Origin of the sequence: Acinetobacter sp. 1130196 (assembly GCF_000588095.1) — a bacterium.
GTDB lineage: Bacteria > Pseudomonadota > Gammaproteobacteria > Pseudomonadales > Moraxellaceae > Acinetobacter > Acinetobacter nosocomialis.
Map to the genome: position 1 here is coordinate 1 of NZ_JFWX01000035.1, position 44652 is coordinate 44652.

Annotated in this window: 44 protein-coding genes and 1 pseudogene; 30 read left to right on the top strand and 15 right to left on the bottom strand. The window is 36.6% G+C overall.

From position 1 onward, the window contains the following. The 3 genes from J671_RS19265 to J671_RS19275 form a co-directional block, all read right to left on the bottom strand. The coding region (locus J671_RS19265; protein ID WP_171073098.1) for a class II fructose-bisphosphate aldolase at nt 1–464 on the bottom strand (464 nt) is incomplete at its 3' end. Between the two features lie 121 nt (nt 465–585). Further along, nucleotides 586–828, bottom strand: coding sequence for a hypothetical protein (locus J671_RS19270; RefSeq protein WP_004887500.1), 243 nt, complete (start codon nt 826–828; stop codon nt 586–588). Between the two features lie 121 nt (nt 829–949). Next, entirely contained in the window at nt 950–2137 is a 1188-nt protein-coding gene (locus J671_RS19275) for a phosphoglycerate kinase (RefSeq protein ID WP_004887501.1), read from the bottom strand. Nucleotides 2138–2275: 138 nt separating this feature from the next. On the opposite strand from J671_RS19275, the gene J671_RS19280 reads away from it, so the two are divergent. From J671_RS19280 to putP, 14 genes and pseudogenes are all read left to right on the top strand, one after another. Next, a complete protein-coding gene (locus tag J671_RS19280) occupies nt 2276–2659 on the top strand; it encodes a DUF2237 family protein (RefSeq protein ID WP_002050020.1) in 384 nt (127 codons plus the stop codon). Further along, nucleotides 2659–3252 carry a Maf family protein gene (locus J671_RS19285; RefSeq protein WP_006581996.1) on the top strand — a complete coding sequence of 198 codons (594 nt, stop codon included), beginning with the start codon at nt 2659–2661 and terminating at the stop codon, nt 3250–3252. The genes J671_RS19280 and J671_RS19285 overlap by 1 nt, the downstream gene beginning before the upstream one ends. Nucleotides 3253–3282: 30 nt before the next feature. Further along, the gene (locus tag J671_RS19290) at nt 3283–4446 is read left to right on the top strand and encodes a cupin domain-containing protein (RefSeq protein WP_004887505.1); all 1164 of its coding nucleotides are present in this window, start codon (nt 3283–3285) and stop codon (nt 4444–4446) included. A 360-nt stretch (nt 4447–4806) separates the two neighbouring features. After that, on the top strand, nt 4807–5373 hold the full coding sequence (locus J671_RS19295) for a TetR/AcrR family transcriptional regulator (protein ID WP_004709146.1): 567 nt from the start codon (nt 4807–4809) through the stop codon (nt 5371–5373). A gap of 475 nt (nt 5374–5848) precedes the next feature. Further along, nucleotides 5849–6157 (top strand): ArsR/SmtB family transcription factor, encoded by a 309-nt coding sequence (locus tag J671_RS19300; protein WP_002050127.1) that lies wholly within the window; start codon nt 5849–5851, stop codon nt 6155–6157. A gap of 419 nt (nt 6158–6576) precedes the next feature. Continuing rightward, nucleotides 6577–7779 (top strand): serine/threonine transporter SstT, encoded by a 1203-nt coding sequence (gene sstT / locus J671_RS19305; RefSeq protein ID WP_002050031.1) that lies wholly within the window; start codon nt 6577–6579, stop codon nt 7777–7779. Nucleotides 7780–7784: 5 nt separating this feature from the next. After that, a complete protein-coding gene (locus J671_RS19310; protein WP_004887507.1) occupies nt 7785–8465 on the top strand; it encodes a YoaK family protein in 681 nt (226 codons plus the stop codon). A gap of 3 nt (nt 8466–8468) precedes the next feature. Beyond that, nucleotides 8469–9005 (top strand): DUF2058 domain-containing protein, encoded by a 537-nt coding sequence (locus J671_RS19315; RefSeq protein WP_002050144.1) that lies wholly within the window; start codon nt 8469–8471, stop codon nt 9003–9005. 373 nt (nt 9006–9378) lie between these two features. Next, nucleotides 9379–11226: an ABC transporter ATP-binding protein gene (locus J671_RS19320; protein ID WP_002050158.1), complete on the top strand. Its 1848-nt coding sequence runs from the start codon at nt 9379–9381 to the stop codon at nt 11224–11226. After that, nucleotides 11226–11667 (top strand): annotated as a pseudogene (locus tag J671_RS0104880) (MaoC family dehydratase). Before J671_RS19320 ends, J671_RS0104880 begins: the two are co-directional and overlap by 1 nt. Nucleotides 11668–11775: 108 nt before the next feature. Next, nucleotides 11776–12801 carry an AraC family transcriptional regulator gene (locus tag J671_RS19325; RefSeq protein WP_000705529.1) on the top strand — a complete coding sequence of 342 codons (1026 nt, stop codon included), beginning with the start codon at nt 11776–11778 and terminating at the stop codon, nt 12799–12801. A gap of 38 nt (nt 12802–12839) precedes the next feature. Next, nucleotides 12840–13214, top strand: coding sequence for a glycine cleavage system protein GcvH (gene gcvH, locus J671_RS19330; protein WP_002049861.1), 375 nt, complete (start codon nt 12840–12842; stop codon nt 13212–13214). A 97-nt stretch (nt 13215–13311) separates the two neighbouring features. After that, the gene (locus J671_RS19335; protein WP_079377024.1) at nt 13312–14019 is read left to right on the top strand and encodes an SIR2 family NAD-dependent protein deacylase; all 708 of its coding nucleotides are present in this window, start codon (nt 13312–13314) and stop codon (nt 14017–14019) included. A 409-nt stretch (nt 14020–14428) separates the two neighbouring features. Beyond that, a complete protein-coding gene (putP, locus tag J671_RS19340; protein WP_031983121.1) occupies nt 14429–15919 on the top strand; it encodes a sodium/proline symporter PutP in 1491 nt (496 codons plus the stop codon). A gap of 35 nt (nt 15920–15954) precedes the next feature. Here putP and J671_RS19345 read toward each other — a convergent pair whose 3' ends face one another. Beyond that, nucleotides 15955–16443 (bottom strand): Lrp/AsnC ligand binding domain-containing protein, encoded by a 489-nt coding sequence (locus J671_RS19345; RefSeq protein ID WP_001014235.1) that lies wholly within the window; start codon nt 16441–16443, stop codon nt 15955–15957. Nucleotides 16444–16567: 124 nt separating this feature from the next. Between J671_RS19345 and putA the strand changes: the two genes are divergently transcribed. The 4 genes from putA (at nt 16568) to J671_RS19365 (ending at nt 22569) form a co-directional block, all read left to right on the top strand. Further along, nucleotides 16568–20320, top strand: coding sequence for a trifunctional transcriptional regulator/proline dehydrogenase/L-glutamate gamma-semialdehyde dehydrogenase (putA, locus tag J671_RS19350; RefSeq protein WP_004887510.1), 3753 nt, complete (start codon nt 16568–16570; stop codon nt 20318–20320). A gap of 104 nt (nt 20321–20424) precedes the next feature. Beyond that, nucleotides 20425–20898: a GrpB family protein gene (locus J671_RS19355; RefSeq protein WP_004887513.1), complete on the top strand. Its 474-nt coding sequence runs from the start codon at nt 20425–20427 to the stop codon at nt 20896–20898. Nucleotides 20899–21004: 106 nt separating this feature from the next. After that, nucleotides 21005–22090, top strand: a complete 1086-nt coding sequence (trmA, locus tag J671_RS19360; protein WP_004887514.1) for a tRNA (uridine(54)-C5)-methyltransferase TrmA — start codon at nt 21005–21007, stop codon at nt 22088–22090. Nucleotides 22091–22338: 248 nt separating this feature from the next. After that, a complete protein-coding gene (locus tag J671_RS19365; protein ID WP_002050077.1) occupies nt 22339–22569 on the top strand; it encodes a hypothetical protein in 231 nt (76 codons plus the stop codon). Between the two features lie 35 nt (nt 22570–22604). Here the strand turns inward: J671_RS19365 and J671_RS19370 are convergent, their stop codons facing one another. Further along, complete coding sequence (locus tag J671_RS19370; protein WP_004887516.1) at nt 22605–23351, bottom strand: phosphodiester glycosidase family protein; 747 nt, start codon at nt 23349–23351, stop codon at nt 22605–22607. Nucleotides 23352–23538: 187 nt separating this feature from the next. Here J671_RS19370 and J671_RS19375 point away from each other — a divergent pair, with 187 nt between their 5' ends. After that, nucleotides 23539–24129, top strand: coding sequence for a lecithin retinol acyltransferase family protein (locus J671_RS19375; RefSeq protein WP_002050195.1), 591 nt, complete (start codon nt 23539–23541; stop codon nt 24127–24129). 49 nt (nt 24130–24178) lie between these two features. Here the strand turns inward: J671_RS19375 and J671_RS19380 are convergent, their stop codons facing one another. Beyond that, a complete protein-coding gene (locus J671_RS19380; protein WP_004709169.1) occupies nt 24179–24769 on the bottom strand; it encodes a YceI family protein in 591 nt (196 codons plus the stop codon). A 214-nt stretch (nt 24770–24983) separates the two neighbouring features. Here J671_RS19380 and J671_RS19385 point away from each other — a divergent pair, with 214 nt between their 5' ends. Continuing rightward, nucleotides 24984–25391 (top strand): OsmC family protein, encoded by a 408-nt coding sequence (locus J671_RS19385; protein ID WP_004887518.1) that lies wholly within the window; start codon nt 24984–24986, stop codon nt 25389–25391. Nucleotides 25392–25448: 57 nt separating this feature from the next. Here the strand turns inward: J671_RS19385 and tkt are convergent, their stop codons facing one another. Beyond that, nucleotides 25449–27437 (bottom strand): transketolase, encoded by a 1989-nt coding sequence (tkt, locus tag J671_RS19390; protein ID WP_004887520.1) that lies wholly within the window; start codon nt 27435–27437, stop codon nt 25449–25451. 524 nt (nt 27438–27961) lie between these two features. Between tkt and metK the strand changes: the two genes are divergently transcribed. Beyond that, a complete protein-coding gene (gene metK / locus J671_RS19395; protein ID WP_002049844.1) occupies nt 27962–29128 on the top strand; it encodes a methionine adenosyltransferase in 1167 nt (388 codons plus the stop codon). Nucleotides 29129–29249: 121 nt separating this feature from the next. On the opposite strand, the gene J671_RS26080 is transcribed toward metK, so the two are convergent. Beyond that, a complete protein-coding gene (locus J671_RS26080; protein WP_004702072.1) occupies nt 29250–29498 on the bottom strand; it encodes a hypothetical protein in 249 nt (82 codons plus the stop codon). A 258-nt stretch (nt 29499–29756) separates the two neighbouring features. Here J671_RS26080 and J671_RS19400 point away from each other — a divergent pair, with 258 nt between their 5' ends. Next, the gene (locus tag J671_RS19400) at nt 29757–29945 is read left to right on the top strand and encodes a hypothetical protein (RefSeq protein WP_002050045.1); all 189 of its coding nucleotides are present in this window, start codon (nt 29757–29759) and stop codon (nt 29943–29945) included. Between the two features lie 71 nt (nt 29946–30016). On the opposite strand, the gene J671_RS19405 is transcribed toward J671_RS19400, so the two are convergent. From J671_RS19405 to J671_RS19415, 3 genes are all read right to left on the bottom strand, one after another. Then, entirely contained in the window at nt 30017–30577 is a 561-nt protein-coding gene (locus J671_RS19405; RefSeq protein ID WP_004887522.1) for an FxsA family protein, read from the bottom strand. Between the two features lie 412 nt (nt 30578–30989). Further along, a complete protein-coding gene (locus tag J671_RS19410; protein WP_004709178.1) occupies nt 30990–31535 on the bottom strand; it encodes a GNAT family N-acetyltransferase in 546 nt (181 codons plus the stop codon). Next, a complete protein-coding gene (locus tag J671_RS19415) occupies nt 31532–32125 on the bottom strand; it encodes a helix-turn-helix domain-containing protein (RefSeq protein ID WP_004887524.1) in 594 nt (197 codons plus the stop codon). The genes J671_RS19410 and J671_RS19415 overlap by 4 nt, the downstream gene beginning before the upstream one ends. A 229-nt stretch (nt 32126–32354) precedes the next feature. Between J671_RS19415 and ruvC the strand changes: the two genes are divergently transcribed. Continuing rightward, nucleotides 32355–32900: a crossover junction endodeoxyribonuclease RuvC gene (ruvC, locus tag J671_RS19420; RefSeq protein WP_002050094.1), complete on the top strand. Its 546-nt coding sequence runs from the start codon at nt 32355–32357 to the stop codon at nt 32898–32900. A gap of 4 nt (nt 32901–32904) precedes the next feature. Here ruvC and J671_RS19425 read toward each other — a convergent pair whose 3' ends face one another. Next, nucleotides 32905–34368, bottom strand: a complete 1464-nt coding sequence (locus tag J671_RS19425) for a bifunctional ADP-dependent NAD(P)H-hydrate dehydratase/NAD(P)H-hydrate epimerase (protein ID WP_004887526.1) — start codon at nt 34366–34368, stop codon at nt 32905–32907. Nucleotides 34369–34397: 29 nt separating this feature from the next. Between J671_RS19425 and queG the strand changes: the two genes are divergently transcribed. Beyond that, nucleotides 34398–35498: a tRNA epoxyqueuosine(34) reductase QueG gene (queG, locus tag J671_RS19430; protein ID WP_004887528.1), complete on the top strand. Its 1101-nt coding sequence runs from the start codon at nt 34398–34400 to the stop codon at nt 35496–35498. A gap of 87 nt (nt 35499–35585) precedes the next feature. Then, nucleotides 35586–36575: a biotin synthase BioB gene (gene bioB / locus J671_RS19435; protein ID WP_002049782.1), complete on the top strand. Its 990-nt coding sequence runs from the start codon at nt 35586–35588 to the stop codon at nt 36573–36575. A 45-nt stretch (nt 36576–36620) separates the two neighbouring features. Here the strand turns inward: bioB and J671_RS19440 are convergent, their stop codons facing one another. Together J671_RS19440 and J671_RS19445 are read right to left on the bottom strand one after the other, a co-directional pair. Then, complete coding sequence (locus J671_RS19440) at nt 36621–36833, bottom strand: hypothetical protein (protein ID WP_002050123.1); 213 nt, start codon at nt 36831–36833, stop codon at nt 36621–36623. Nucleotides 36834–36899: 66 nt separating this feature from the next. Next, on the bottom strand, nt 36900–37250 hold the full coding sequence (locus J671_RS19445; protein ID WP_002049957.1) for a hypothetical protein: 351 nt from the start codon (nt 37248–37250) through the stop codon (nt 36900–36902). Between the two features lie 434 nt (nt 37251–37684). Here J671_RS19445 and J671_RS19450 point away from each other — a divergent pair, with 434 nt between their 5' ends. The 5 genes from J671_RS19450 (at nt 37685) to J671_RS25365 (ending at nt 43427) form a co-directional block, all read left to right on the top strand. After that, nucleotides 37685–38221, top strand: a complete 537-nt coding sequence (locus J671_RS19450) for a fimbrial protein (protein ID WP_031983123.1) — start codon at nt 37685–37687, stop codon at nt 38219–38221. Between the two features lie 70 nt (nt 38222–38291). Then, on the top strand, nt 38292–39032 hold the full coding sequence (locus J671_RS19455; protein ID WP_004887533.1) for a molecular chaperone: 741 nt from the start codon (nt 38292–38294) through the stop codon (nt 39030–39032). Nucleotides 39033–39087: 55 nt separating this feature from the next. Continuing rightward, nucleotides 39088–41625, top strand: a complete 2538-nt coding sequence (locus J671_RS19460) for a fimbria/pilus outer membrane usher protein (RefSeq protein ID WP_020992220.1) — start codon at nt 39088–39090, stop codon at nt 41623–41625. Then, nucleotides 41622–42641: a fimbrial protein gene (locus J671_RS19465; protein WP_004887537.1), complete on the top strand. Its 1020-nt coding sequence runs from the start codon at nt 41622–41624 to the stop codon at nt 42639–42641. Before J671_RS19460 ends, J671_RS19465 begins: the two co-directional genes overlap by 4 nt. Before the next feature lie 606 nt (nt 42642–43247). Further along, the gene (locus tag J671_RS25365; RefSeq protein ID WP_002049890.1) at nt 43248–43427 is read left to right on the top strand and encodes a hypothetical protein; all 180 of its coding nucleotides are present in this window, start codon (nt 43248–43250) and stop codon (nt 43425–43427) included. A gap of 15 nt (nt 43428–43442) precedes the next feature. Here the strand turns inward: J671_RS25365 and J671_RS19475 are convergent. Beyond that, nucleotides 43443–44602, bottom strand: a protein-coding gene (locus J671_RS19475) for an IS3 family transposase (RefSeq protein ID WP_085945698.1) whose coding sequence is annotated in 2 segments (ribosomal slippage) — nt 43443–44368 and nt 44368–44602 — 1161 coding nt in all. Because the reading frame shifts where the segments join, the coding sequence is not laid out codon by codon here. Between the last annotated feature and the right edge of the window lie 50 nt (nt 44603–44652).

The window sequence follows — 44652 nt, forward strand, 5'->3', positions numbered from 1 at the left end:
CCAGCCATACCTGTCTCAAGGCTACCTAAGCAACCGATTTCGCCTTCAACAGACACGCCACAAGCATGAGCCATTGCTACGACTTGACGAGTTACATCTACGTTGTAATCGTAAGTTGTAGGGGTTTTACCATCAGCACCTAATGAACCATCCATCATCACTGAGCTAAAACCAAGTTGAATAGAGCGTTGGCATACATCAGGGCTAGTACCATGGTCTTGGTGCATTACCACTGGAATGTGCGGCCACTCTTCGATTGCAGCCAAAATAAGATGGCGTAAGAATGGAGCGCCTGCATATTTGCGAGCTCCAGCTGATGCCTGAACAATTACAGGTGAATTGGTTGCATCTGCGGCAAGCATAATTGCACGCATTTGTTCTAAGTTATTTACGTTAAATGCTGGTACGCCGTAGTTATGTTCCGCAGCGTGATCCAAGAGCTGGCGCATTGAAATGAGTGCCATAATATCCTCCCAGGTAGTGCGGCTTATTCTACCTTGTCATTTATTTCAATTCAGCAACAAATCACAGTATTTCAAAAAAAATCCCTGCATTTGCAGGGACTTTTTAACAAAAAACAACAAATTAATGAGTTTCTGAAGCAGCCGCCTCGCTAGACGCACTACCTTCAACCACATCTGTATTCTTTTCATCTAAAACTGGCTTATCAAGCGAATCAATTGTAGCTTGCTGTTCAGGAGTTACTTTATCAGAAACTGCTGTAGATGCTGCATCTTGTCCTGCTTTAGAAGACTCTTCTTTTTTCGCACAAGCAGTCAACATCACTGGAACAATTAATAAAGCAGCTAAGGTAAGTTTTAAATTCATCACTATTTTCCACAATTGGTGATTTAGTGCTCATTATTTTATTTCAGTAATATGACAATTTAATGACTTATCAATGAAAAAGGGGTTGAACCCAACCCCTTCTTATTTTTACATATATGTATTATGCACGTTCTAATAAAACAGCCACTGCTGGCAAAGTTTTACCTTCAACAAATTCAAGGAACGCACCACCACCAGTTGAAATATAACCAATTTGGTCAGCAACATTATATTTATCAATCGCAGCTAAAGTATCACCGCCACCAGCGATCGAGAATGCATCAGATTGAGCAACTGCAAGAGAAAGTGCCTTAGTACCTTCACCAAATTGATCAACTTCAAACACACCAACGGGACCATTCCAAAGAATCGTTTTTGATGTTGTTAAAATATTTGCAAATGCTTTAGCTGTTTCAGGACCAACATCTAAAATCATATCGTTTGCAGTTACATCCTCAACTTTTTTAACAACTGCTTGTGCAGCCGCTAAAGAACCCAAGAAATCTTCAAAGTTAATTTGAGATGCATCCGCTACAACAACATCTGTAGGAAGTGGAACGCTTACTTTAGCAGCAATTTGTTTTGCTGTTTCTACCAAGTCAGCTTCGTATAGAGATTTTCCAACGTTGTAACCAGCGGCCGCTAAGAAAGTATTTGCGATACCACCACCAACAATAAGTTGATCACAAATAGTAGACAATGAGTTTAAAACATCAAGTTTTGTTGAAACTTTAGAGCCAGCAACAATAGCAACCATTGGTTTTTCAGGTGTTTGCATTGCACGGCCAAGCGCATCTAATTCAGCAGCCAATAAAGGACCAGCAGCTGCAACTGGAGCAAAACGTGCTACGCCCTCAGTAGAAGCTTCTGCACGGTGAGCAGTACCGAATGCATCCATCACAAATACATCACATAAAGCAGCATACTTTTGTGCAAGCTCAGGATTATTTTTCTTTTCACCAACGTTAAAACGAACATTTTCAAGCAAAACAACTTGTCCAGCCTGAACCTCTACACCATCAAGATAATCAGTAAATAATTTAACTTCTTGGCCTAATGCTTCAGTTAAATATGCTGCAACTGGTGCAAGTGATTGTTCAGGCTTTGGTTCACCTTCAACAGGACGACCTAAATGCGAAAATACCATTACAGCAGCGCCTTTTTCTAAAGCAGCTTTTATTGTTGGAAGTGCCGCACGTAAACGAGCATCGCTGGTAATCACACCATTTTTAACAGGAACGTTTAAATCTTCACGAATAAGTACACGTTTACCTGCTAAGTTAAGGTCAGTCATGCGCTGAAAATTCATGTAAAGCTCTCTTTATGATTTTAAAAACGCGCCAATTTTAAATGATTACATCAAAAAAGGTTAGTTTTTTTGCATAAAAGCTGTAGAAAGCCAAAGTTTTGATTATGATAGAGGTAGTAATTTAATATTTCATCGATTATGTCTATTCATCCCGATCCACAAATCAATCGTTTAAATGTTTTAGGTGAGCCTTTAGCGAGCTGTTGTTTTGATCCTATTACCGGATATTTTCGAAATGGTTTTTGCCATACAGCAGTAACAGATCTTGGGCAACACACTGTATGCGCTCAAATGACGTCTGACTTTTTAAATTTTTCGCAAAAAGTTGGCAACGATCTCATTACTCCTTTACCTGAAGCTGGCTTCCCTGGCCTGCAGCCAGGTGACTTCTGGTGCATTTGTGTAACTCGTTGGGTAGAAGCATATCAAGCTGGTCAAGCTCCACCTGTCAAACTTCATGCCTGCCATCAAGCAGTATTAAGTTATGTCCCATTAGATGTATTAATGGAATACGCAGTGTAATGAAACACCCCCAAATTATTTTGGCATCGAGTAGTCAAACGCGTAAGGATTTGATGAATCATTTGGGCATCGAATATATCTGTATCAGTCCAGATATTGATGAAAGTTCTCGTGGCGAGACTCATGCTGATGATTTAGCTAAAAGACTGGCTTTTACTAAAGCTCAGGTTATTGCTCAGAAAAATCCGGAAGCAATTGTAATTGGATCAGATCAGGTTGCATGGCGAGAACATGCACCTCATGATTTTATTGGCAAACCATTGACTATTGAAAATGCTAAAGCTCAGTTAAAAGCAAACTCAGCCAGAACAGTCTTTTTTAGTACAGCCTTAAGTGTTCAATGTCTTGAAAAAAGCTTTGAACACACTCTAGTTGAACATTATCAAGTTAAATTTCGCAATTTAAGCGACTCAGAAATTGAAAGATATATCGATTTAGATCAACCCCTTCATTGTGCGGGAAGTTTTAAGTGTGAAAGTCTTGGCATTAGTTTATTTGAGAAAATGATAGGCCAAGATCAAACCACCCTAATGGGCTTACCCATGATTCAGCTTTGTCAGATTTTAAGACAGCTTGAACTTCAAATTCCTTAATATTTATTAGTTTATTTATAGGTTATCTCCATGACAGAACCTTTAACCGTTTTAGGCGGCATTACTGCTGAACAGTTTTTATCAGAATACTGGCAGAAAAAACCATTACTTGTGCGTAATGCCATGCCTGAAATCATTGGCGTGTTAGAGCCAAATGATGTGAAAGAATTCGCTTTAGAAGATCATGTTAGCGCACGTCTTATTCGTCAAAAAGACAAAAATCCAAATGAGTGGCACGTAAAGTCTTCTCCTCTAACTAAAGGTGACTTTCAAAAATTACCAAAGCTATGGACACTGTTAGTACAAGCAGTTGATCATTACTCATTCGATTTAGCGGAATTATGGAAGAAATTTCCTTTTATTCCTCAATGGCGTCGTGATGACATTATGGTTTCTTATGCACCTAAAGGCGGCTCAGTTGGAAAACATTTTGACTTTTATGATGTATTTCTTGTTCAAGGACATGGACACCGCCGTTGGCAATTAGGCCAAATGTGTGATGCAACCACTGAATTTGTTCCAAATCAACCATTAAAATTATTGCCAGACATAGATGTTCATTTTGACGAAGTTTTAGCTCCTGGTGACTTATTATATGTTCCACCTGGCTTAGCACATTATGGTGTTGCTGAAGATGATTGCTTAACTTTCTCGTTTGGTTTCCGTATGCCTAATATTTCTGGCATGATTGACAGAATTAGTGACCAATTTGCTACCGATGAATTACTACAAAACCCTGTCATAGATATTGACCGAAAGAGTATTTCTCAAGTTGGTGAAATTAATACAGAAGAATTAGCGTATTTAAGAGGGTTGGTTTTAGCTCAATTGCAAAATTCATCAGTACTTGATGCTGCCATCATGGCATATATGACTGAACCTAAATATCCAGATAATATTCCTGAACCAGACGAGATAGAAGTTGAAGACCTCAATGCTATTTTGACAGAAGGTTATGAATTATTGCTAGAACCAGCCTCTCGCCTACTTTATACAGAACAAAATGGAGTTTTAAAGTTTTGGGGCAATGGAGAAGATTTAACGATAGTGGAATCTTTTGCCACTCAACTCAAAACAATAGCAGATGGAGAAAGTATTCCATTTAATAACCAGCTAAGCAATGTAGAGATTTTAGAAAACATTGTTCAATTATTGAATGATTCAATTCTTATGTTATTGCCACCGGCAGAATAATATTGACTAAATAGGTTAAAAGGAGAAAATTCTAAAATTTCTCCTTTTTTCTTTTATAAATAAATGTTTAAATATACCAATCTATAAATCTATTTTGCGGTTACATTTCTATGGTTTAAAATTATTTTCTAAATTAAAAAATTATCTAGTAAATACGTCTAATTAAGACATAGAAATTTTTTCAGCAAATATAAAATATATACCTAGAGCATTATGCTTTGCCCTTCTATTGTTTTTAAAAAACCTATTTTTTTCTATCAATAACAATCAATACAATGTAAAATTGTGCGTTCTTGCTTTTTATTTATACACTCGACCATTTAGGCTAAGAGCAAATTTTTTGTGTGAGGCTACTAAAATATGTCAAAAAAAGATGACATTATTACCACTGCATTAAGACTTTTTAACTCATATAGTTATAACTCTATAGGGGTTGATCGTATCATCAGTGAGTCTGGTGTAGCAAAAATGACATTTTACAAATACTTCCCTTCCAAAGAGAAACTAATTGAAGAGTGTTTATTACTAAGAAACTCACTTTTACAAAATTCTCTTACTGCTGCTATATCTAAACAAGACGAAAATGATCCATTAGCCCGTATTAAGGCAATCTTTTTATGGTATGCAGATTGGTTTAATAGCGAAGATTTTAATGGCTGTATGTTTCAAAAAGCCTTAGAAGAAGTATTAAAGCAATACCCTTCAACTCACCAACCTGCGACTTTATACAAAATATGGTTGACTCAGTTAATGCAGGATCTTCTTGTTCAACATGAAATTGAGGAATCTCGTCCTTTAGCATTACTGTTAGTCAATATTTTAGAAGGTATGACCATTCAAGCTCAGGTTGAGCACGGCTCAGTAAAAATTAATGACTACTGGAAACGTGTAGAGAAGCTTATTGAGTTTGAAAAAGTTGCACAGTAAAAAATAAAGCGTGATATTATTCTTCTTATATTGTTGAATCTTCTTCTTATTCATCACGCTGCGTCTGAAAGTCATTCTAGCCTAGAGTTAGACGTTTTTTTTGGACTATCATCCCAAACTAGAATATACAGACCTGTCTGTACAGAATCAATTATATCTTTAAAAAGTAAAAACTCAATCTTTTTTTATTACCCTTTCATAGATAAATCAGAATTAACTATAGATAGAACTTAAAATAAGATTTTTTTCCTTTGACTTTGTTTCATTTATACTTAACAATTACGCTTCTCACACAATGCAACACTTTTGACACAAAACAACTACAAATTATTGTTATACCTTAATAATGTTATATATTTATCAATTACACTTATAAACCTTTTCAACAAAAACAATTGGATTGATTAGTTTTGCTACATTCATTTTCTTAAGATCAATCTATACTATGCCGGCCATATTGATATAGGTATAAAGTATGAAAGATGGACTCCAAATTGAAGAAATGAAAAATGCGGCTGATTCAGTCGTAGGCACATTAAAGTCTTTAGCTAACCCTGACCGTTTATTAATTTTATGTCACTTAGCTCATGAGGAGTTAAATGTCTCTCAAATCGAAGAGAAAACCCAAATCACCCAACCCACTCTTTCACAACAATTGATGATGTTACGTAAAAGTGATGTCGTTTCAACACGTCGTGATGGCAAACAAATTTTCTATTCTATAAAGGATGACAAGATGCACTCAATTTTGAATACGCTTTATCAGTTATACTGTATAGAATAACTGCGCTGAATTTATAAAATTATAATAATATTAATGTATTCCTGAAATATGCGATTTTTCAACTTGGTAGCTAGTAATAAACCGAGCAAAGAGGATTGAAAATTCGCGTAGTTTTTCAAGTATCTAAAGCTATTGAAAACAACAATACACTCTCTTATTTCTTTCTGTCTCTCCCTCCACTATTTTTCAATAGGTTTTTAGACCCCACAGTTAATTTTTTATTGACTGTTATATAAGCAGAATATCTTTTTAATTAATTTAATAATTTAATTTTACTATTTTAAAAACAAATACTTAATATTACCTTTTTTTATTAATCTAATTACTTGATATAAAAAAGCTTAAGATTCACATCACTTAAGTATAAAATACTCCGCTTGTTCAACCTTTAGCCATGAATAGGTTAATAAGGCCTTTATATGCTTGAATTCTTTTCTCGATTAAGCTTAGTCACCAAAATTATTATCGCCATTATTTTAGGAATAGGTGTTGCACTATTATTTCCAACCGTTACACCTTACTTAAGCTTGTTTGGTGAGCTGTTCATTAAAGCATTGAAATCGGTTGCTCCTATTTTAGTTTTCGTACTGGTTCTCTCATCTATTGCTAACTTTCAGGTTGGTCATAGTGCAAATTTACGACCAGTCTTACTATTATATGTAGTGGGTATGCTATTAGCTGCGTTTAGTGCCGTTGTTGCGAGCTTGTCTTTTCCAAGTACTCTTTATCTTAATACTGTTTCACATAACAACCTACAAGCGCCTGGTAGCCTCGCTGATATATTAAAAAATTTGCTTTTAAGTTTTATTGCAAACCCTGTTCAAGCAATTAGTGAAGCGAACTTTATTGGCATTCTGGCATGGGCAATTGGTCTAGGTTTAGCAATGCGTCATAGTTCAGATACGACTAAACAAGTGATGCATGATGTTTCACATGCTGTGAGTGCGATTATTCACAAAGTCATCGCATTTGCACCTGTAGGCATTTTCGGTTTAGTTGCAGTAACCTTTGCCGATGCTGGTTTAGCAACGCTTGAAAGTTATGCGCAATTATTAGCTGTTCTATTAGGAACAATGCTTTTTGTTGCTCTTGTAGTTAACCCAATTTTGGTAGGTTTAACAATTCGTGGCAATCCATACCCACTTGTTTTTAAATGCTTAAAAGAAAGTGGTATTACTGCATTCTTCACACGCAGCTCAGCAGCTAACATCCCAGTTAACCTTGATTTAGCTGAACGTTTAGGTGTTAATCCATCTACTGCAAGTGTTTCTATTCCTTTAGGTGCTACAGTTAATATGGCTGGGGCAGCTGTTACAATCACTGTGCTTACTTTAGCAACTGTGCATACATTAGGGATTCATGTTGATTTGGCAACTATGATTATTTTGTCGGTAGTCGCTACAGTTTCAGCATGTGGTGCGTCTGGTGTCGCTGGTGGTTCGTTACTTTTAATTCCAGTCGCTTGTAGTTTATTTGGTATTTCATCAGAAATTGCGATGCAAGTTGTTGCAGTTGGTATGATTATTAGTGTATTACAAGATTCAACCGAAACAGCTCTTAACTCATCAACTGATGTTTTATTTACTGCCGCTGTTGATATTCGCTCAAGACAAAACTCTTAGAGAACATGCCATTTCAACGTTTACCAAACTGGTTCCAAATTGGTGCCTTTTTACTGGCAATGAATGCCGGAATGATTAATGTTTTAGGGCTTATCACCCTTTTACATCAATCGGTGTCGCATATGACTGGTAATGTCAGTATGCTAGCCATGAGTTTGGTAAACTGGCACTTTGATCACGTCATATATTTGATACTTGTTATACTATGTTATGTATGTGGATCATTTTACAGTGGTTTTATTTTAGGCAATAGCCATTTCAAATTAGGCCGTCGATATGGCCTCCCTTTAAGCTTAGTTGCCCTCTTTATTTTTCTTTGCTGGTTATTACTGCCATATTTTCCCAAATATGGATTATTATGGGCTTGTGTCGCCATGGGTTTACAAAATGCCATGGTCAGCCATTATAAAGGGACCATTATTAGGACAACTCACTTATCGGGTGTCTTAACAGATCTTGGCCTTGCACTTGGTTACATAGCACGAGGTTTAAAAGTAGAAAACCGTCGTATTATTTTACATCTACTTATTTTTTCAGGTTTTCTTATTGGTGGTATAATTGCTGCTTCAGTTCACCCCTACTTAAAATTGCAATCATTTTTGCTACCAGCAATTTTAAGCTTAACACTCAGTATTTCATATTGGGCTGTTTATTTTCATCGTTCTTCCTCTTCAGATTCGGATTAAGTCATGGTTAAAAATGCCTTACAAGCTCAGTTACTCAAAGCAGGTTTAGTTGACAATAAAAAAGCAAAAAAACTCACCAAACAAGCTCAGCATGAGCAGCGTACTGGTCAAAGCAATGAAGCAGAAATCAAAGCAAATATTGAAAAAGCTCAACAAGAAAAACTAGCTAAAGACCAAGCTTTAAATCTAGAAAAACAGCAACAACTCGAAGAAAAAGCATTAAAAGCTTCTATTATTCAAATGATTAAACAACACAAAATTGTAGATTTTGCCGGAGATGTGGCTTATCAATTTATTGACGAGAATAAGATTAAAAAGGTATATCTATCTCAACAAGTCTACAATGCCCTTGTTACAGGTAGTTTAGTAATTGCTAAAGATCAAGATCAATACGCTTATCTTCCAAAAGCTTTGGCCGAAAAAATTGATCAAAAAATGCAAGGCTTTATTTTAATTAATAATGCAGAGAAAAATGAACAAACTACTGACGAAGAAGATCCGTATGCAGCATATGTTATTCCAGATGACTTAATGTGGTAATTATTATGAGCCTTTATGAATATTTAGATAAAGGCTCATGCTGCTTAGGCTAAATATCAGTATTTTATCATTTATTAAAAAAACTTATAAAAATTACATTCACATCAAATTCATTCACCACTTCATCTATTATTATCGATATAATGAATAAAACATTTTTTGTCTTTACCATGCCTTTTAGGCTTTTCCCGTTTCCAAATTTATATCTTGACTAAATCTTGTCAGTTTTAGCTAAAGATATACAACATAGACTTTGACGTGTATCCACACACCCAACAGATCAACATCTATATCGAGTTTGATCTAACTGACTTTATTGCAAATTAAATTGCGAAATTTTAATAAAGTAGCTGATGTATAAAGGTAGTCATTCATGCTGAAGTGGTTTGAAAAACTTGTAGATCCTTATCCAACCAAAGGTCTGGATGAGCCCTTACCAACTCGCTTTTTCCCATTTGTTTGGCAAGCTACTGAAGGTGTTCGTCCGTACTTATTATTACTCATTATATGTACAGCGGGTGCAGCCAGCTTTGAAGCTCTACTCTTTTCAAAAATTGGGCAACTTGTCGACTGGCTGAGTAACAGTCAACCAGAAAGCTTTTTAAGCCAACACGCTTCCAATATACTCATTCTTATTAGCGTTTTATTTGCTAATATTTTATTTGTTAATATTCAATCTATTATAAAACACCAAATTTTATATAGTACTTTTCCAATGCGCTTACGGTGGCGTTTTCATAATCTTTTGTTAAAGCAAAGTCTAGATTTTTTCCATAATGATTTTGCGGGTCGCCTTTCAGCAAAAGTCATGCAAACAGCACTAGCTATCCGTGAATTTTGGATTATTTTGGGCGATATGTTGGCTTATGTCAGCATTTATTTTATTACCGTTAGTATCGTTCTTGGTGCAATTTCACCAACTTTACTCATTCCACTTATGGTTTGGTTGGGTTTATTCTTATTAAGCGCTTGGTTCTTTATTCCCCGTTTAAGCAAAGTATCACAGCAACAAGCTGATGCTCGTGCAGTAATGACTGGACGTGTAACAGATGCCTACACAAATATTCAAACGGTTAAATTATTTGCCCATGCTGGTCGTGAGAGCCAGTATGCAAAAGCTTCAATGAAAGAGTTTATGACAACTGTCTATGCACAAATGCGATTAGGTACTCTTTTTGAAGTCAGCATTAATTTACTTTCTGCTGTTTTATTTGTAGGCGTGATTGGAACAGCAGTCTGGCTATGGACACAAGGCCTAGCAGCACTAGGTGTAATTGCAGCAACGACCGCCATGATTTTAAAGCTTAATAGCATGGCTGAGTTTATGATGTGGCATATGTCAGCCTTATTTGAAAATGTGGGTACCATTCAAGATGGTATGCAAACTCTTGGTAAGAAAATCAATATTCAAGACAAACCAGATGCAAAACCACTTACAGTAAAGCAAGGTGAAATCGTATTTAAAGATGTGACCTTTGCCTATAACAATAAAAATGTCATCGATCACTTTAATTTACACATTACAGCGGGCGAAAAGATTGGTATCGTTGGCCGTTCAGGTGCAGGAAAATCCACTCTCATCCAATTACTTTTACATTTCTACCATCTTAAAGAAGGTGCAATTTTAATTGATGGGCAGAATATTGAAGATGTTACACAAGATAGTTTGAGAGCGAATATTGCTTTAGTTACTCAAGATACTTCTCTACTCCATCGTTCAGTTGCTGAAAATATTAAATATGGCCGTCCGGATGCAACCGATCTGGACATGCAAAGTGCAGTGCATAAGGCAAAAGCAGCTGAATTTATTCCTCAACTTGTCGACTTAAAAGGCCGTTCTGGCTATGAAGCACAGGTTGGTGAACGCGGTGTTAAACTTTCAGGCGGTCAGAGACAACGTATCGCTATTGCACGTGTTTTCTTAAAAGATGCACCAATTTTAATATTAGATGAAGCAACAAGCGCATTAGACTCGGAAGTTGAGGCAGCTATTCAGTCTAGTTTAAATGACCTGATGGTAGATAAAACAGTTATTGCAATTGCTCACCGTTTGTCTACCATTGCTCAAATGGACCGTTTAATTGTTCTTGATGAAGGTAGAATTGCAGAGCAAGGTACCCATGAAGAATTAATTGCTAAAAATGGTATATATGCACAATTATGGAAACGCCAAACTGGCGGCTTTCTTATTGAGCAAAAAGTAGTACAGGGTCAGGATTAATGCTTTATTTAGAAGATTTAAAAATTGGTGATCGTTTTATCAGTCGTGAATATGAAATTACACTAGATGAGATTAAACAATTTGAAAGCCACTACGACCCTCAGCCTTTCCATACAGATGAAGAATTAGCTAAAGAAGATCCAATCTTTAAAGGTATTGCTGCCAGTGGATGGCATACCTCGGCAATTACTATGCGCTTATGGACAGAATGTATGCCTATTCATGGGGGGGCTCGTGGGTTCAGAGTCTAGTTTACGTTGGCCTCGCCCGACTCGACCTGGTGACCGTATACATGTTGAAGCTGAGATTTCAGCAATTACACCATCCAAAACAAAATTGGATCGTGGTATTGTAAGCTACGTTACGCAAGCTTTAAATCAACATGGAGATGTTTTACTTATTTCAACGACAAAAATCGTTGTCTTTAAAAAGAATATTTAACGAATCCTTGATATGATTGTCTAACAGTTTTTATAAACTCAAATTATATTTCATGACAAGATGTGTAAGAAATGCACGTAGAAAATTGATGAGAGCAACGGAACGCATATGAAAATTACCTCAGCTCGTCAAGATCAAGGTATTCCAGGAGTCTATGGCTTATTGCTATTAGATGTTGTTTCACGTTGGGGATACAACGATGAGACATTATTTGCCCCTTTTCATCTTACAAGTGAACAATTGGCTGACCCTGAATATCGTATTTCAACACCTGTAGCAAATGAACTGGTTAAACATGCCTTAAATCTCACTGGAGAAAGTACATTGGGTTACCATATTGGCACTCAAATGCGTATTTCAATTCATGGATTTATTGGCTACGCAATAATGACAGCAAAAGATATTACTGAGGCAATTGCTCTCGCTGCTCGTTTTATCCAGTTACGCTTACCTTTTTTACAACTCTATTTTTCTACCTTCGGCCCAAAAGCCACATTACAACTACAATGTGATATTGAGTTAGAACCACTTCGCACCGAAATTGTTTTAGGCTTAACTATTGGCATCATGACAATGGCAAAAGCTATGACAGGTATTGAAGATTTAGCGGGCGATGTCGACCTAGATTTTCCAGAACCAGCAGGCTTTGATAAATATAAGAGCAAACTAAGCAGTACTATTCGGTTTAATCAGCCTCATTTAATTTCTAGTTTTGATAAAAAATATTTAGGTCTTAAATTAATTAATTCAGATCCAATCGCCAGTCAAATTGCTATTAACCAATGTGAGGCTGAACTCTCTGCTTTAGGTGAACGCCGCCGTTTAGCAATGCGTGTACGTGATATTTTAAGTAATTCGGAACAACATTACTTAAGCATAGAAAATGTAGCAGAATACTTACACATGTCAGATCGCACATTAAAGCGACAGTTGGCAGCGGAAGGAACTTCATTTTCAACATTAGTAGATGAAGTCCGCTATCGTCATGCGACTTCTTTACTTTCACGTACAGATTATAGTCTTGAACAAATTGCGGATGAACTGGGTTATTCTGATGTCGCAAATTTCAGCCGAGCATTTAAACGCTGGAGTGGTCGTAGTCCTAGTAACTGGCGCAAAGACCCCTATTTATAATGTTATTAAAATATTGGACACAAGCTTAAGGAGATGTCATGAATCACCCTTCAGAATTGAAGTATGCACGTACACATGAGTGGGTAAAAATTGAAGGTGATCTTGTTATTACTGGGATTACCGACCATGCACAAGATGAGCTTGGAGACTTGGTCTATGTTGAAACTCCGGAAGTGGGCAGCCAAGTAACAGCTGGCGAACAAGCTGGAGTAGTTGAATCAGTTAAAACTGCTTCTGACATCCACGCTCCTGTTTCTGGTACAGTAGTGGAAGTAAATACAAACCTTGAAGATGATCCAGATTTTGTAAATGAAGATCCATACGGGAAAGGCTGGATTTATAAAATTAAGCCAGACAACATGGCAGACGTTGAAAAACTTTTAACAAATGAAGAATATGAAGCTGGCTTATAAAATTTAGCATTGCTTTCAATATTTGATAAAAACCAGTTTACTTTTAAACTGGTTTTTTTATATATGTATAAAATAGCTATAAAACTGGATATGTAGGATCAATAACATGACAAGACTTGTTGTATTTTCTGGTGCAGGTATGAGTGCAGAAAGTGGAATTAGTACTTTTCGTGACAGTAATGGCCTATGGGAAAATTATGATATACAGCAAGTTGCTACTCCGGAAGCTTGGGATAAAGACCCTGCGTTAGTCCAACGGTTTTATAACGAACGCCGTAAAAATATTTTAGAAGCTCAGCCAAATGAAGCTCATCAATATATTGCTAAATTACAAAACCATTTCGATGTACAAGTCATTACACAAAATATTGATGATTTACATGAACGTGCTGGTAGCCAGAATGTGTTGCATCTACATGGTAATATTCGATTAGCGAAAAGCTCTGGACCAAATGCCCAATATACAAATGAATTTTATGAAATTAATGGGTGGAAATTAGATCTAGAGCATGACTTTTGTCCAAATGGCTATCCACTTCGCCCTCATGTGGTTTGGTTTGGTGAAGCAGTTCCAGCATTTGAAGAAGCCATAAAGCAAGTGCAAGAAGCAGATATTTTCATTGTTATTGGTTCAACCTTAAGTGTTTACCCTGTCGCTGCTTTAGTTCATGAAATTCCTAACTACACTGACGCCTACTATATAGATCCCAAAGCAGATCATTCTCGTGTTCCATCTCAATATAAACTATTAAATATGACAGCCACAGAAGGTATGAAAGAGCTATTTCATCAATTGACGAACTAATATTTCTTTCATTTTTATTACAAATTTCACCTCTAAAGTTGTCTCTTCACATGAAATTGATTCGAAAACACTCAACTCATGTCAAATTTATTCTAGAGTCATATACTGTCATTGCTAATTTTGTAACCAAACATGCTGATCTATTTTCTAAATTTACTATTTTTATAATTTTCTAAACAATAAATGAATTATTCATACTATCTAAGCTATTGATTAAATTTACTTTAATTTTAATTGTAATTCAAATTACATTAGTTTACATAAAAATACACAAAACACATCACAAAGATAACAGAGCAAAAAATTTCTTTTGTGGTTGAATCTCAACCTCTTGAAATGCCGTACAAGAAAACAGCGACCTGGATTAGGTTACAATCACGGATTATGGATATAAGGACACACATCCATTATGAGTTATTTTGATCCCACCCTCATCATGTTTATGGTGTACATCGTAGCAATGGTACTTATCGGCTTATTTGCCTACCGTGCTACAAGCGACTTCTCTGATTATATTCTTGGTGGTCGTCGTTTAGGCAGTTTCGTTACTGCATTATCCGCAGGCGCATCAGACATGAGTGGTTGGTTACTCATGGGCTTACCAGGAGCGATTTATCTTTCTGGTTTATCTGAAGCGTGGATTGCAATTGGTCTAATTATCGGTGCTTGGCTTAACTGGTTACTGGTTGCTGGTCGATTACGCGTTCATACTGAAATCCAAAATAATGCACTCACTCTGCCCGACTATTTTACAAGTCGATTTGATGACAAGAAAAAGATTCTTCGTATTTTCTCTGCCGTTATTATCTTGGTTTTCTTCGCAATTTACTGTGCCTCAGGTATGGTAGCTGGCGCTCGTTTATTTGAAAATTTATTTGGTATGTCGTATACCACCGCAATCTGGTTAAGTGCTATTGCAACAATCAGTTATGTTTGTATTGGTGGATTTTTGGCAATTAGCTGGACTGATACTTTCCAAGCTGGCTTAATGATTTTTGCCCTTTTGCTCACCCCAATCGTAACTTACCTTGCAATTGGCGACACAACTCAGTTTGTAACGCTTATTGAAACTGCTCGACCACATGCATTTAACATCGTTTCAGATTTAAGTGTGGTGGCCGTTTTATCTTCAATGGCTTGGGGTTTAGGCTATTTTGGCCAACCACATATTCTTGTACGTTTCATGGCTGCTGACTCTGTAAAATCAATTCCTGCTGCTCGCCGTATTGGCATGACTTGGATGATTTTATGTTTAGTTGGTGCAGTCGGTGCCGGTTTCTTTGGTATTGCGTATTTCCAGCAACATCCTGAACTTGCAGGTGTTGTAAGTAAAAACCCTGAAACTGTATTTATGGAATTGACTAAAATTTTATTCAATCCATGGATTGTCGGTATCATTCTAGCTGCTATTTTAGCTGCGGTTATGAGTACATTAAGCTGTCAACTGTTGGTATGTTCAAGTGCGCTAACTGAAGATTTGTACAAAGGCTTCATCCGTAAAAATGCTTCTCAAAAAGAGCTTGTATGGGTTGGCCGTATCATGGTACTTGCAATTGCTGTTCTGGCAATTGTACTCGCTGGTAATCCTGACAGTAAAGTTCTTGGTCTTGTTGCTTATGCGTGGGCTGGTTTTGGTGCCGCATTTGGACCACTCATCATCTTGTCATTGTTCTGGAAACGTATGACTTTAGAAGGTGCTTTAGCAGGTATGATCGTAGGTGCAGTTGTCGTAATTGGTTGGAAAAATCTTTTCGCAAGCACCGGTGTTTACGAAATTATTCCTGGCTTTATCTGTGCATTTATCAGCATCATCGTAGTGAGCTTGATTAGCAAAACTCCAAATACTGATGTAACTGACCGCTTCGAACAAGCTGATAAACTTTATAAAGAAAGTGTATAAAAATTAATAAAATAAAAAGGGGCTTCGGCCCCTTTTTATTTATTTTTAGTTTTGATTTTAATTTTTGAACTATCTTTTACAACTTGCATCACAGGGTAGCTACGCGTTTCTTTCACACCTGGTAATTGCCATAGTACCTGCCCAGCAATACGTCTAAACTCTTCCATACTGCCACTTCGTAATTTAATTAAAAAATCAAATCCGCCACTAACCATATGGCATTCAACGATCTCTGGATAATGCACTACTGCGTCAATAAACTCATCTAAAACATTGGGTGTTGTTTTATCGAGTAAGACTTCAACAAAAACCAAAAAATTTGCATTTAACTTAACTGGATTTAATTTAGCTTCATAACCCAAGATAAATTCATCCTTCGTCAGCTTCTGCACCCGGGCCATAACTGCAGTTGGAGATAGGTTTACAAGTTCAGCCAATCTACTGTTGGAAATACGCCCATCTGTTTGAAGAATATCCAAAATTTTTAAATCTGTACGATCAAGGCTTAATAAGGGGCCATTCATCTGAATTTTCCTCTAAAAAATGGGCAAAATATAGTGAGTTATTCGGTGTTTCTTCTGTAATGATAAATTATCTAAACCTCTCTACTCAAGATGAGTTTACGAGAGCTGGTTAGCGGAAATAGATATGAACACAATGGATACTTTTCATCAAATGGATAAATCTCACCAAGGCTATATCACCGAATTCAACGATAAAAGTGAGTTTGAACAACGCATTAATACAGCTTGGCGTCGTGCCGAACCTGAAGCTGTAGAAGAGCTATTACAAGCTGCTGCGGTATCTGATGATTTAGATCATAAAATTTATGACCTTGCATTTAACCTTGCCCATAATTTACGTGAACGTAAGACCTCTTCGGGTAAAGCGGGTATTGTTCAAGGGTTATTACAAGAATTCTCTCTGTCTTCACAAGAAGGCGTGGCTTTGATGTGTCTTGCTGAAGCTTTGCTTCGTATACCAGACACAGCAACACGTGATTTGCTCATTCGCGATAAAATCAATCAAGGTAACTGGAAAGAACACGTTGGCCAAAGTAGCTTAATGTTTGTAAATGCTGCAGCATGGGGCCTCATGTTAACCGGTAAGCTTATGGAGACACCAAAGCAAACCAGTCTTTCAAGTGTACTTACTGGCCTGTTAGCCCGTAGTGGTCGTGGCATTATTCGTAAAGCAGTTGATGTAGCAATGCGCATGATGGGTGAACAGTTTGTAACTGGTGAAACCATCGAAGAAGCTGTCGACCACGCAAAAGTACTTGAAGATAAAGGTTTCCGCTATTCTTATGACATGTTAGGTGAAGCTGCCTTAACCGAACATGATGCTGAACGCTACTTTAACGATTACACACAAGCCATTCATGCAATTGGTAAAGCGTCTAATGGTAAAGGCGTTTATGATGGCCCTGGTATCTCAATTAAGCTTTCTGCTTTACATCCACGTTACCAACGTGCGCAAATTGAACGTGTTCACAAAGAACTCTACGGCAAAGTATTTGAGCTCGCTCGTTTAGCTAAACAGTACAACATTGGTTTAAATATCGATGCAGAAGAATCTGAACGTTTAGAAATTTCTCTTGAGTTACTTGAGCGTCTTTGTTTTGAGCCAGAACTTGAGAACTGGAAAGGTATTGGATTCGTTATTCAAGCTTACCAAAAACGCTGTTTCTTCGTAGTTGATTATATTATTGATCTTGCTAAACGCAGCCAAAAGCGTCTCATGATTCGCCTTGTAAAAGGTGCATATTGGGATAGCGAAATCAAGAAAGCACAAATCGAAGGTATGGATGACTACCCTGTCTTCACACGTAAAGTGCATACAGATCTGTCTTATATTGCTTGTGCTAAAAAATTACTTGCAGCGCCTGAGTTCATCTATCCACAATTTGCGACTCACAATGCTCAAACACTAGCAACAATTTATCATTTAGCTGATCCAAGCAAGTATTATGCTGGTCAATATGAATTCCAATGCTTACATGGCATGGGTGAACCACTTTATGAACAAGTTGTTGGTCCACGTGAGCAAAATAAATTAGGCGTGCCATGCCGTATTTATGCTCCGGTTGGTAACCATGAAACTTTGTTAGCTTATCTGGTTCGTCGTTTACTCGAAAATGGTGCGAATACTTCATTTGTTAACCGTATTGCCGATAAAACACTTAAAGTTGAAGATCTTATCCAGTCTCCAATTTATGATATTCGTAATGCAGCTAAGCTTGAAGGTTCAGTTGGTTTAAAACACCCATCAATTCCTCTTCCTTTAGATATGTATGGAACACTTCGTAAAAATTCTAAAGGATATGATTTAGCAAACGACGCTCCGCTTGCAGCTTTAGATAACACAGCTCAACAGTTACGTAACCGTATTTGGCAGAGTCATCCATTATTAGGAAATAGCGATTTATCGAAACAAGGTCATTCTATTGCAATTACAAACCCAGCACAAAATGATGAAATTGTTGGTTATGTACAAGAAGCTGATCTTAATGATGTAGAAATTGCACTTAATGCAGCTGAACAAATACAAATTGAGTGGGCAAATACACCTAAAGATCAACGCGCTCAATATTTAAAACGTGCAGCTGACCTTATGGAAAGCCGTATCCAAGAGTTAATGGTATTACTTTGCCGCGAAAGTGGTAAAACTTATGCGAATGCCATTGCAGAAGTTCGTGAGGCTGTAGATTTCTTACGTTACTATGCAACTCAGGTTGAAAATCTTCCTAATAATACAACCATTCAGCCACTTGGTACTGTACTTTGTATTAGCCCTTGGAACTTCCCTCTTGCGATTTTCTCTGGTCAAATTGCTGCAGCACTAGTTAGTGGTAACTGCGTTATTGCAAAACCTGCCGAGCAAACACCTTTAATCGCAGCTCAAGCAGTGCAAATTTTATGGGAAGCGGGTATTCCACATAGTGCTGTACAGTTATTACCAGGTCGTGGTGAAACAGTAGGTGCTCAGCTTAGCCAAGATCGACGTATTGATGGCATCATGTTTACCGGTTCAACTGAAGTTGCAAAAATTTTGCAGAAGACAGTTGCAAAACGTTTAGCTGCTAATGGTCAATCTATTCCTCTCATTGCAGAAACTGGTGGCCAAAATGCAATGATTGTGGACTCATCTGCATTAACTGAACAAGTTGTACTTGATGTTGTAAGTTCTGCATTTGATAGCGCAGGTCAACGTTGCTCTGCTTTGCGTATTTTATGTGTACAAGAAGATAGTGCTGCAACCGTTATTAAAATGCTTAAAGGTGCAATGCAACAGTTAATTGTAGGCAACCCTGCTATTTTAAAAACTGACATTGGTCCAGTTATTGATGACGAAGCAAAACAGACGATTGACCAGCACATCCAAAAAATGAAGTCTAAGGGCTATCCAGTACATCAATTGATGTTTGGAGCGACAAGCCAAACTGAATTAGATAAAGGAACTTTTGTTGTACCAACAGCAATTGAGTTACCTAACCTCGATGACTTACAGCGTGAAGTTTTTGGTCCGGTTTTACATATCATTACCTATAAGTATGGTGAGCTTGAACAACTCATCTCACGCATTAATGCTAAAGGTTATGGCTTAACAATGGGTCTACATACTCGTATTGATGAAACCATCCAAACCGTAATTCAACATGCTGAAGTTGGTAACCTTTATATCAACCGTAATATTGTTGGGGCCGTTGTTGGCGTTCAACCATTCGGTGGTGAAGGTTTATCTGGTACAGGTCCTAAAGCGGGTGGCCCTCTTTACATGTATCGCTTAATGCAGGATTGTTCAAACAAAGTATTAGCAACTCCATTTGCGGTAAAAAATGAGCAAACCATTTTTGAAGGCTTTAACCGTGAAGTTTATCAAAGCTTACAAAACTGGGCGAAACAACATTTACCACAAGCAAGTCGTGAAATTGAACCATTTGGTGTAGGCAAGTTTTATGAGTTACAAGGCCCTACTGGGGAAAGTAACCAATATATTATTTTGCCGCGTCACCGTGTACTTTCAATTGCCGACACTGAACAAAATCAATTACATCAATTGCTCGCAATTTTTGCAGTGGGTAGTCAAGCTGCTGTAATGCCAAATAGTCCATTGTTGGCAAAACATAAACAAACGTTGCCAAAAGATGTACTTGATGCAATTACGACTATCAAAAACATCACTACAGATGATTTTGATGCTGTTTTGCACCATGGTAGCCGTGAAGAGGTTCTCTCATTACAGCAAGAAATTGCAAGCCGCTCTGGTGCAATTGTAGGCATTACACATGTTGAATCAAACGAGTCAATTCCACTTGAACGTTTAGTAATTGAGCGTGCAATTAGTGTGAATACAGCTGCGGCTGGTGGCAATGCAAGCTTAATGACTATGTCGGATTAACAGATAATTTATCGAAAAGCCCAAATTTCAGTATTTGGGCTTTTTTGTTTAATCGAGTAATCTCTTTTTAAATATATAAATGTTATCGATTAGCGAATTTCATAATGATCTTTTTAGAACCAGAACAATATCAACAAAATTGTATTGATCTTTTCAACTCATACAAAAAGAATATCTCCTCCCTTTTACCATTTGCCAAAATTGAGCATATTGGTTCGTCTGCAATCCCAAATACGATTTCAAAAGGTGATCTAGATATTTATATTGAAGTGATGTCTGATCAATTTGAATTCGCAATAGAACAATTAAAAACACTTAATTTTATAGAAAAACAAAATACCCTTAGGACACATGAGCTTTGCATGCTTGAATCAATGAACGATGATGAAGTTGCATTTCAAATTGTAGTAGCCGATTCAGTATTTACGTTTTTCTTAACATTTAGAAATAAGCTTATAGATTCACCGCGGTTGGTGCATGAATATAATCAATTAAAATTACAGTGTAGCCATTTAGATCCCGATCAATATAGAGCAATAAAATCAGATTTTATTAACCGCGTCTTAAATCATCTTTAATTTAAGTACCCTATTTCTTTATGAATATCTGACTAAAATTGACTCCTGCAAGCTCGATTTTTTTGATACCATTCACTATTTGATTCTGTCTAAATTTTCTTTGTCTATGACCTCTTCTTATCGTCAACAACTTCAAGCTAAAATTGATCGCATTACTACTCAATTTTCTGAATTTACACCGCCTACATTAGAAGTGTTTGAATCACCTGAACAACATTTCCGTATGCGTGCTGAATTTCGGATCTGGCATACAGAAAGTGATATGTTCTATGCCATGTTTGAACGTAACGATGAAGACAAGCAAAAAACAGTTGTCCGCATAGATGAGTTTCCTATTGCAGACAAAAGTATTAACGATTTAATGCCTAGCCTTTTAGCAGAACTCAAAGCTGAGCCTTTACTTTCACAGCGTTTGTTTGAAGTTGATTTTCTCGCAACACTTAGTGGAGAAATGCTAGTTACCCTGATTTATCACCGTAAACTTAATCAGGAGTGGGAACAATCAGCTAAAGCACTTGCTGAAAAATTAAATATTAAAATTATGGGTCGTAGCCGAGGGCAGAAAGTTGTTATTGGCGATGACTTTGTTGTAGAAGAATTTGAACTTTCAAACCGTACATTCAAGTACAAACAAATTGAAAGTAGCTTTACCCAGCCGAACGCACAAGTTTGCAAAAAAATGCTGCAATGGGCATGTGATGCAGCTGAGGGTTCGAAAAAACACTTACTAGAACTTTATTGTGGTAATGGTAACTTTACCCTTCCATTATCACTAAAATTCGAACGCGTACTTGCTACCGAACTTGCAAAATCATCAGTTTATGCTGCTCAATGGAATATTGAACAAAACCAGATTGATAATATTCAGGTAGCACGCCTATCAGCTGAAGAGTTTACTCAAGCTTATCAAGGTGAGCGTGAATTCCGCCGTCTACAAGAAGCAAATATTGATATTCGAAGTTATGACTTTGATACCGTATTTGTAGATCCTCCGCGTGCGGGAATTGATGATGAAACTTTAAAACTTTTGCAAGGTTTTGAGCGTATTATCTACATTTCATGTAATCCCGACACTTTATATGAAAATTTAAAAACACTCACAAAAACTCATCGAGTGACTAAGTTTGCTTTGTTCGATCAGTTTCCTTATACACATCATGTTGAGTCAGGTGTATTACTCGAGAAGATTTAAACAAAATTTTTCAATGTAACTCTATTTTATAAGGAGATTAAATATCTCCTTATTTTTCAACACCTTTTAATTAAGTATTTAAATTTAAAAAAAATATCAAGTCATCTATTCGTCATAATTTCGTTTAACTCAACCATTACTATCGAAAATTCTCTAGTTCAACTGGTGGATTTATCACTTATAGAGACTTGTATTTTAATTTAATTTGGCTATATTTCGATCTATGTTAGGTTATATATGAAGGCTCTATGAGTTTTTGGCAAAAGCTGTTCTTAGCAGATCAACAGCATAACGAGCATAAGAATCAAACTGCTTGTGTTGAAAATGACTGCTCATGTAAAACTAATGAACAACTTCTAAGTGCGCTTGCACAAGCAACAGATGAAGATGTCATTATGGGAATAAAAAAAGTTCTTATTTCCCGTGGGTATAGCCGTAAAGAGTTAAATGAACTCATTCAAAAACCATCTATTCATTAATTATAAAGCCAGTCATGTACTGGCTTTTTTGTATTTTATTTGATTTCACAATTTGTATGGCTGACTAAACCAATAATAGGTCCCATATAAAATTTTCTATCATTACGGTTATTCTTAGGCAAATACAAACTAGAGATAGAACCATCTAGGTATAATGCCTGCTCTACGTTAAGACCTTTTTGGAAAAATTCAGCAAAATTATAAAAATTCACTCTATTTTTAGAGATCACAAAATAAAGTTTATTATTTTTTATACCTACCCCATTACGTATTTTCTTTGAATCGCTATTTGCTAGAAATAAGGGATTTATTTTGCCATTAATCAGCAACATAGGGCCTGATTGAGTTGCATATTCGGGTTGAAAAGCTTTTGCTTTATATTGTTCAGTTGTCAGTATAATAGCTTGTTTGTCATTCCATGCTAGAACTCCATTAGGCTGCAAAAAGAAGTTACCCCATCCATTATCTTCATTTAAAGGTTGACTCTCTCGCCCATTTTCAATATATAGCCCAACTGGAGAGAAGCCAGAATGAAACATACCTGCATTCATTGCAAAAGTAAGCTGTTCGCATGATTTGAGTTGGCGCTGAATATTATCGAAACTTTTATAATATTGATTCGTTTCTGGATTTTGCAAAAATAAGCGCAATTGATTTAAATTTGAAATTTCAATGACTTCAAATTGATCATCGGTAGCATTTTGCATTTGGCTATACTCTTCTGCTAAAGCAGATTGCCCAAAGACCATAAAATTAATAATACACAGCATGAGTATTTTCATTAATGGCAAACCTCATATGTCATTTTCTGTTCATAGCAATACTTTATTAAATAAAATGCTTTGATGTGATATATACCCGAAAGGCGCTTATTCCACCTAAACAATACACTAGAGCACAACTATATTCGTTATAATAGTGAACAGCTTTTAATAAAAGTGATCAAAACTTTATTGGATCAGCGTGAAAATGCAACAAACAAATAAACGCTACCCTTTAGGGGCTCATCTTATTGTAAAACATCTCGGCTATAGCCATCATGGTATTTACGCTGGGAGAGGTCGAGTTATTCATTATTCAGGCCTAGCACATTTCATCAAAAAACGACCCATTGAAATTACTTCATTAGATGCCTTTTCTCATGGCAAAAAAATTCATGTGCGTTCTTATGATGCGCCACGCTACAAAGGAAAAGTGGTTGTTCGACGTATGCGCTCACGCATGCACGAAAACCACTATCATTTAATTATTAATAATTGTGAACATTTATGCAGTTGGGCAATCACTGGTATTGAAACTAGTACTCAAGTTGAGCGTATGATGCATCGCTTAACCACCATTGGTTACGTAAGTTCGATCATGAGTTATATGAATGGCATGATGCTGACCGTAGCAACGACCTGCTTTGCTCTTGTTCTTTATATTAAAAAGAAATTACGTGATCAGGCAAAAATGAAAGTTCCAACTTATCAATTTTTAAGAGAAAAAGCCGAAAAAAGAAATGTAGATCCTTCTCAACCCTTAGTTTTTATAGAACCCGATAAAAAAGAACCAATCTAATAATTAAAAAAGTCCTCATGATTGAGGACTTTTTTAGAAAACTTACAACTTATTTTTTAGCTGCACTAGCTGCCGTTGCTTCAGTCGTAATGTTTACAGTGATCTTATCACCTACATTAGGCACATAGTTGCCTAGACCGAAATCAGAACGATTGAATGAAGTTGTCGCATTGAAACCAATCGCTGGAACTTTTGCCATTGGATGTTCACCCTGTTTGTTTAAAACAGCATCAAGTACAACTGGCTTAGTGACACCTTTAACAGTTAGGTCACCAGTAATTTTGAAGTGTTTTTTATCTTTAGTTTCTACTTTCGTACTTTTGAAAGTGATATTTGGATATTTTGCTGCATTAAACCAAGCTTCTTGTTGGAATTCTTTATCTAAAGCAGGCACGTTTGTATTTACACTGCTTAAAGGAATTGTCACATTTACAGAAGAATTTGCTGGTTTAGCATTATCAACTTTAATTACACCTTGGATGTCCGAGAAGTTAGCGCTTGGAGTTGAAAAACCAAAGTGATTCCATGAGAAAACAGTCGCTGTATGTGTTGGGTCAATTTTATAATCCACTGGTGCAGCTAATGTAACTGTACTTGCCAATGCTACTGCTAAACCGAAGCTTAATGTTTTAAGATGCATTTTTCGTATCCTTTATTGATATAGTCGTTAGTGTATACATCAAGTAATTTAATTCACTATTCTTTATAAAACGATATGTTTCATCCATGCAACAATAAAAGCGTTACAGTTGTTATTCAAAACCCATATTATAAAGTATAGATATTTTTCTATCCGAAACCTTCAGATTTATTGGTTTTTACTTCGATTTTATTGATAAATAACAAGGTAAAACATGGCTAACACTGTTCAAGCACAAAGCACTTCTACTCCGTACCGAGTGACACTGACCGATCCGTCAGGTCATCAATGGTTTGCAGACGAACCAACTGATAAAGGTGGACGAGATACAGCTCCAAATCCAGTTCAGCTTTTACTATCAGCTTTAGGCGCGTGCACTACAATTACACTAGAAATGTATGCAAATCACAAAGGGATTAAGCTTGAGCATGTACAAGTCGATTTAGCTTTAAATCCAAATAGTGATCCGGAAGCCGGTCAAAATAATATTGAACGTAAAATTACGCTAAAGGGTGAATTTACTGAAGATCAACATAAACGTCTTTTAAAAGTTGCTGAAAGCTGCCCAATTCATAAGTTATTGACTTCGAATATTTCGATTCAAACTGAACTTAATATTTAAAATTTATAAAAAAAGCGCCCCAATCGGGACGCTTTTTTCTTCTGCTTAGTTAATTCATTAAGCAGTCAATTCTTTTACTGCAGCTACTACAGCTTCAGTTGTAATACCAAAGAATTGGAACAAATCTTTCGCTGGTGCTGACTCACCATAAGTTGACATACCAATTACTTTGCCATCAAGACCAACAAACTTCCACCAGTAGTCAACATGAGCTGCTTCAACCGCAACACGTGCACGGATATGAGCTGGTAATACAGCTGCACGATATGCAGCGTCTTGTTTCATAAACTCTTCTGCACATGGCATAGAAACTACACGCACACCTTCAAGCTGAGCATAAGCTTCCATTGCTAAAGAAACTTCAGAACCAGTAGCAATAATAATTGCTTTCAACTCGCCTTTCTCTTGAGCAAGAACATAACCACCTTTTGCTGCATTCTGAATTTGTTCTTCAGTACGCGTTTGGAATGGCAAGTTTTGACGAGAGAAAATAAGTGCTGTAGGGCCATCTTTACGCTCTAAAGCAGATTTCCATGCAATTGCTGTTTCAACAGTATCAGCAGGACGCCAAGTATTTAAGTTTGGTGTACCACGTAAAGAAGCAATTTGTTCAATTGGTTGGTGTGTTGGACCATCTTCACCTAAACCAATTGAGTCATGTGTATAAACATGAATTACACGTTGTTTCATCAATGCAGACATACGCACTGCGTTACGTGCATATTCCATAAACATTAAGAATGTTGCCACGTAAGGAATGAAACCGCCATGTAATGCAACACCATTTGCAATTGCAGTCATACCAAACTCACGTACACCATAGTACACGTAGTTACCAGCTGGGTTTTCTTGAACACCTTGGCAACCTTTCCAAAGTGTTAAGTTAGAACCAGCCAAGTCCGCAGAACCACCTAATAATTCAGGTAATAAAGGACCAAATGCTTGTAATGTATTTTGACTTGCTTTACGAGTTGCTACAGTTTCAGCTTTAGCATTTGTCTCACGAATAAACGCATCTGCTTGAGCTGAAAACTCTGCTGGTAAATCACCGTTAATACGACGAAGTAACTCAGCTGCTTCTGTAGGATATTTTGCTTGGTATTGAGCAAATACTTCATTCCAAGCTGCTTCAGCTTCATTACCTTTTGCTTTAGCATCCCATGCAGCATATACATCAGCAGGAATAACAAATGCTTCTTCAGTCCAACCTAAAGCTTCACGAGTTAAGGTAATTTCATCTTTACCTAACGGCGCACCGTGACAATCTTCTTTACCTTGTTTGTTTGGAGAACCTAAACCAATAATTGTTTTACAAATAATAATCGTTGGTTTTTGAGTTTCAGCTTTAGCTTCAACTGTTGCTTGACGAATAGCATCAGCATCATGGCCATCTACACGAAGAACTTGCCAGCCATAAGCTTTGAAACGCTCTTCAGTATCATCACTAAACCAGCCTTCTACTTCACCATCAATCGAAATGCCGTTGTCATCATAATAAGCAATCAATTTACCAAGCTGTAAAGTCCCTGCCAATGAACATACTTCGTGAGAAATACCTTCCATCAAACAGCCGTCACCCAAGAAACAATAAGTGAAGTGATCAACTACTTTTAAATCATCTTTATTGAATTGAGCAGCTAAAGTTTTTTCAGCCAATGCAAAGCCAACAGCATTTGCAATACCTTGACCTAAAGGACCAGTCGTTGTTTCGATGCCTGGTGCATAACCATATTCAGGGTGACCAGGAGTTTTTGAATGCAATTGACGGAATTGTTTTAAATCTTCAATTGAAAGATCATAACCTGTTAAATGAAGCAAAGCATATTGCAACATTGAACCATGACCATTTGACAAAACAAAACGGTCACGGTTTGCCCATTGTGGATTAGTTGGGTTGTGATTTAAAAACTCGCGCCAGACGACATCAGCAATATCTGCCATCCCCATTGGAGCACCTGGATGCCCTGAGTTTGCCTGTTGCACAGCATCCATTGCCAATACACGAATTGCGTTTGCAATACGACGTTCGTTTAAAGGGGTCGTCATAGATCAGAATCCAATTTTAATAGATTGATGAAAAGAAGATGATGAATAACCATTCAATGCCGCTATATTGTCTTAAAAAAACGCCTAGGGGTAAACCCCAACACGGTATATTTCTTTATTTTTAACCTTTTCTTGGTTACTCAAAAAACATTTAGCTTCTTAAGCTGTGTAAAACAATACTATTTATGGGTAGTTCTATCCTCAACATTTGTCGAGATACCCCCCTTTGATCAGCATATAAAGTTATATTTATTCTGTTTAATTATAGTCTTTCGCTTCATAGTCGAAATTTTTTGGTTAATATTTAATAAAATCAAATGTTTAAAATTTAGACATTTTTTTAAATTTTTTATATAAAAATAATTAATTTTCATCTAGCTATATCAATTTCCCTGATACTCTTATCAATTAAAACATAGTAGAAATGAAAGAAATTCATGCTTTTTAGTCAGTATGAACTGGTCCTCAAGCTCAAGTCGATGTAACATATTATGTCTTTTTGAAATAACCAAGATAGGACTTTCATGCGCGAGTACGCTGTTTTTACCTCGGAATCTGTAAGCGAAGGTCATCCCGATAAAATGGCCGACCAAATTAGCGACGCTATTTTGGATGCAATCTTAAAAGAAGACCCATACGCACGTGTTGCTTGTGAAACACTGGTAAAAACAGGCGCTGTTGTACTTGCAGGTGAAATCACAACAACTGCGAATATTGATGTAGAAGCTGTAGTTCGCCAAACTGTTAACGGTATCGGCTATCACCATTCAGATCTAGGCTTTGATGGATCAACTTGTGCCGTAATCAACATGATTGGTAAACAATCACCTGAGATTGCACAAGGTGTAGATCGCCAAAAACCTGAAGATCAAGGTGCTGGTGACCAAGGTTTAATGTTTGGTTATGCAAGTCGCGAAACTGACGTGCTTATGCCAGCTCCTATTTCTTATGCTCACCGTTTAATGGAGCGTCAAGCTGAGCTCCGTCGTTCAGGTGCATTACCATGGTTACGTCCAGATGCAAAAAGTCAGGTTACTTTTGCGTATGAAAATGGCAAGCCTGTACGTTTAGACGCAGTAGTACTTTCTACTCAACATGATCCTGAAATTACTCAAACTCAGCTTAAAGAAGCTGTAATTGAAGAAATTATCAAACCGATCATCCCTGCTGAAATGTTCCATGCAGCCACTAAATTCCATATTAACCCGACTGGTATGTTTGTTATCGGTGGCCCTGTAGGTGACTGTGGTTTAACAGGTCGTAAAATCATTGTTGATACTTATGGTGGTATGGCTCGTCACGGCGGGGGGGCATTCTCTGGTAAAGATCCATCTAAAGTAGACCGTTCAGCTGCTTACGCTGGTCGTTATGTTGCTAAAAATATTGTTGCGGCTGGTCTTGCTGACAAATGTGAAATTCAGGTGAGTTATGCAATTGGTGTTGCAGAACCAACTTCTATTTCAATCAATACTTTTGGTACTGCAAAAGTTTCTGATGAGTTAATTATCCAATTAGTACGTGAGCATTTTGATTTACGTCCATTTGGTATTACTCGTATGCTTAACTTAATTCAACCAATGTATAAACAGACAGCTGCTTACGGTCATTTTGGTCGTGAAGGTTCAGATTCTGCATTCACATGGGAAAAAACTGACAAAGTTGAAGTACTTAAAGATGCTGCGGGCCTTTAGGCCCTATATATTAAAAGCCCGCTTAATGCGGGCTTTTTTATTATTTTTTATATTTTGTTAAAATTAAGCAATAAACTTTCCAACACACATTATTTAAAAGTATGTAGCAAATTAAGCACTACTACTGTTTCGTAGTTTTATCACCTTCATTTAGTACATCTAATAAAGTCGATTGGGTAGGTGTATCCTGATGATTTTGTATATAAATATGGACAACTTTGAATACAACAACTACTGCCAAACAAGCCATCACACAAAACATCCATAACCCATAAGGACTACGAATATGATGTGAACCACAATATGGACATGATTTGTCAGTTGATGCCACAACTTTGTCACAACACGCACAATGATATTGATATAGCATAGGTAACCCTCCTTCCCTCACTTCAACCGTTGTTGTTTTAATAGGTTTGCTACAATTTTTAATTTATACATCCTTTATATTTATCCTATGTGAAATGAAAAGAGAATTCAATCTGAATGAACAATGCGTTCATTTTTAAAAACTTTAGTTTATACAATGAGATAAATTAAATATTATTTTTTCTATACTATTTTTCTTATTTTGATATTTTGCTGAATTTGTTAAAATACATGAATAGTTCATTTTCTAGGCCAATCCATGTCACACACCCAACTCATTAATAAAGGTGGCTTTCGTGAAAGAGCCAATAGAAGCCGGAAATATCAACAATCTGAAAACAAGCAGACAGCTCTACCTTCAAACAAGTATCAACCTCAGACGAAGTCAGAAGAAAATTCAACTGTAATAGCTCAAGCTGGAACAGATAATGCTGATTGTTCAAATTAATAATCGATAGAATATTAAAAAAGGCCTAATCATTTAAGATTTAGGCCTTTTATTTTTATATAAGGAATTAATCAATCCTTATTTTTATGTTCAATTTTCTTATGGTCTGGGGTAACTTCTCTCGCTTCGCCATCGATAATGCTGGAGTCACCACGGTATTGATTGCCACCTTGTGAGTTCTGCATATCCTGCATTTGACGCATTAAATCAGCAAATGGGTTTTGACCAGCACCTGCTCCGCCCATGCCACCCATCATTTTTTCCATCATTGCTTGCTGACGCTTTGCAAGTGTTCTCATTGCGATATTACGAAACGCAGTTTGCACGCCTGGAATTAGAATTAAAAGCGCTAACACATCAGATACCACACCAGGCACCATCAATAAAAAACCTGCAAAAGCATATGCTAGTTTTTTAGTTACTGTCGGATCACTGCCTAATTGCCCGGTCATCTGCATTTGTTGTAATTGCGGCATAATACCAGCCGTACTTTTGCGAATAAGCGTAAGACCAATAAAGAAAGCAATAATGAACCAGAAAAACACATACCATCCACTGATGAACTGTGCTACGCCAATCCATACGGCAATTTCAACAATCGCGCCCAGAACCACAATAAGAAGTAAATTCATGTAAAACTTTATCTATCTCAAAAAGAAAATTCATTGCAGTTTTAGCTATCTAATCCATGAACCATTTTCAGTTGAAAATACGGATTAAAGAGCTTGTAGTGAAGCTTAGGCAATGTTTTCTTTTAACCTAAAAACATGGCTAAACCCAAATGCTGCAATACTATTAATAAGACTGATTTAAATTAATAAAATAGCCATACTTTATTATTAATGAGTGCTATAACAACTTTATCAAGTGTTTTTTCTACAAGATTGTAATTTTTTCATAAATTGAGCTCTTTTATTATATGAAATAAGTGGTTTTACATGAAAAGAGATTAGAACTATTAGGTATTTTATAAATCCATGCTATGACTCAGTTCAAATTTTCTTACTTTGAACTGAGCCGTTGTCTACCCAAAAATTCAATAATTTATCCATCCACTGGTTCAAATGGTGTATTTAAAATTAGCTGATAAAATGCAGCATCTAACCATTGTCCAAATTTAAAGCCTACCTGTTTAAAAGTACCTGCATGTGTGAACCCGAGTTTTTCGTGGAGTCCAATACTGGCTTGATTTGTCGCATCAATACAACCAATCAATACATGAATCTGAGCCTCTTGAGCCCGCTGAATTAACGCTTGCATTAAAACTTTACTTAAACCACAGCCCCGATGTTCATGATGAATATAGATACTATGCTCAACCGTATACTTATAAGCCGGAAAAGCTCTGAAAGCTCCCCAACTAGCAAATCCTAATAACTTACCTGACTCATCTACAGCCCCGATTACAGGAAAACTATTTCCGGTTTTTACCGAAAACCAAGTTTTCATTGAATCAAGCGAACGCGGTACATAGTCATACAATGCTGTAGAATTAACAATTGCCTCATTTAAAATCTCTAATATAGCTGCCGCATGTTCTGCTTCATTACAATCAATTAAACGAAAATTAGAATCGAGGGAATAGTTCATGAAGATTCCTTAAGAGCAGACACGAGTTGATTAGAGACGACTAAAATATAGCGAGCGACTTGTGATGAATTATTGCTATATATGACAGGTTGATCTAATTGCATAGCTAAGCAATCCCCTTCGCCCAATGCATAAGAGTTTTTGCCCAGTTGAATATCAATTTGCCCTTCAACTACCCAAATTTGCTGTTGTACTACTTTAGAGCTTTCACTAATTTCATACGTAATTCGAGCATGAGGAGGGAATTCAATTTCAACAATTTGAAATGGTAGTTTTAAATTTGGTGGTGAGACAGTACGGCGAACATATCCAGTTTCCGGATCTTGCCACTCAGCTTGTTCATTTCGGCAAATAAATGGTTGAGGAGATGGACTAGTTGTTTCGTTCGTAAAAATTTTAGTTAAAGGTACTTCTAGACCATTGGCTAGTTTTTCAAGAACAACTGCCGTTGGACTCGTTTCCCCTCTTTCAATTAAAGAAATAGCTGAACGGCTAACTTGGCATCGGGCAGCTAGCACATCCAAAGTATATCCACGTGCTAAACGCAGCTCTCGTATTCGATGTGCAATCCTGATGTTGATATCATCCATCGACCAGACTCAATTCCATATTTATAGATAAGCATTCCATTAAACTAGAATTGTATCAAGTGATCTTAGACCAATTACGATTAAGGTCCAAAAAGTACCTAACAAAATATACATCAGTAGGGTTAGAAATCGAAAAATAACCATTTATATCAGCATTGGTTAAATTACTTATGCAGAACCTTTTTGGCTATGCAACAATACTCTCTAAACTATTTATGTAAGTCTACACATGGCATTGATTATTGGAATTGACCCAGGTTCACGCTTAACAGGTTACGGAATCATTGAAAAAGATGGTAGTAAACTACGTTTTGTCGATGCTGGTACAATCCGAACAGAAACTCAAGAAATGCCAGAGCGCTTAAAGCGTATTTTCGCTGGCGTTGAGCGAATTGTGAAATTTCATGGCCCAACTGAAGCTGCGGTTGAACAAGTTTTTATGGCACAAAATCCGGACTCTGCTTTAAAACTAGGGCAAGCCCGAGGAGCTGCAATAGCCGCCTTAGTTAATTTAGATTTACAAGTTGCAGAATATACAGCCCGTCAAATAAAACAATCCGTAGTGGGTTATGGTGCTGCCGATAAAGAGCAAGTACAAATGATGGTCATGCGTTTACTCAACCTAACTATTAAACCTCAAGCCGATGCAGCTGATGCTCTTGCTGCTGCGATTTGCCATGCCCATGCTTCAGGAAGTATGAGTAAACTTTCTGTCTTGAATGCTTTAGGTGGTATGGCACGTGGACGCAGCCGTTCGAGTAGCCGTAGACGTTAAAGCTTTATTGATTATTTACTACTCGAGTAATTGCCTGATTCATTTCATAAGCTTGTAAACCACGTATTCCGTTTTTTGCCAGTTGGTCCCCTGCCTGAGCATGAAGAGTTACAATCTCATGTAATGCAATACCTTTGTGGAACTGGGCTTTTAAGCTTGTGATCATACCCGCTAATATGTCTCCCATGCCGCCCGTTCCCATACCAGCATTACCTTGGGTACAAATATATAACTTATTCTCTAAAATTAAGCTGCCAGCACCTTTCAGCACCCATTGAGCCGCATATTTTTGTTGCAACGCATAAATAGCAGTAATTCGGTCATTTTCAATTTTCGCTGTAGAACAATCCAATAAAGTAGCGGCTTCTCCGGGATGTGGAGTTGCATAAATATGTGCACCCAATTTTTTAGGTTGTTTGGCAAGAAACCATAGTGCATCTGCATCTAATACAACCTCCAAATGTGAGTCATGATTTAAATAATCGAACCACTGTTGATAGATTTGCTGTGCCCATTCATCACGCCCTAAGCCCATGCCAAAACATACTGCATCAACCTGAGATAAAATCTCTTTAATACTGTTTTCATCGAAATTATTAATGTCACGAAGCATAATATTTGGAGCTCTCGACAAAATAGCCTGATGATGGTTTCGGTGACAAACTACCGTAACTTTGCCTGCTCCTGCATGAAAGGCAGCTTCAGCAGCCATAATGACAGCCCCGCCCATTTGCTCATGACCACCTATCACCAAAACATGTCCATAACTTCCCTTATGACCAAAAGCCAAACGTTTAGGAAGTCTGATATGTGTTGGCGTCAAGTAAGCAAGAGGTTTCAGGTCTTGGTCTACTGGAATTAAATTAATTAAATGAATTTTCCCCGCATACTCTTTACCTTGGCCTGTAAATAATCCAGCTTTAAGCCCTAAAACAGTAAATGTATGATCAACCCTTACAGCACAAGGTAAGACTCGTCCTGTATTTGCATGTAAGCCACTTGGTATATCAATTGAAATTTTTAACCCAGCTTGCTCGTTAAACTGTTGAATAGAATGTTGCCAATAATCATTTAACTCTCGATTTAAACCAATCCCAAATAACGCATCAATATGACAATCAAATGTTCTGTGTACCTCAAAACCTTGATGTATTTGGACATGATTTGCCTTAGCAAAATGGGCAGCATGGTGTAAATCGGCTGACTCGCCCAATTCGGCCGCAAATATTTCAACATATAACCCTGCTTCCTTGAGATAACTTGCTATAAAGTAGCCATCACCAGCGTTATTACCTTGTCCACACCAAACAGCAATATTCTTAATATCTTGGTTTTGAAAAAGTACAATGAGTTGTTGAGTGATTGACCAAGCTGCTTGTTGCATTAAGCCTAATGATGAGTTTTGCGCAGCAAACCAACGTTGCTCCCATGCCTGGATATCTTGGCTATGGTAAACTACTGCCTGCATATTCTTATCCTCTTGCATTTTTCGGTTTTATGACATCTTCCAACACATCACGCATTGCAGTGCAACAAATTGATCCACATGAATTAAAAGCATGGATCAAAGCTCAAGCATTAGACTTGGGTTTTGCTGATTGTGTCATTGCAAAACCAGATGCTCAAGAGCAAATGCCACGTTTTTTAGAGTACCTTGAACGTGGTTATCATGCAGATATGACATACCTAGAAGAAAATTTGGAAAAGCGGGCTGATCCGACTCTATTAGTTCCTGGTACAAAAAGTATTATTTGCGTGCGTATGAATTATTTGGTGGAATCACCAAAGCCAAGATATGTACCTTTTGAACCCAACTCTGCGATTATCGCCCGTTATGCTCGTGGTCGTGATTACCATAAGGTGATGCGAGGCAGATTAAAAACATTAGCTACACGTATCCGTGAAAAAGTGGGAGATTTTGAATCTCGCCCTTTTGCAGACTCCGCACCGATATTTGAAAAATCATTAGCTGAAAGTGCTGGAATGGGCTGGACAGGTAAACATACTTTGCTCATTCATAAAAAGTCAGGTTCTTTCTTTGTCTTAGGTGAACTATTTACATCACTCGACTTACCTTTTGATAAACCTGCAACATCTCACTGTGGTTCTTGTAGTGCTTGTATTGATATTTGCCCAACTCAAGCGATTGTCGAACCTTATATGTTAGATGCTAGACGCTGTATTGCTTATTTAACAATCGAATATAAGGGAATTATTGATGAAGAATTACGTGCAGGTATTGGTAACCGAATATTTGGTTGTGATGACTGTCAATTAATTTGCCCGTGGAATAGCTTTGCTAAGACAGCTTCTATTACTGACTTTAACCCTAGACATGGTTTAGATAATATTAGTCTGCTTGATATCTGGCAGTGGGATGAAGCTACTTTTTTAGCCAATACAGAAGGTAGCCCAATACGACGCACAGGTTATCAGTCATTTAAGCGCAATATTGCTATCGGTTTAGGCAATGCACCGTACTCAAAAGAAATTGTAGATCAGCTACACAAAGGCAAAAATTTACATGACGAAATCGTCAATGTGCATATTGATTGGGCAATTGAACAGCAACTTAATCAACTTCAGCTCTCAAATTAAAAAAATGATGTTTTTTGCCCTATAGCTTTAATACGAATTCTGTATGATTATGTACAGTGAATTAATGCCATCATCATGGATATGACAATGACTCTACGTAATGATTGGACTCGTGAAGAAATCCAAGCTCTATATGAACAACCTTTTTTGGATTTAGTTTTTAAGGCTCAGCAAGTACACCGTGAGCACTTCACTGCCAATACAATTCAGGTCAGCACCCTTTTATCGATTAAAACGGGTAAATGTCCTGAAGATTGCAAATATTGCTCTCAATCTGCACATTACGATTCAAAATTAGAAGCAGAAAAACGTATTGCTGTTGAAAAAGTAATTAGCGAAGCAAAAGCTGCAAAAGATTCAGGTTCATCTCGTTTTTGTATGGGTGCTGCTTGGCGTAACCCACATGAACGCGATATGCCATATGTTTTAGAAATGGTACGTGAAGTTAAAGCATTAGGTATGGAAACCTGTATGACATTAGGTATGCTTAACCAATCACAAGCAGAACGCCTAAAAGATGCTGGTTTAGATTATTACAACCATAACCTAGATACTTCTCGTGAATACTATTCTCACATTATTAGCACACGTACTTTTGATGACCGTTTGAATACTCTGGATTATGTACGCCAAGCAGGTATGAAAGTATGTAGTGGTGGTATTGTTGGTTTGGGTGAAAGCCGTGAAGATCGAATCGGTTTATTACACGAGTTAGCAACCTTACCTATTCACCCAGAATCTGTGCCAATTAACATGCTTGTACCAATTGAAGGTACACCTCTAGCTGATGTTGAAAAACTAGATGTTATTGAATGGATCCGCACCATTGCGGTAGCACGTATTGTTATGCCGCATAGTTATATTCGTTTATCTGCTGGTCGTGAATCTTTAAGTGATTCAGATCAAGCTTTAGCATTTATGGCAGGGGCGAACTCACTGTTTTCGGGTGATAAATTGCTTACCACTCCAAATGCAGGTGAAGGTAAAGACCAAGCATTATTTAACAAACTTGGTTTAACTGCTGAAAAGCCAAAGCCAACTGTTTCTGATTTATCAGTAGATGCAATGAGTGCTTAACAGCATCAAGAATAAAAAAGCCCTGATCATTCAGGGCTTTTTTATTCATACAGAAGTTACTAATATTCCATAAGTAGCATTCAGGAAAGTTCCAACTCGAATAATATCCCTACCTGCTGCATGTGTAACCGATAATTCTTGGCTCAATACATCAAACTGAAAAGATTCAAAAACATCTTGATGGTTTAAAAGCCATAGAATGGTATCTGAAATATTTTCATCTGCGATATAAGTCAAAGCTTTGTAGTCTTTGCTCATGAATAACTCAAATAAAAAAAACAAGCAAATTTTATCTGAGATATTCAAAGCTTAAAAGAAATTTCCTTAGGCCGCTTTAGGGTTCACTAATGAGTGACCTGACAATAAGCTATTTAACGCTTTAGGTGAAAACTCTAAAGAAAGTACATGGCTCTTTAAATTAATCGAGTGTCTACTAATCAATGGCAAAAGCCCTTCTTCAGTTTCTAAAACATACTCATCAACAATATTCAAAATACCTTCCAAATTCGTTGTGCTAGATGCTAAGTCATGACTAAAGACGTCATAAATTGTTTGTAAGTTAAACGTCGTGTTCTGTTCTGTAGGATGTTTAAGTAAATAGTCCTTTAAGAATAAGACTAATTTATGAGCAAAGAAAAAATAATTCGGTTTATAACTGTATTTCATGCTGTTCATGGAAACAAACTCCAGAAGATCTTTTATTGAATCACAACTAAAACACTAGGAATTAAACCTTAAAAAATTCTTAAAAAAATAATTATGTTTATATAAGATACACAAAATAAATTTATTAATAAAAACAAAAAGTTAATCAAACAATATATACACATTTTATAAAGAAAAACTTAACTCAATTAAATTCAATAACTTAAATTAAACTTATTATCAATTTATTTTAAATAAAATAAATTTAATATATTTTACCATGTGGTATAAATCTAAATTACAAATCAATTATTCATTAAAAAATAACCAAACAAAATACATAAAAATATAATGTAATTCTTGTTTTTTAATTTAAAGGTGCTATATTTCCACCGCGTTACTTGATCAGAATAAAAGCACTGAAAAGTAATTAATCTATATTTATAGGATATTTCGGGGAATTCATGAAAAAATTTATTTCTATAGCGGTAGCTTCACTTTTTAATATTACAACAGTACAAGCAGCTGATGGTACGATTACTATTAATGGTCTAGTAACTGATAATACTTGTACGATTGAAACAGGTGATAAAAACCTTACAGTGAATTTACCAACAGTATCATCTCAATCTTTAAAAAATGTAGGAGATGTTGCTGGTCGTACACCTTTTCAAATTAATCTAACAAATTGCGCTTCTGCTGGAAAAGTTGCGACTTATTTTGAACCAGGAGCAACGGTTGATTTTAATACTGGACGTTTATTAAACCAAGCCACTTCTGGTGCAGCTGCTAATGTCAATATTCAACTATTAGGAAGCAATAACGCAGTAATTCCTGTACTTGCTAAAGGGGTTTCCGGTGCACAAGATAACTCTCAATGGGTAAATGTTTCTGCTGGTGGTAATGCGGATCTTAATTATTATGCTGAATATTATGCTACTGGTGTATCTACTGCGGGTACTGTAACTTCGCAAGTAAAATACACGATTATTTATCAATAATTTAAAGCCAGCTTCTATTATTAAATAGAAGCTCTATTTCATCTATTATTTATTATTGAGAATATGACTCATGCTTTTTCGTGGTCGTAAATTTTTTTGGGGAATGGCTTGCCTTCAAGCAGTACTTGCTAGTATAGGACATGCTGAAATAATACTGCATGGTACACGCGTAATATATCCATCGGATGCTCGAGAAGTTAGCTTACAACTAAGCAACAATGGTACAACACCCTCACTTGTTCAAGCTTGGATTGATGATGGAAATTCAAAATCGACTCCCGATGAGTCGAATGTACCCTTTATTATTACACCTCCTATTTCCAGAGTCGAACCCACTAAAGGCCAAACCTTACGAATTACTGCACTACCAAGTGCTTCTCAATTAAATCAAAATAAAGAAAGTATTTTCTGGCTTAACGTATTAGATATTCCACCAAAACCAGAAGGGAAAAAACAAGTAAATAATGAACCACTACCTAATAATTTTCTTCAATTAGCGATTCGATCACAAATTAAATTTTTTTATCGGCCAGCAAATTTAAAAGAAAATATTGATACATTTAGTGAAAAAATTCAGTGGGTGAAAAATGGGGAAATATTGCTTATTAAGAACCCTACTCCCTTCTACATTACAATGAGCTCAATTTTTCAAGAAGTAAATCATCAAAAAATAGATTTATTAAAACAAGGTTTAATGCTTTCTCCTTTTTCAGAAGACCAGATAAAACTTAAAAATAGCAATATAACGAATATGAGCTTTGTTTATATAAATGATTACGGCGGGCGAATTGAACAAACAATAAAGTTCTAAGCTTATTTACCTTTTTTGAAATTTAAACACCTATTTATGAATAGGCACAAAGACTATGTCAGAATGGTTCATACCCAGTACATGCTTTAAAAAGCGCACTAGTTATTATCTAGTATTAAGTATAGCGATTAATGTGCCATTAACTGTATATGCATCAGACAATATGAGTGGGCAAAATATACTAAAAGCTGACTTTGATACTAACTTTTTAGTAGGAAATGCACAGAAAATTGACATTGGTCGATTTAAATACGGCAACCCTATTTTACCTGGTGAATATAGTCTGGATGTATATATTAATGGCCAATGGCTAGGTAAACGAAAGTTTCTTTTTAAAACTACAAATTCGAATGAAAATGCAAAAACCTGTTTTACAGCAGATATGCTTTTAGAATATGGCGTTAAAACAGAAATTATTCATCGGGAAGCCAATAATTTACCTACCTGTAATGATCTAGAAAAATGGGTTAATGATGCTTTTTATCAATTTGATACCTCGCGTCTGAGACTTGATATTTCGATCCCTCAGGTTGCTTTGCAAAAAAATGCTCAAGGATACGTCGACCCACGTTTATGGGATCGGGGTATAAACGCTGCTTTTTTTGCATACAATGCTTCTGCATATCGTATTGTAAGTAATGACCATGAAACAAATCATGCTTTTATGGGTACAAACGTCGGGATAAATCTCTATGACTGGCAATTACGCCATAGTGGGCAGTGGAAATGGCAAGATCATAACGAAATTCCAAAAAAGACTTCTTTCTATACATCAAACAATACATATGCCCAAAAAGCATTTCCTAAGTTTAATAGTGTCGTTACTTTAGGTGATTACTTTACCAATAGTAATTTTTTTGATGCCTTACCTTATCGCGGAATTAACGTAGCAAGTGATGATCGCATGCTGCCTAACAGCATGCTTGGATATGCGCCACAAATTCGGGGTTATGCAAAGACTAATGCAAAAGTTGAAGTGCGCCAACAGGGAAATTTAATTTATCAAACTACTGTTACTCCTGGAAGTTTTGAAATTAATGATCTTTATCCGACAGGTTTTGGTGGTGAACTACAAGTTTCTATATACGAGACGAATGGAGAGATTCAAAAGTTCTCTATTCCCTATGCTTCTGTAGTAGAGATGCTTCGCCCAAAGATGAGTCGTTATTCTTTTACTCTAGGACAATTTAGAGATGCTAATATCAATTTAAATCCATGGCTAGTACAAGGTAAATATCAACGAGGCATTAATAACTATTTAACAAGTTATACTGGGTTTCAGGCAACCGAACACTACCAGTCTTTTCTGATAGGTAGCGCATTTGCAACTCCAATTGGTGCAATTGCAGTTGATGCAACTCAATCGAAAGCTAATTTTGATCAAAAACCAACACTAAAAGGGCAAAGTTACCGTTTAAGTTATAATCGACTATTTACGCCAACGAATACAAATTTAACTTTAGCAACCTACAGATACTCGACCGAAAATTATTTGAAATTAAGAGATTCAATTTTAATTCAAGATTTACAACAACGAAATATTGATAGTTTTTCTGTAGGAAAACAAAAAAGTGAATTTCAGATCACATTAAATCAAAGTCTTCCAAATCAATGGGGCAATTTTTATTTAGTGGGTTCATGGATTAATTACTGGAATCAGCCTAATCGCAATCAACAATTTCAATTTGGTTATAGTAATCAATTTAAAGATTTGACTTACAGCATTTCTGCAATTACTCATGAGCTTGATCTCGAAGATCAACAGACTAGTCACGAAACGCAGTATTTATTGTCTTTGTCTTTTCCACTCAAATTTAAGAAAAACACAATTAATTTTAATAGCTCTATTTCTGAAGATAGCAAAACTGTAGGGATGAGTGGTTATATCGGAAACCGCTTTGATTATGGCACGTCCGTTTCATACCTAGATCAAGGACAAAGCAGTGTAAATATTAATGGTACCTACCGTAGTAATTACACAACTATAGGTGCGTCATTTAGCCAATCCGATGCATATCAGCAGGAAATGATCAATTTAAATGGAAGTGTGGTTGCTCATTCTCAAGGGCTTTTATTTGGACCAGATCAAGTGCAAACCATGGTATTGGTCTATGCCCCCGAAGCCACAGGTGCCCGAGTCGGCAATACATCTGGACTAAACATTAATAAACATGGTTATGCTGTAATCCCTTATGTTACGCCCTATCGCTTAAATGACATTAGCCTTGACCCTCAAGGGATGCCATCAAATGTTGAACTTTCAGAAACAAGTCACCGTATTGCACCTTATGCAGGATCAATAACCAGAGTCAATTTCTCCACAAAAACGGGCTATGCACTTTTTATTAGTACTCAAACTCCTAATGGTGGTCACCTACCATTTGCTGCACAAGTGTTTAACCAGAATAACGAAGTAGTTGGAATGGTAGCCCAAGGTAGTCGTATTTATTTACGTACGCCCCTGTCTCATGATCATCTTTATGTGAAGTGGGGAGAAAGTAATACCGAAGAATGTCAACTTGAATATGACATTCAATCAAAAATCTCACAGGAAAAACAATCAATTATTATGACAGAGGCAATCTGCAAATGAAAAAAATACTTATTCAAAGTGGTTTATTAATCACTAATTTCTTTATTTACAACCAAGCAAATGCAAACTGTACTTTAAGTAAAGGTTTTACTACAGTTGATATTCCAATAACGATTGGCACCATTGTGGTTCGTCCAAATGATCCTGTAGGCACAGTTTTACAAAAGAATACTTTTACCATTTCACCCAATAATTCTACTGCAACGTGTAACCGCCCTGGTGACCAAATTATAGCGGCTCTACCTCTAAATTATCCAATTAGTCCAATAGGCAATAATGTTTACGCCACAAATATACCGGGTATAGGTATTCGAATTTACCGTGAGGCAACTGACTCTTCAAACTCTTCTGTTTATTACCCTTATAAGCTTACATTGACACCTCATACAGCATATACACTTTCGCCAGGCTATATTGTTTTGGAAGTGATTAAAACTGCTACCACTACTGGTTCTGGTGCATTAGTGGCTGGCCGTTATAGTACTTACTATGTAACAGGTCAACAAAATCGCCCCTTCTTAACAACTACAGTATTAGGTAGTTCACCTATTCTCATTGCATCATCATCTTGTGAAATTCAAAATGGTGTAGATACGGTTGTTGAACTTCCGACTGTGACAAAATCAGGCTTTCGAGCTATCGGAACAACTCAAGGTGAGAAAAACTTTAACCTATCCATTCTTTGTAATGGTGGCGAGAATAACTCCGGTATACCTACAAGTAACACATTGAGTTTAAGCTTTGACTACAATTCCGATGCTGCAAACAGTCAGGTTATTAGTAATAGTGCTGCTGAATCAACTAAAGCGAACGGTGTTGGTGTAGAACTTCTATGGAATATGAATGGTGCAAATAGTACGATTCAAAAAGGAAATAAACTAGGTATTGGTACTATAGGCTCCAACCAAACAGTTCAATATGATGTGCCATTAACTGCACGTTACTACCAAACTGCTGCCAATGTAACGGCGGGAGAAGTCAAAGCTAATGCCACCGTCACGATTCAATATGATTAGAGGCAATTTCATTCTTTCTGACTACTGAATCTTAAGAAGAGGTAGTTAGATACGTTGAAGAATAAAGTTATTTTGACTAATTTTTAACTAATACTAAAAGAATCATTTTTTGATATAAATTATTTTTTAAATTTTACTAACAAATAAATTAAAAAAATGCTCATAAGCGAATAAAGCCAATGAGCATTAGTGATAACCACTTAACCTGAAATACAAATTGTGGGAAATAGATCACAATTTGCATGACTATAATTTCAAAATTTAGCTTAAATATCAAGTCTTTTTTTTAACAAAAGTTTGATAAAACTATTTAACCAGTTAATTTTAAACAAAAATTAATTAAAAATAAAATTTAGAATCCCTATTCTACAGACTTTCTAAAGAATTATCATTCGATTAATTAAGAAAATATGAATTTTATAGAGATTAATGTGCAGTAAAATTAAAAAGTGGTTTAGGTAGAATGTTTGAGTTAAAGCCCTAACTTCAAATTATGTAATTCTCTGAACTATAAAGCTTTACATAACCTATAAGAAAAAAAACATAAACAAATCGGGAAATATTCTTCAATTACAGCCTAAATCCCAGTTTTTATTACAAAACAGCATGCTTATTTTTTGGAAAATCTTTTGTATTTTATTATTAAGTTTAGGGGCTTTCGGAGTTGGTTTAGGTATTAGTCATTTAGACTTTTTCTTATTTTTTATTGGGATACTTTTTCTATTGTGTTTTTTTCTAGCCCTAAAGCAAGCGCGTGAAGATGCAGGGATTTTCCCGGATGAATAAAAATTTCTTTTGATCCTAGACAGTATCGTGGACAACAAATCCCTCTAAATTCTTAAAATATTTCTTCTCAAAGGCTTCAGGGCTTAACCAGCCATTTGCAGAATGTCTTCTGACCCGATTGTAATAAATCTCAATATAGTCAAACAAGACAGCATTCGCTTCTTTTCGAGTGGCAAACACACTGCCATGGACCACATGACCTTTCAATGTATGAAAGAAGCTTTCAGTCACTGCATTATCCCAACAGTTTCCACGTCTAGACATACTCTGAGTACAATCATTTGTCAGTAACAGCGCTCTAAAATCACGACTACAGTACTGTGAACCTTGGTCCGAATGAACCATAACACCAGTTGGATACCCCTGACGAGCCATTGCATAGTTAAACGTATCACACACCAACTGGCGGTCTATTCGATGGCTGGTTTGCCACCCCACGATACGACGACTAAATAGATCCAGCATCACACATAAATACAGCCAACCTTGCTTGGTACGGATATAGGTAATATCCGTTGTCCAAACCTTGTTAGGCTGAATGACTGTAAATTGACGCTCTAACAGATTGGGTGCTGTAGGCAAACGATGGTTTGAATCAGTCGTATGCTTGTATTTACGCGCAATCCTGCTGCGTAAACCCAGATTTTTCAGCATTCTTCCAACAGTGCGTTCACTCATGCTGTAACCTAAATCATGCATGTCATGTACCAATGAAGGTGCACCCAATCGTGCATGATGCTGCCAATATACGGCTTTTAAATCATTATATTTCTCTACCGTATTGGCCTGACGTTTTCGCCAGGCATAATAGCCTGAAGTGCTGACACCTAGGTATTTACAGGCAGAAGATACCGTGACTTCATTCATATCTAGATCTTGAATTACCGTGTACTTTTCTTGGCATGATCTGTTAGAAAGTACACATGCGCTTTTTTTAAGATGTCATTGGCTTCCTTGAGCTGTTTGACTTCTTTCTCTAATTCCAAGATCCGCTGTTGTTCTGGTGAAAGTTGACGTTTGCTTGAACCCACTGGATTGGTTTCACGAATCCATTTGTCTAAAGTTGAATAACCCACACCTAATTTCTGGGCGATTGCAGCTATAGGCTCGTGTGAGTTTGAAAGTGCATAATCAATTGCTTGCTGTTTAAATTCAGCACTAAAACGTTTGGCCATTTCTTGGATCTCCAAAGTTAACGTTACGTTATCTTTAGAGGGAAGTACTG

What these genes read in the sequence shown, in the direction of transcription:
- J671_RS19270 (WP_004887500.1), bottom strand. Translation starts at nt 828, where the DNA reads ATGAATTTAAAACTTACCTTAGCTGCTTTATTAATTGTTCCAGTGATG.
- J671_RS19275 (WP_004887501.1), bottom strand. Translation starts at nt 2,137, where the DNA reads ATGAATTTTCAGCGCATGACTGACCTTAACTTAGCAGGTAAACGTGTA.
- J671_RS19280 (WP_002050020.1), top strand. Translation starts at nt 2,276, where the DNA reads ATGTCTATTCATCCCGATCCACAAATCAATCGTTTAAATGTTTTAGGT.
- J671_RS19285 (WP_006581996.1), top strand. Translation starts at nt 2,659, where the DNA reads ATGAAACACCCCCAAATTATTTTGGCATCGAGTAGTCAAACGCGTAAG.
- J671_RS19290 (WP_004887505.1), top strand. Translation starts at nt 3,283, where the DNA reads ATGACAGAACCTTTAACCGTTTTAGGCGGCATTACTGCTGAACAGTTT.
- J671_RS19295 (WP_004709146.1), top strand. Translation starts at nt 4,807, where the DNA reads ATGTCAAAAAAAGATGACATTATTACCACTGCATTAAGACTTTTTAAC.
- J671_RS19300 (WP_002050127.1), top strand. Translation starts at nt 5,849, where the DNA reads ATGAAAGATGGACTCCAAATTGAAGAAATGAAAAATGCGGCTGATTCA.
- sstT (WP_002050031.1), top strand. Translation starts at nt 6,577, where the DNA reads ATGCTTGAATTCTTTTCTCGATTAAGCTTAGTCACCAAAATTATTATC.
- J671_RS19310 (WP_004887507.1), top strand. Translation starts at nt 7,785, where the DNA reads ATGCCATTTCAACGTTTACCAAACTGGTTCCAAATTGGTGCCTTTTTA.
- J671_RS19315 (WP_002050144.1), top strand. Translation starts at nt 8,469, where the DNA reads ATGGTTAAAAATGCCTTACAAGCTCAGTTACTCAAAGCAGGTTTAGTT.
- J671_RS19320 (WP_002050158.1), top strand. Translation starts at nt 9,379, where the DNA reads ATGCTGAAGTGGTTTGAAAAACTTGTAGATCCTTATCCAACCAAAGGT.
- J671_RS19325 (WP_000705529.1), top strand. Translation starts at nt 11,776, where the DNA reads ATGAAAATTACCTCAGCTCGTCAAGATCAAGGTATTCCAGGAGTCTAT.
- gcvH (WP_002049861.1), top strand. Translation starts at nt 12,840, where the DNA reads ATGAATCACCCTTCAGAATTGAAGTATGCACGTACACATGAGTGGGTA.
- putP (WP_031983121.1), top strand. Translation starts at nt 14,429, where the DNA reads ATGAGTTATTTTGATCCCACCCTCATCATGTTTATGGTGTACATCGTA.
- J671_RS19345 (WP_001014235.1), bottom strand. Translation starts at nt 16,443, where the DNA reads ATGAATGGCCCCTTATTAAGCCTTGATCGTACAGATTTAAAAATTTTG.
- putA (WP_004887510.1), top strand. Translation starts at nt 16,568, where the DNA reads ATGAACACAATGGATACTTTTCATCAAATGGATAAATCTCACCAAGGC.
- J671_RS19355 (WP_004887513.1), top strand. Translation starts at nt 20,425, where the DNA reads ATGATCTTTTTAGAACCAGAACAATATCAACAAAATTGTATTGATCTT.
- trmA (WP_004887514.1), top strand. Translation starts at nt 21,005, where the DNA reads ATGACCTCTTCTTATCGTCAACAACTTCAAGCTAAAATTGATCGCATT.
- J671_RS19365 (WP_002050077.1), top strand. Translation starts at nt 22,339, where the DNA reads ATGAGTTTTTGGCAAAAGCTGTTCTTAGCAGATCAACAGCATAACGAG.
- J671_RS19370 (WP_004887516.1), bottom strand. Translation starts at nt 23,351, where the DNA reads ATGAAAATACTCATGCTGTGTATTATTAATTTTATGGTCTTTGGGCAA.
- J671_RS19375 (WP_002050195.1), top strand. Translation starts at nt 23,539, where the DNA reads ATGCAACAAACAAATAAACGCTACCCTTTAGGGGCTCATCTTATTGTA.
- J671_RS19380 (WP_004709169.1), bottom strand. Translation starts at nt 24,769, where the DNA reads ATGCATCTTAAAACATTAAGCTTCGGTTTAGCAGTAGCATTGGCAAGT.
- J671_RS19385 (WP_004887518.1), top strand. Translation starts at nt 24,984, where the DNA reads ATGGCTAACACTGTTCAAGCACAAAGCACTTCTACTCCGTACCGAGTG.
- tkt (WP_004887520.1), bottom strand. Translation starts at nt 27,437, where the DNA reads ATGACGACCCCTTTAAACGAACGTCGTATTGCAAACGCAATTCGTGTA.
- metK (WP_002049844.1), top strand. Translation starts at nt 27,962, where the DNA reads ATGCGCGAGTACGCTGTTTTTACCTCGGAATCTGTAAGCGAAGGTCAT.
- J671_RS26080 (WP_004702072.1), bottom strand. Translation starts at nt 29,498, where the DNA reads ATGCTATATCAATATCATTGTGCGTGTTGTGACAAAGTTGTGGCATCA.
- J671_RS19400 (WP_002050045.1), top strand. Translation starts at nt 29,757, where the DNA reads ATGTCACACACCCAACTCATTAATAAAGGTGGCTTTCGTGAAAGAGCC.
- J671_RS19405 (WP_004887522.1), bottom strand. Translation starts at nt 30,577, where the DNA reads ATGAATTTACTTCTTATTGTGGTTCTGGGCGCGATTGTTGAAATTGCC.
- J671_RS19410 (WP_004709178.1), bottom strand. Translation starts at nt 31,535, where the DNA reads ATGAACTATTCCCTCGATTCTAATTTTCGTTTAATTGATTGTAATGAA.
- J671_RS19415 (WP_004887524.1), bottom strand. Translation starts at nt 32,125, where the DNA reads ATGGATGATATCAACATCAGGATTGCACATCGAATACGAGAGCTGCGT.
- ruvC (WP_002050094.1), top strand. Translation starts at nt 32,355, where the DNA reads ATGGCATTGATTATTGGAATTGACCCAGGTTCACGCTTAACAGGTTAC.
- J671_RS19425 (WP_004887526.1), bottom strand. Translation starts at nt 34,368, where the DNA reads ATGCAGGCAGTAGTTTACCATAGCCAAGATATCCAGGCATGGGAGCAA.
- queG (WP_004887528.1), top strand. Translation starts at nt 34,398, where the DNA reads ATGACATCTTCCAACACATCACGCATTGCAGTGCAACAAATTGATCCA.
- bioB (WP_002049782.1), top strand. Translation starts at nt 35,586, where the DNA reads ATGACTCTACGTAATGATTGGACTCGTGAAGAAATCCAAGCTCTATAT.
- J671_RS19440 (WP_002050123.1), bottom strand. Translation starts at nt 36,833, where the DNA reads ATGAGCAAAGACTACAAAGCTTTGACTTATATCGCAGATGAAAATATT.
- J671_RS19445 (WP_002049957.1), bottom strand. Translation starts at nt 37,250, where the DNA reads ATGAACAGCATGAAATACAGTTATAAACCGAATTATTTTTTCTTTGCT.
- J671_RS19450 (WP_031983123.1), top strand. Translation starts at nt 37,685, where the DNA reads ATGAAAAAATTTATTTCTATAGCGGTAGCTTCACTTTTTAATATTACA.
- J671_RS19455 (WP_004887533.1), top strand. Translation starts at nt 38,292, where the DNA reads ATGCTTTTTCGTGGTCGTAAATTTTTTTGGGGAATGGCTTGCCTTCAA.
- J671_RS19460 (WP_020992220.1), top strand. Translation starts at nt 39,088, where the DNA reads ATGTCAGAATGGTTCATACCCAGTACATGCTTTAAAAAGCGCACTAGT.
- J671_RS19465 (WP_004887537.1), top strand. Translation starts at nt 41,622, where the DNA reads ATGAAAAAAATACTTATTCAAAGTGGTTTATTAATCACTAATTTCTTT.
- J671_RS25365 (WP_002049890.1), top strand. Translation starts at nt 43,248, where the DNA reads ATGCTTATTTTTTGGAAAATCTTTTGTATTTTATTATTAAGTTTAGGG.